We start from the raw sequence: 57671 nt of genomic DNA, 5'->3' as shown, positions 1-57671 counted from the left end.
TATGTACTCGGTCAAAGCCCCAAGGATCTCGGGGCGTCGATGCTGGAAGCGTAGCGTTCGACCATCAGTCTGGCCACCATTTTCCGAGGTCACGGATCGAGCATAGCAAGCATTCAATTCTCGCCCGGCGTTCTGGCGCCACTCCCCTGTGTTCGCTCATCACCTGGTAAGTACTCACTTTTCATTGAATTACTGCTGCACCTGCGATGGCGCAACTGCCCGTCGTTGCGGGTAAATATGGGTTCCAGCCGGTGCTAGTACCAGTTGGAACTGCTAGTATCGCCCCAGAGTTAAACTCACTTCGAACCGACCTGCTTTGACTGGTCGACAAGTCTATGGGAGACGATGATGACTGATTCACCGAATGAGATGCTTGAAATGGGACTTTTCACCGGAGCTCCGCAGCACACCAACTTCTGCCGAATCAAGGAACTCGCCCCGACCGCAACGATGACTCCCTCACCGAAGCCATATACCTGGCCGGAGGCTGAAGCACTCTCTATTCCCGAGACCTACACATTCAACGGAGAAGAACGCTCAAGCGAGAAGCTGCTGGTGGACACCGACACCGCGGCCCTCCTCGTCATTGTCGACGGAGCGATTCGGTACGAACAGTATTGGCTCACCGGCGGCCCGGACGTGAACTGGCTGTCCATGTCGGTAGCCAAGAGCTTCATTTCGGCGCTGGTCGGGATCGCCATCGCTGAAGGCCGAATCGAGAACATCGACGACCCGATCAGCCGATACGTACCGGTCAATCCAGGATCGGCATACGACGGAGTCCCGATCCGGACCGTGTTGCAGATGTCATCCGGTGCCCGATGGAATGAGGACTACTCCGATACGGAGTCCGACATCTTTCAAGTCAGTATGGCAATGTTAGGAGTAGGCGGTGGCCTGGATGACTTCGTCGCGCGGATGGTTCGCGAGCATGAGCCCGAAACTGTATGCCGTTACAATTCGGGCGAGACCCAGATTCTGGGTGCCCTGATCGCCCGGGCAACGGGGCATTCTGTCGCAGACTACATGCAGGAGAAGCTAGTCAACCCTTTGGGATTCGAGTCTCCCGGATACTGGGTCACCGACCTCGCGGGTACGGAGATGTCCTATGCCGGACTCAATCTCACCGCGCGTGATTTCGCCAGGCTGGGAGAGCTGTACCGCAATGAAGGCAGCTGGCAGGGTCGACAGATCGTGGACGAACAGTGGGTGCGGGACTCGACAAGCATCAACTCCGCGATTCGCGAACCTGGGAAGCCACTGGTGGGAGACCACGCAATGTCTCTCGGCTACGGGTACCAATGGTGGATTCCTGCGGGTGATCGCGGCGGCTACAGCGCTATCGGCGTTCTCAACCAGTTTGTCTATGTCGACCCTGAGACCGAATCAGTCATCGTAAAGCTCTCGGCAAACCGGAATTACGGAACGGCCAACACCGAAGAAGTCAATCGCGACGCCGAGAATGTGGAGTTCCTTCGCGCAATAGCCCAGCGTGCACACTGATCCGCGGCCGTCTGCTCAGCAACGCGCGACAGGCAGAGGGCCGACCGGCGTAGGCACTCCCCCACAGTGAACTGCAGGTGCAAACGGCACGGAGCGCCCGCTGATACTAGGATTCCTTAGCTCACAGCGATCCCCGGCAGCGGAAAGGTCAATGCACTGTAGACGAAGCTGCAGGATTTCCCCTTGGGCAAGCATCTGTTCACTCAGGCCGTGTGCTTCAAGGCTCCCTATTTCTGTACCGCCCACCCGCTCATCCATGAGATGGGCCCAATGTTAAGTAAAGATCAGAGGGCCGCTCTCCGCCGCTGCGTCTATGGTGGACACTGACGAAACGGGGCCACCGACACAGATGAACATTCGACGACGAATCAGGAGTTGATATGGCACAGCGGACACCGGCAATGAGGCCGACCGGCGAACCTGTCGTCGATGCTCTCGACCGCGCGCAGGGTCCGCGCCGAGCCGAAGCTGAGGAACTGTGCGCACTTTTCGGTGCGGTCTCCGGCGAACAGCCTGTCGTTTGGGCCTCGCGGATCATCGGCTTCGGCGAAGTCGCGTACACATACGAGTCAGGCCATAGCGGCATCGTGCCGGTCCTAGCCTTCTCCCCCGCCGCACGTCAGCACACGATCTACCTGACAAGCGACTTCGAGGACCACTGGCCGGATCTCATGGCGCGACTGGGCAGCTACCGCAGCAGCACGGCCTGTCTGTATCTCACTCGCCTCAAAAACATTGACCGCGGCGTGCTCCGCGAGCTGCTCGTGCGCACTCGCGACCACACACTGGCCGAATGGTCTGACTGTGATTGAGAGCACGCACCTGCTAGGGTCTACTGCAAAGTAACTTAGCTCACAGCGGCAGCGGACGATCAGCTCGGCTCCTCAGCAGAATCCTCGTATCGCCCGCACGGAAGGACCACACGATGACCGCAGACCCAGCACCGCTCACAGCGATCCCCGGCAGCGGAAAGATCAATACGCTGTGGAAGAAGTTGCAGGACTTCCCCCTGGGCAAGCATCTTTTCACTCAGGCCGTGTGCTTCAAAGCCCCCTATTTCCGCACTGTCCACCCGCTCATCCATGAGATGCGTCCGGGCTATTGCCGAGTCAGCGCGCCGAATCGCCGCGGAGTGCGCAACCATATCGGCACCTACCATGCCATTGCCTCGTGCAATATGGCAGAGATCGCCGGCGGCATGATGACCGAAGCCACGGTCCCCTCCACACATCGCTGGATTCCCGCCGGAATGACCGTCGAATACAAGGCCAAGGCAGACACGAACGTCACCGCGATTGCGCGCCTCGACGAGATCCCGGTCTTCGGCGACGATAAGTTCGACCTTGTCGTGCCTGTCGACGTCATCGATGCCGAAGGCACCGTCTTCGTCACCGCGCACATCACCATGCACATCTCAAAGAAGAAGGCTCAGTAGTTCCGAGCAGTTCCACTCACGACCGTTCAGCGACCGGAGATCCGGAGCACGCGCTCAGCAGGTGATGCCGGCAAACCGTCTTCGGCACGTGGGTGCGCATACCCTCCGGTCGACCCGAGCTGAACGATGAGATCCCCGAGTTCAGCAGCGATGAATACAGCCAATTCGTCATCAATCGGCCACGGCTCTCCGGTCCCCCTGGACAGATCTGCGGCATGGAGCGCGAGCTCGAGGATGCGCATCCGCACCAACTGCTTGCCAGGGATCTTTCCGATGCGATGCGCCACAGTGACCTCGAGGTCGCACTCCCCCGCCAATGACCGGAAGGTCCGCTCCTGGACCCAGAACGCTTCGAGAAGGTCTTCGCCGAGGTGGTCGACTCCCCTGGTCGCCTCCACTTCAGCAGGTTCGGCCTGCCCAAGCAGCTTCGCATAGCGCAGGCCACCACCGACGAGGTGATTGATGAGCTCACGATTAGTCCATTCTGGGCAGCCACTGACGGCGTCGAGGTCACCTGGTCTCACGCGGGCGAGGGCCGTGACCCAACAGGTCTCCGCACGGTCGAGTGCCTCATCGATGACCGGATCCATGTAACGCTCCCACTCCCCTACTCGCGTGCGGACCATCATAGTGTCGTGTCCAGCACCCCGAATCGGCTTCGCCTGCGCTGGCGGCTCATCGATTCCCCTGATGGCTCTCATCGGCAGAACTGTTCCCGGCATCTGAGATACCGACCAGTTGGACTCCAATTCGTCGACCCCGCGGGTTAGATTGCACTCACACGTGATGCGGCACACAGCGAAGTCTGCGCATCAGTGGCCCTCAGTCCAACGAAGAAATGAGAACCAGATGAATCTGGCCACCGAATCGGCCGACTATATCGGCCTCGCAAATGCACCGATTCTCTGGATCCTCGCGATGGCGGTGATGGGCGTCGTCGTCGTGCAGTCGCTCATCTACATGACAGCGGTGAAGAAGAACGCCGAGTCCGCAGGAATGAGCCAGACGGAAGTCCGTTCGGCATTCCGCGCCGGTGGGGTCGCCGCGATCGGACCGTCTCTTTCGGTGGTCCTCGTCGCCATCGCTCTGCTGCCGCTGTTCGGCACTCCCCCGGTCGTCGTCCGCGTCGGGCTCATCGGATCTGCCGCCACCGAGGTGGCCTCCGCCTCTCTGGCAGCAGGAACCATGGGCGCCAATCTCGGTGACGAGACCTTCACCCGCGGAGTCTTCATCGTCGCTCTCATGGCGATGAGCCTGTCGGGAGCAGGCTGGATGATCTCCACCCTCATTCTCACCCCGATCTTCAAACGCAGCTCCCACAAGCTCGAGAAGGTCAACCCGGCACTCATGTCGATTATCCCGGGTGCGGCACTGCTCGCGGCCTTCGCGGCACTGACTTTCCGCGAGCTGCCCAAGTCACCGACCCACGTCATCGCCGTCATCGTCTCGGCCGTGGTGATGAGCATCTGCCTGCTGTTGGCCAAAATGCTCAAACTGAACTGGCTGAAGGAATGGGGACTGGGATTCTCCCTGCTCATCGGCCTCGTCGCCGCCTACTTCGCCCATTATGCCGGTCTCGGACTGCCCGAAGCCTGAGGAGAGAACATGTCATCGATCATCACGTCGCCTTCACACGCGGCATTCGAACGCACCACCAGCCGGTGGGGTTCGATCACCCTGTTCATCGGATTCCTCATCGCCACCTCGGTGCCCTTCTATCTGCTGTTCGTCGCGGATGCGAACATCGACGTCGGGCAGATCCTCAAGGGATTCCTCGCCGTGTTCGCCGTCTACGGAGTCTTCTATATCGTCGAACCTCTCACCTACTTCCCGATCCTCGGACCCGCCGGCATGTACCAGGCATTCATGATCGGCAACGTCGCGAACAAACTGCTGCCCTCGGCGATCGTCGCTCAGGATACGATCGGCGCGAAGCCCGGAACCCGCAAGGGCGAGTATGCGGCAACGATGGCCATCTGCGGGGCCGCGATCATCCACGTCGCCTCTATGGTCATCTTCGTCGGAATCCTCGGCACCTGGCTGGTCGCCCTTATTCCTGAGCCGATCACCCTCGTCGCGAAGCTCTATATCCTCCCGGCCATCCTCGGCGGTGTCACCGTTCAGCTCATCGCCTCGCTCAAGCAGCTCAAATCCACACTCATCGCTCTCGGCATGGCGGCACTGGTCATTCTCGTGCTCGTTCGGCTGCTTCCCGTACTCGCTCCCGGAGACGTCGCCATCGTCGTGTTCCTGACCATCCTCATCACGTGGTTCACCCGCAGCAAGTCGGTCACGGACAAGAAGGCCGGTGGTGACGGCACCGAAACCGTCGGCATCAACTGACGACGGAATGCGCCCGGCGCTCGACCCCCGAGATCGCCGACCGAATTCGAGAATTCCTGCCAAGATGGCACCAGACCACTGCTGAAAGGACGATATGTCTCTCAACCCCGCCCTCCGCGCGTCGATCAGTGCTGATCTCGACCAGACGATCACGGACTACAAGCACTTCCACCAGACACCCGAGCTGTCGATGCAGGAGACGAACACCGCCGCTGACATCGCCTCCCGTCTCCAGTCCCTCGGACTCACCACCCACACCTTCGGCGGCACCGGAGTCGTGACCGTGATCGAAAACGGTGATGGGCCCGTCATCGGATACCGCGCCGATATCGATGGACTGCCGATCACCGAGGACACCGGACTCGACTACGCTTCTACCGCCGACGGCACTCTTCCCGACGGCGGGACGACGAAGGTCATGCACGGCTGCGGCCACGATACGCACATCACGGTCGGGCTCTACCTGGCCAAGCACCTCCTCGCACACACGGACCTGTGGTCGGGAACCGTGGTCATGATCTTCCAGCCCGGTGAGGAGACCGGCCAGGGTGCGCGCGCAATGCTCGACGACGGGCTCTGGGGCCGGATTGTGCGTCCCGAAGTGATCTTCGGTCAGCACGTGTGGCCGATCCCCGCCGGGCACCTCTACGTCAGCAGCGGCACCGCCATGGCGATGTCCGACTGCCTGTGTGTGACCGTCAGAGGCCTGCAGACGCACGGTTCTCAGCCGGAGAATGGCATCGACCCGATCGTGCTCGGCGCATATATGATCACCCGCCTCCAGTCGGTCGTGTCCCGTGAGATCTCGGGCAACGATATGGCCGTCGTCACCGTCGGCACGTTCCACAGCGGGCTCAAAGAGAACATCATCCCCGACTCAGCGGAGTTCACACTCAATATCCGCACCTTCACCGAGGAGGTCCGCGAAGTCGTCCTCGAACGCGTCCGCCGGATCATCCTCGCCGAGGCTCTGGCTTCCGGAGCCCCGGAACCCGAGATCGAGGAGATGTACCGGTTCCCGCGCTGCTTCAATGACCCCGCGGAGACCGAGTCGTTCCTCACCCACGTCGGCGCCGAACTCGGAACCGACCACGTCCACCTCGAACAGCCGTCGACCGGCAGCGAGGATGTGGGAGCATTCGGCGACGATATCGGAGTGCCCTACGTGTACTGGTTCTTCGGCGGCTACTCCCCCGCGAAGTTCGAAGGCGGGCAGACCCCGCCTGGGAACCACTCCCCGTTCTTCGCCCCCGACGATGTCGAGACCACGCTCGAGACCGGCATCAGGGCCGCACTGTCTGCAGTGCTGAACAAGGTCGGAAAGGACCGCGCATGAGTGAGGAGATGCTGTGGTGGTCGACCCGTGAGCTGGCAGCCCAAATCGCTGCCAAAGAAGTCTCGGCCCGTGAGGCGCTGCAGGTCCATCTCGACCGCATCGATGAGGTCAACCCAGCCCTCAATGCCGTCGTCACCCGTGATGACGAGGCCGCCTTCGCTCAGGCTGAAGCCGCCGATGCCGCGGCTGCCCGCGATGAGAGCTTCGGACCGCTGCACGGGGTGCCGATGACTCACAAGGACACTCACGACACAGCGGGAATGCGCACGACCTGGGGATCGCCGCTCATGGCCGACCACATGCCCGAATCCGATGCGCTCATCGTCGCCCGCCTCAGAGCCGCGGGGATCACGACGACAGGCAAGACGAATGTTCCCGAGTTCGCTGCCGGTTCGCACACCTTCAACGAACTGTTCGGCACGACAGTGAATCCCTATGACCGGACCAAATCCGCCTCGGGTTCCTCCGGCGGTGTGGGTGCAGTCCTCGCAGCAGGCATTCAGGCCTCCGGGGACGGGTCGGATATGGGTGGATCGCTGCGCTCTCCTGCATCGTTCAACAATGTTGTGGGCCTGCGACCGAGCAACGGCCGCATCCCGCACGTGCCGCCGGGCAACCCGTATGCGTGGCTGTCGCAGAGCGGATTCATGGCACGCACGGTCTCCGATGTGGCACTGCTGATGTCGGTGGCCGCCGGGCCGCACGCCTCGGCTCCGGGATCGACACCAGACCCGGGTGGTCTCTTCGACCTCCCGGAGTTCGCGCTCGGTGCGGACCGCTCCCCCGACCTCACCGGTCTGCGGGTCGGCTTCAATCCCGATCTGGGAGGACTGCTGCCGATCGAAACCGAGGTTGCCGAGATCGTCGCGTCGACTGCGCCGGTGTTCAGCGACCTCGGTGCCCATGTGGATGCGCAGATTCCGAACCTCACCGACGCCGATGAGGTGTTCAATGTTCGCCGTGCCCTCGACTTCGTCAGCTCCTGGGGAGGACTGTATGAGGCGCATCCGGACATGATCAAGGAATCGGTGAGGTGGAACATCCGCATGGGTCTCGATCTCACCGGCGCCGAGGTGGCCTCGGCCGAATCCGCTCGCTCTCGCCTGCACAGCGAGATCGACCGCTACTTCACCGGTCACGACGTTCTCGTGCTCACCACCTGCCAGGTCCTGCCGTTCGACGCGGGAATCGAGTATCCGACGCAGATAAACGGGGTGCAGCTGAGCAGCTACCTCGACTGGATGCGCGCGCTGTGTCTCATCTCGGCAACCGGGTGCCCCGCGATCTCGGTGCCGGCCGGGTTCTCGGAATCGGGTCTGCCTGTGGGGGTTCAGATCGTGGCGAAACCAGGTGCTGATGTCGAGCTGCTCCGTGTCGCTCATGCCTTCGAAGCCGCGACCGGACACCACTCCCGGCGGCCGGCACTCTGAGCAGGACTCGGCGCTGAGTTCCGAACAGCTGTCGTCCCTCGTTCGAGGCAGGTATGGCATACCTGGGAAGAGTTTGCCGAGCCTTTCCACACTGGAACCGTTCTAGAAAAGGTGTCAGGATATTCTCTAAGCAGGCGGAATGGATCCGCCTCGAACCGCAAAGGAGTAAAAGATGCACCTGAGCCCCGCAATGCAGAAGGTCCTCAACGAGCAGGTCACCCTCGAACTCGAAGCTTCGCTGGTCTACCTGCAGCTCTCCATCCAGATCGACGATCTCGATCTTCCCGGCATGACGCGCTGGATGCGCGCTCAGTCCGAAGAAGAGCAGGTTCACGCCGCAAAGTTCACCCAGCACTGCCTCGACCGCGGATTCGCTCCTCAGATCGGCGATATCGCCGCTCCGAAGGTCTCGGGATCGCAGCCGATCGACTTCTTCAAGGCCGCTTTGGCCCACGAGGAGAAGGTCTCGGAGTCCATCCGCAACCTCTATCGCACCGCCCAGGCAGAAGCCGATCTCGACGTTCTGCCGCTGCTCCACTGGTTCATCGATGAGCAGGTCGAGGAAGAGTCGAGCATCTCCGAGATCATCGGCCGCCTCGAGCGCGTCGGCAACGACGGCGCCGGTGTCCTGCGCATCGATTCCGAACTCGGCTCACGCCACCCCGATATCACCGCAGACAGCGAGTGACATACTCACCTTCAGCGCTCATATCGAACGTCCCGAGTTGAGTGAGCATTCGGAGCGAGTGAATGACGGCCGACCCCAGCCCGGGGTCGGCCGTCATTCTGTTTGACCCCGAGGCATCGGAGAGGAGTTCGTCTTCAGCCGAGCACGAATTGTCCGATGACGAGCACGACCGGCAGCGTCACGAGCATTGCGACGGTCTGGCCGGCGATGAGGGCGGCCATGAGCTTCGCATCTCCCCCGAGCTGCCGGGCCATGACATAGCCGGAACTCGCTGTCGCAATTGACTGGAAGATCAGCCCGACCAGCGCCGGCACCGCTGGGATGTCGAAGGCGGACAGAGCCGCCAGTGACAGCCCAGGCAGCACGACCAGCTTGATGAGGGTCGAGACGACTATGGCTCGGGCATGGTCTCGCCCGGAGAACGTCTGCAGGCCGGCACCGACACACAGCAGACCGATGGGCAGCGAGGCGGCAGCCAACGGGTCGAGGACGGTTGCTGCCACACTCGGCAGACCGAGCCCACTGACGTTCGCCACGACCCCGGCGACACAGCCGAGCACCAGAGGATTCGTCACGATGGCGCGCAGCAGCGCAAGCAGAGAGCTCGGACCCGTGCGCAGGAACTCGAAGCCGAGGCTCGAGATGACATTCACCGTGGGGACGAGGATCGCGGCGACGATAGCAGCAACAGCACTGCCTTCCGAGCCGAACAGGCTTCCCGCCAGGGACAGGCCGATATAGGTGTTGAAGCGGATTCCACCCTGCAGCACGGAGGTGAAGGCGGGCAGATCGTCAGCGACGACTCGGCGGGCAACGACGATGCCGACGGACACGATCACAGTGGGAACCACGAGCGCCGCTGCCAAGCGCGCGAGCGGGACATGGGCCACGTCCACCTCGGCGACGGAGGTGAAGAGGAGAACCGGCAGCAGACAGTAATAGGCGAGCTTCTCCGCGCCCGACCAGAACTCCGGACTCCGAAATCCCGGCAGCCGTCTGAGCCCGAGGCCGACAGCGATGAGCACCGTGACGGGAAGAAGGGCGAGGAGTATGGGAACCAGGCTCACAGGCTGAGAATTTCATGAGTTTGGAATCATTTCAAAGTTGAGTGTGTTTGACTCAATGTAGGACCCGAACGAAAGGAAGCACATGGCTACACGTTTCGACCCCATCCGTGACATCGACCGATTCTTCTCCGAGGTGACCCGCACCCCGAATGCGACCACCTTGCCGATGGACCTCTACCGTGACGGAGAAGTCTTCATCGCCCGCATCGACATGCCCGGAGTCGATCCGAGCAGCATCGATGTCGACGTCGAGGACCGCACGCTCACGGTTCGTGCTCGCCGCGAATCCGAGGTCGCCGACAAAGACGTGAAATGGCTGACGCGGGAACGCACCAACGGCACCTATGCTCGCCAGCTCACGCTGGGCAACCGGGTTGCTTTGGACCGTATCCGCGCCGATTACAGCGATGGCGTGCTCACGCTGACGATCCCTGTCGCCGAGGAAGCTCGCCCACGGAAGATCGCCGTCTCTCACGACTCAGGACAGACCGCCCCCGAGGTGGTCGAATCGTCCTCGTCGGACGAGCCCCGTTCCCCCGGCATCGACGGCTGATTCCAGCTCAGCATTCCGGCGCACAGAAGTGGGTCGCACCTGAACACCAGGGTGTGGCCCACTTCTTTCGTTCAGCGCCGTTCCAGGAGGTAGGCCAGGCAGATATACGGCAGATCCACCGTGTCCGGCACCGGGTGTTCGACACGGAGGTATTCGCGCAGGTTCGATTCGACTCGGGTCCGCGTCTGCTGGCCGGAACGCAGCCAGTAGGAACGCGTGCGAGCCAGATCGACGATTCCATCGACGGACAGCTCAGTGGTGAAGTCGACGAGCAGATGATCTGTGAGAGCCAGTCCCCCGCCGGGGTGAGGTCTGTACTGAGGTCGGTAGACGTCACCGGCGTGCATGATCCGGCTCAGGCGCAGCACCCAGTCGATGCGGACATCGAGCTGGTTGATGAGAATGAGCAGCCGACCTCCGGGTCTGAGGATGCGGGCGACCTCGGCGGCGGCTCTCGCTTCGTCGAACCAATGCCACGCCTGAGCTACAGTGACGAGGTCGAGGCTTTCCGAATCCAGGCCGGTGTCCTCAGCCGTGCCCACACGGGTCGGTGCAGGATTGCGTTCGAGTGCGGCCGTGTCGGGATCGACGGCGATGAGATCCGTACCGTGTGCGAGCAGCCTGCGACTGAGTATCCCGGTGCCCGCACCGAGGTCGCACACCCGCAGTTCGGACCAGCGCCGGTTCCAGCCGGTCAGAGCCAGATCGAGTGCGGCGTCGGGATAATCGGGACGCACCTCGTCGTAGACTCCGGCCTGAGCACCGAAACCGCGCCCGTGGGCGGCCTGTGCGCGTGGTCGCACCATCTGAGTCTGCCTTTCACCGAGTCTCCAACGGTCGTTCGGGCGACCGCTGCAGACCACTCTAGCGTCGGTGGTGTTCAGCGAGTCGATAGGATGGAGACAACGGCCCGTTCCCAGCCCTAAGGAGCCAGCATGTCCGCACCGTCCGACCTCCCATCCAAATTGGATGAGGCCTCCGCCGCCTACGAGGAATTCGCCTCTCGAGGCCTCGCTCTCGACATCACGCGGGGCAAGCCGGCCCCTGAGCAGCTCGACCTCGCCGCCGATCTGCTCACTGCTGTCAGCGGTGACGACGTCTTCACTCCCGGTGGGGTCGACACTCGCAACTACGGCGGTCTCGACGGGCTCGTCGAGCTGCGAGAGATCTTCGCCCCGCTGTTCAAGGTGCCGGCCGCCCAGCTTTTGGCCGGAGGCAATGCCTCTCTGACATTCATGACCCAGGCGCTGACCTTCGCCCTGATGCATGGGACGGCCGTCGATGATCGCCCATGGGGTCACGGGCCGCACAAGCTCCTGTGCCCCGTCCCCGGCTATGACCGCCATTTCACCCTGGCCGAATCCCTCGGTTTCGAACTGCTGACCATTCCCATGGACGAGGAGGGCCCGATCATCGCCGAGGCGCAGCGCCTGGCAGATGATCCGGCGGTCAAGGGCATGTGGCTGGTGCCGATGTATTCCAATCCCACAGGCGTCACCATCACCGAGGCGCGGGCACGCGAACTCGCGGCGATGCCGACCGCTGCGCCCGATTTCGCTCTGCTGTGGGACAACGCCTACGGGGTGCACCACCTGCGTGAGGACCATCCGGTCAATCTCGACATCCTCTCTCTGTGCGCCGAGGCGGGCAATCCCGAACGGGCATGGATCTTCGCCTCGACCTCGAAGATCACTCATGCTGGGGCCGGAGTGTCGTTCTTCGCCGGTGGCCCGGCCACAGTCGACTGGATGCGAGCCAATCTCGGGAAGGTCGCGATCGGCCCCGACAAGATCAATCAGCTGCGCCATGTCCGGTTCTTCTCCGACTCCGCCGGAGTCGAAGCGCATATGCGCAGACATGCCGCGATCATCGCACCGAAATTCGATGCCGTGCTCAAGGCGCTGGAGGACGGACTCGGGGCAGACGATCTGGCACACTGGACCTCCCCGGACGGCGGTTACTTCATCACTCTGACCACGATGGAGGGCATCGCCGATCGGGTCGTCAAACTCGCCGCAGAAGCCGGAGTCAAGCTGACTCCGGCTGGAGCCACTCACCCGTACGGGCTGGACCCGCATAACAACATCATCCGCATCGCCCCGACGATGCCGACTCTCGACGAGGTCGAACTCGCTGCTCAGGGGCTCGTTGCCTGTGTGCGGCTGGCCAGCTATGAAAAGCTTCTGGCCGGCTGAACTCCAAGCCGAGTCTGATTCCCGCGCAGAACCTCAGTGCCAAGCGGAGCCGGACAGTGAGACATACGTCTGACCGCAGGAGCAGACAGGTCCGCCCCGAACCGAATGGTTCGGGGCGGACCTGTCTGCCGCTGGCGTTTCTCGGCTGCGGCTGGGGTTCGGCTCAGTATTCGTAGAAGCCGCGCCCTGACTTCACACCGAGCATTCCGGCATCGACCATACGTGAGAGCAGGATCGGCGGCTTCGCGGCCGAATCGCCGGTCTCCTCATAGATGCTCTGCGCAGCGTAGAGGCAGGTGTCGAGTCCGACGAGGTCGGCGAGCTTGATCGGGCCCATCGGGTGGGCACAGCCGCCGACCATTCCTGCATCGATGTCTTCCTTCGTCGCGAACCCGGACTCGAGCATCCGGATGGCGCCGATCAGGTACGGGATCAGCAGTGCATTGACGATGAAGCCGGGACGGTCTTCTGCCTGGATCGGGTTCTTACCGAGCACTTCCGTCACGAATCCCGTGACAGTGTCACGGACATCCTCGGCGGTGACGACCGAGGAGACGATCTCCACCAGCGGCTGCACGGGTGCCGGATTGAAGAAGTGGACTCCGAGCACGCGTTCGGGACGCGAGGTCGACTGCGCGAAGCGAATGATCGGCATCGACGAGGTGTTCGAGGCGAGGATCGCCTCCGGGTCGGTCACGACCTTGTCGAGTTCAGCGAAGATCGACTTCTTGATATCCTCGTTCTCACTCGCTGCTTCGATGACGAGCTGGCGGTCGGCCAGGTCGTTGATATCAGTGGTGAACCGCAGTCGGCCCAGTGCCTCGTCGCGGGCTGCGGCATCGAGCTTGCCCTTATCCACTGCGCGAGTCAGGGACTTCTCGATGCGGGCACGACCGGCGGCGGACGCCTCCTCGTTGATCTCACGGACGATGACGTCGAGCCCGGACTTCGCCAGCACCTCGGCGATTCCGGCTCCCATGAGTCCGCTGCCGATGACGGCTGTGCGCTGAATGCTCATAAACTTCTCCTTCTCAGTCGGATTGATGGATGGTGCGCGAATCGGTCTGCTCAGGACATCCGAGCGAGGAACCAGTCGGCCGAACGGATCGCCTTCATAGCTTCTCGCCGGCGCTCACCGGGCAGGGTCTGGATGTAGACCTGCCCGTCGAGATGGCCCACCTCGTGTTGGAGCATCTGAGCGAAGACCTCCGTGCCTTCGACCTCGATCGGCTGATTCTTCGCATCCACCCCGCGCACCCGAGCGAACTCGTAGCGCGGAGTGGGAAAGAACAGTCCGGGGACGGAGAGGCAGCCTTCTTCGATATCGCGCAGCTGCCCGCCGAGTTCGACGATCTCCGGGTTGATGACATAGCCGGTGCGACCGTCGAGGTCGTAGCCGAAGGCGCGCAGGCCGACCCCGATCTGTGGGGCGGCAACCGCCGCACGGCCCTCGGGCCGTGCGGTGTCGACGAGGTCGGCGGCCATGGCTTCCACACTGTCGTCGAAGACGGTCACCGGTTCACACTTGCTGCGGAGCACGGGGTCGCCCCACAGGCGGATCTCGCGTTCAGGCATCGATCACCACAACGAGGTCTCCGCCTTCGAGCTGTTGGACATCGGCGATGGCCACACGGGAGATGCTTCCCGCCGTCTGCGTGGTGATCGTCGCTTCCATCTTCATAGCTTCGATCGTGGCGACGGTGTCGCCGACGGCGACCGCGTCTCCCTCGTGGACCTGCATGGTCACCACGCCGGCGAACGGGCTGCCCACATGGCTGCTGTTGTTCGGGTCGGCCTTCTCTGCCGTCTTGACCTCGCTTTCGACGGACCGGTCACGCACCTGCAGCGGACGCAGCTGTCCATTGAGAGTGAACATGACCGAGCGCATCCCGCGTTCGTCGGTTCCGCCGATGGCCTGGACGCCGATGAGCAGGTTCTTGCCCTTCGACAGCTCGACGGCATGCTCTTCGCCGCCGGTCAGACCGTAGAGGTATTCGGAGGTCTCGACGACGGAGAGGTCACCGTAGTTCGAGCGCATCGCCTGGAACTCCTTCGTCGGTCCGGGGAACAGCAGCTCGTTGAGCTTGTCCTTCCGGTCTCGGCCCGGTGTCTCCAAGGCAGTCGCATCCGCAGGTTCGAGATGCTCGACGAGCGGCTTGGCGGTGCGACCGGCCAGGGCCTTCGTGCGGAACGGCTCGGGCCATCCGCCCGGAGGGTCGCCGAGGTCGCCGTTGAGGAATCCGATCACCGAATCCGGGATGTCGAACTTGTCCGGGTTCTCCGCGAAATCCTCAGGTGCGACTCCGGCGCCGACGAGATGGAGCGCCAGATCACCGACGACCTTCGAGGACGGTGTGACCTTGACGAGATGGCCGAGGATCGAATCTGCGGCCGCATACATGTGCTCGATGTCTTCGAACCGCTCCCCCAGGCCGAGTGCCACAGCCTGCTGACGCAGGTTCGACAGCTGTCCGCCGGGGATCTCGTGACGGTAGACGCGACCGGTCGGTCCGGCGAGTCCGGATTCGAAGGGTGCGTAGAGTTTGCGCACCGATTCCCAGTAGGGCTCGAGGTCGCTGACAGCATCGAGACTGATGCCTGTGTCGCGGTCGGTGTTCTCGAATGCGGCGACGAGAGCCGACAGGCTCGGCTGGCTGGTGGTTCCGGCCATGGCCGCCGAAGCGGCATCCACGGCATCGGCACCGGCCGCGGCCGCAGCATAGAGGGTGGCCAGCTGTCCTCCCGCGGTGTCGTGGGTGTGGACGTGGACAGGGAGGTCGAAGTTCTCGCGCAGAGCCGTCACGAGCTTGGCTGTGGCGGCAGGGCGCAGCAGACCGGCCATGTCCTTGATCGCGAGCACATGGGCACCGGCGTCGACGATCTGCTCGGCCAGGCGCAGATAGTAGTCCAGCGTGTAGAGCTCTTCCTTCGGATCGAGGATGTCAGAGGTGTAGCACAGGGCCACCTCGGCCAGCGAGGTGTTCGTTCCACGCACGGCTTCGATCGCCGGGCGCATCTGCTCGACGTCGTTGAGTGCATCGAAGATGCGGAAGATGTCGATGCCTGTGCGAGCCGCCTCGTCGACGAATGCGTCGGTGACCTCGGTCGGGTACGGGGTGTAGCCGACCGTGTTGCGGCCACGCAGGAGCATCTGCAGGTTGATGTTGGGCACCGTGGCGCGCAGAGCCTCGAGACGCTCCCAGGGATCCTCTCCGAGGAAGCGCAGTGCCACATCATAGGTGGCACCGCCCCAGGCTTCGATGCTGAGCAGCTCGGGCGTCATCCGCGACACGTGGCCGGCCACGGCCAGAAGGTCGCGGGTGCGCACGCGGGTGGCCAACAGCGACTGGTGAGCATCACGGAATGTCGTATCGGTGACGGCGAGGGCCGTCTGCTCGCGAAGGGCGCGGGCGAAACCCTCGGGTCCGAGCTCGGCGAGACGGTCGCGGCTGCCCGGGACGGGGCTCTCGGAGAGATCGATGTTCGGCAGCTTGTCGCCGGGGCGGATGCGCAGGCCCGGTTCGCCGTGGGGACGGTTGACCGTGACATCGGCGAGGTAGTCGAGCAGCTTCGAGCCGCGGTCGGCGCTCACGCGGGCGTCGAAGAGCTGCGGACGTTCGTCGATGAAGGAGGTGGACAGGTCGCCGGCGACGAATGCGGGGTCGTCGAGGACGGCCCGCAGGAATCCGATGTTCGAGGACACACCGCGGATGCGGAACTCCGCCAGAGCGCGCTTGGCACGGCCGACGGCCTGCGCGAAGTCGCGGCCACGGCAGGAGAGCTTCACGAGCATCGAGTCGAAGTGGGGGCTGACCGCGGCTCCGGCGTGGACGGTTCCGCCATCGAGGCGCACGCCTGCACCTCCGGCTGAGCGGTAGGCGGTGATGGTGCCGGTATCGGGGCGGAACGAGTTCGCGGGATCCTCAGTGGTGATGCGGCATTGGAGGGCCGCACCCTTGATGCGCATCTCGTCCTGGCGCAGGCCGATCTCGTCGAGGCTCGCGCCGGCGGCGATGCGCATCTGCGAGGCCACGATGTCGACGTCGGTGATCTCCTCGGTCACGGTGTGCTCGACCTGGACTCGGGGGTTCATCTCGATGAACACGTGCTTGCCGGCGCGGGGGCCGTCGGTTTCGAGGAGGAACTCCACGGTACCGGCGTTCTGGTATCCAAGAGCCTTCGCGAATTTCAGAGCGTCTGTGTGCAGTGCGTCTGCGATCTCGGGATCGAGGTTCGGTGCCGGAGCGATCTCGACCACCTTCTGGTGACGGCGCTGAACCGAGCAGTCGCGTTCGAACAGGTGGATCGCGTTCGAGTCATTGTCGGCCAGCACCTGAACTTCGATATGACGGGGACGCTGCACTGCCTGCTCTATGAAGACGGTGGGATCGCCGAAGGCGCCTTCGGCTTCGCGCATGGCGGCTTTGAGGGCGTCTTCGAGGTCGGAGGCCTGAGCCACGCGGCGCATTCCACGTCCTCCGCCGCCGGCTACAGCCTTGACGAAGAGGGGGAACTCCATCGACTCGGCATCGGCGAGCAGCTGAGCGATATCGGCCGATGGGCGGGTGGAGTCGAGCACCGGGATGCCCGCATTGCGTGCGGCCGCCAGTGCTTGGACCTTGTTGCCGGCCAGTTCGAGCACGTCGGCCTCGGGACCGATGAAGGTGATGCCTGCTTCGGCGCAGGCCCGAGCCAGATCGGGGTTCTCTGAGAGGAAGCCGTAGCCGGGGTAGATGGCGTCGGCGCCGCTCTCCTTCGCCACCCGCAGCATCTCTTCGACGCTGAGGTAGGCGCGGACGGGATGGCCCTCCTCACCGATCATATAGGCTTCATCGGCCTTCATACGGTGTTCGGAATTGCGGTCCTCATAAGGGAAGACCGCGACTGTGGAGGCTCCGAGCTCATAGGCGGCACGGAACGCACGAACGGCGATCTCTCCGCGGTTGGCCACGAGAACTTTAGAGAACATAGGTGTCTCTCACTTCTGTAACGGCCGCACTGGGCGACTGATCGACAAGCTGTCGGGAACATACTCTACTCAGTGACCTGGAACACCTCTGCGACCGGGGGGTCGACTTTGGACTGAGACGTGAGTCTCGGCGTGGTCGGCACGGCTCAGCAGCCGCCGATACGTTAACGTAGGAGGGTGCTTGTCCTAAGTATCAGCAGCCTCAAAGGCGGAGTCGGTAAGACCTCCGTGACGCTCGGTCTGGCCTCGGCGGCCTATAACAGAGGGATTCCCACTCTGGTCGTCGATATGGATCCGCAGGCGGACTCGTCGACCGGCCTCGATGTGCCGACCTCGACGCGCGTCGACATCGCCGATGTGCTCGCTGCTCCTAAGTCCCAGAAGATCCTGTCCGAGGCGATCATCCCCTCCGGGTGGGTCGGCGACAGGCTCGGCCATCTCGATGTGATCTCCGGTTCGCCGCGGGCCGCGGAGTTCGATCGGCCTTCGCTGTCCGAACGGTATCTGCGCCGACTCGAAGACGCCCTGACCCGGATCGCCAAAGGCTACCGGCTGGTCCTCATCGACTGCCCTCCCAGCCTCAACGGCCTCACCCGCACGGCGTGGACGGCGAGCAGCCGGGTCGCGGTCGTGACCGAGCCCAGCCTGTTCTCCGTCGCCGCTGCCGATCGTGCCCTGCGTGCGACGGACGAGCTGCGACAGCGTGGTGCGTCCGATCTGCAGCCACTCGGGTTGGTCGTCAACAGGGTGCGTGCCGGTTCGACCGAACATGACTATCGCATCCAAGAGATGCGAGAGATGTTCGGTCCTCTCGTGCTCAACCCGCCTCTGGCCGAACGAGCTGTCATGCAGCAGGCTCAGGGATCCGCGCGCCCCATCCACTCTTGGCCCGGCAAACCCGCCGAGGAGGTCGCCGGTTCGTTCGACGCCCTCCTCGAACGGGCACTGCGCTCGGAGAACATCCGCGGCCGTCGCGGTGCGGATGCGAAGTCCAACCAGGCTGGGTCGGAGAAGAAGTAACCTCTCCCCCGCACAGTGATGCGACTGCCGCCCTGACATCATGTTCGGGCGGCAGCTTCGTATTCAGCGGCCGGGGTTCGAAAGGAATGTACGCGGAAAGTCGGCTCGCCGATTCGGTCATTCGCCGATGAATGGCGAAAGCGGCCCGTCTCGTGGACGGACCGCCTCGGCGCTGGAGAGGTATTGCTGTCGGCTGTCAGCCGGATCTGCGTGCGCGGCGTGCAGCGAGCTCGTCCATGGCTTCGATGGCTGCGTCGTCTTCGGGGATCCGCTCGCTCGGGAACTCGGAGAGCGTGCCTTCGACTTCGTTCCAGACTCGGCCGACCGCGATGCCGAAGACGCCCTGACCGCCCTGGAGCAGGTCGACGACCTCGTCAGGTGAGGTGCATTCGAAGACGCTGGCGCCATCGGACATGAGAGTGATCTGTGAGAGGTCCTCGACGCCGCGGGAACGCAGGTGCTCAACCGCTGTGCGGATCGACTGCAGTCCGACGCCGGTGTCGAGAAGTCGCTTGACGATCTTGAGGACGAGGATGTCACGGAAGCTGTAGAGCCGCTGGCTGCCGGAACCGGTCGCATTGCGGATCGACGGGGTCACCAGATCGGTGCGCGCCCAGTAGTCGAGTCGGCGGTAGCTGATGCCGACGACCTTGCAGACGGTGGGACCGCGGTAGCCGGCCTCTTCATCGAGCACGGGCAGATCATCATCGAACAGCAGCCCTTGGGCTGCTGACGGCATCGGCGTCATGTCGACGCTTTCATGACTTGAGCGGTTCACACCGACTCCTCCTTAAAGTCCCTGGGGGAAGCGAAGGCCGCTTGGAAGGACCGAGAACATAGTCATTCTAGCCCTCTTCCCAGCGAACCTACAGTGGGATTCAACAACTCCAAGTTATTCTGCCGTCCCGGCCAGGACAAACACCTCGAGGTAACAATTTCAGCGTGTCGCCGTTACCGCAGTATTCGAACATGTCACATGGATGTCGTTCAGGCGACTCGGAGCGAAGTGAGTCAGGCTCCTCACGCTGAGGTCGAGGGCCTTTCGCCGCCTGATTCCGGCTCTTCTCGACCTGAGTCCTGCGCTTTCGCAGCATCTCTGCTCTTGGCTGATTCTCTGCCTGTGGAAACGTCCTGATCTGCTTCCGTCTTCTTCGGTTTCGCGCTCGTCAGCAGCTTGGTCTTCACCGTCGACGCATAGGTGTCGACGTATTCCTGACCGGACAGCCGCATGATCTCGTACATGATCTCGTCGGTGACCGAACGCAGCATGAAGCGGTCGACCGGCAGGCCTGAATACTTCGAGAAGTCCATGGGTGCACCGAAGACGACTCCGACACGCCGGAGTTTGGGGACGAGGCGACCGGCAGGCTGGAGCTTGTCCGTGCCGATGATCGCAACGGGAACCACGGGAGCGCCGGACTCGAGGACGAGTCGTGCGATGCCGGTGCGCCCGCGATAGAGCTTTCCGTCGGGCGACCGGGTGCCTTCGGGATAGATGCCCAGAGAATTGCCCTCCCGCAGAACCTTCAGGCCTGATTCGAGCGAAGCCTGCGATCCCGAGCCGCCGCCGCGGTCCATGGGCAGCTGATTGTTGAGCTTGAAGAACCAGCGCGTCACCGCGCCCTTGATCCCGCGGCCGGTGAAATAGTCCTTCTTCGCCAGATAGACGACGGGACGCGGAGCGAGCAGCGGGACGAAGATCGAGTCCATGAAGTGATTGTGGTTTCCCGCGATGATCGCCGGGCCCTCGGTCGGCAGATTGTCCACGCCCCGCACCCAGGGACGGAAGAGGATCCGCAGGATGGGTCCGGCGAGGACTCGCTTGAGAAACCAGTAGAACACGCGCACCCTTCCAACTACGACTCTTTGTCGTCCTCGGCAATCATATATCGACACGAACCGTGAACAGCCAAGTCGGGGACATCACATCCGTGCCATGCTGGAGTCATGGAGATCGATTTCACACTCAGGCCGGACCCGACGGCGGCTTACCGTGACCTCGGTGCCGGCTCATCCGTCGCGATCCTCTTCCTGCACGGACTGACCGGTTCACCTGTCGTGTGGGTGCCGATCGCCAGGGCGCTCGCCTCCGAAGGCATCGACGTCAGCGTCCCTCAGCTGCCCGGACACGGCACTTCGTGGCAGGACATGGACGCCACGGGGTGGTCTGAATGGCTCGGTGCTGCGCGCGCGGAGCTCGGCCGGCTGCAGGTCGACCATGATCGGGTCATCGTCGCCGGTCTGTCGATGGGCGGTTCATTGGCGCTGGCTCTGGCAGCCGCCGAGAGTGCCCCGGACGAGGTCGTCGTCGTCAATCCGGCCCTCTACGTCGACTCGCCCTTCGCGCCCCTGCTGCCGGTGCTCCGGCACGTCGTGCGCACGATTCCGTCCATCGGCGGCGATATCGCGCACCCGGATCGCAGCGAGTACGCCTACGAACGGACGCCGGTGGCTCCGCTGGCCTCGTTCCACAGTGCTCTGAAGATCCTGCGGGAGGATCTGTGGAAGATCGACTGCCCCGTCACCGCCATGATCTCCGGTGAGGACAACATCGTCGGCCCGCGAACGTTGCGTACCCTGCGGTCAGATCTTCCGCGTCCGCCGCATATCGTCGCTCTGCGTCGGTCCCGCCACGTGGCGACCCTCGATTTCGATGCGAAGACCATCGCCGAGGCGGTCCTGACGAGGGCCTGCGCCGAGGCGGTCGGGTCGTCTCCGTCCGAGACCGGGGAATAGCAGCGCCGGTGGAATTGCTGGAACAGGTATGAACGACGACGGCAGCACTTCGACTCCCGACGACGAGGGCCGGGAGGACTGGCGGCGAGACGTTCCCAATCCGGAGAAGATCGGACACGATCGTTCGCGCATCAGCGACGAGGAGTGGGACGACCTCGTCCGGCAGATCGCCGAGCCCTCAGCGACGATGGGCGATATGCCCGTCGAGGATGTTCGCGAAGCTCTGGAGGACACCGAGCACTGGGAACCCGAACCTGCCGAACCGATCGGGTGGCGCACCGCTTCGCCCACATTGGTGTTGTCCTGGGCCGCTGCACTCGGCGCGGTCGTACTCCTCCTCATCGGCGCCATCTTCTTCAGCCCCCTGCCCGGGTGGTATCTGCTCATCGGTCTGGCCGTCGGCCTCGGCGGAGCAGTCGGCCTGTTCTTCCATCTGCCGAGCCACCGGTCCGCCGACGACGGCGACGGCTCCTCGGTGTGAACGATGCCATGTCACCGGCGCCTGAGAGACTGAGCACCATGACCGCCCCGTTCGATCGTGCACCCAGCGCCATGCACAACACCCAGCTGTCATTCGACAGCCTCGGCACTCCCCTGTCAGACGTCACCTTCGTCATCGTCGACCTCGAGACGACCGGCACCCGGGCCGGGCAGTCGGAGATCACCGAGATCGGAGCGGTCAAGACTCGCGGCGGAGAAGTCATCGGCGAATTCCAAACGCTGGTCAAACCCGAACACTCCGTGATCAGCCCATTCGTCTCCCGGCTCACCGGCATCACTCATGCGATGGTCGATGACGCCCCGCCGATCAGCTCTGTGCTGCCGAGCTTCCTCGAATTCTCCATCGGTGCAGTGCTGGTGGCGCACAACGCGCCCTTCGACATCGGCTTCCTCCGCTCGGCCTGTGAACGCCTTGACTACCATTGGCCGACGCCGACGGTCCTCGACACCGTCACCCTGGCCCGCCGTGTCGTCGGTCGCGACGAAGTGCGCAACCACAAGCTTTCGACCCTCGCCGCTCATTTCGGAACCCAGGTCGAACCCGATCACCGCGCGCTCTCAGATGCTCGTGCGACCGGTGAGCTGCTCCACCACCTCTTCGAACGCTTCGGCGGCTACGGTGTGACCACTCTGGAGGAGCTGTCCACCGTCAGACAGTCGGGATGGGCGAAGCGACAGGCGAAATCCCATCTGGCCAAGGGCGTTCCGCCGGAGCCCGGCGTGTATATGTTCCTCGACGGCACCCGCAGAGTCCTCTACATCGGCAAGTCCGGCAATATGGCCCGACGGGTGCGCGGCTACTTCAACGCCTCGGAGAATCGGGGCCGCATAGCCGAGATGATCACCGCGGCTCAGGAGGTCAGCTGTCTGCCCTGCGCTCATGCCCTGGAAGCAGAGGTCCGCGAGATCCGCCTCATCGGTGAGCTGGCACCGCCCTACAACCGACGGTCGAAGAACCCGGAACGCAATTCCTGGATCGTGCTCAGCGATGAGCTCTTCCCCCGACTTTCGGTGGTCCGTTCGAGCTCAGCGCTCGAACGCTCCCCCGCCCCGCCGCTGGGTCCGTTCCGTTCGCGGAAGTCGGCACAGGCAGTCAAGGAACTCCTCGACACGCTCTACCCGGTGAAGAGGTGCACGGCGACCATTACGAAGCGCAGCCTCGGCGAGCATCGTCCCTGTGTGAGTGCCCAGGTCGGTCAGTGCGGGGGTCCGTGCGCGGGCATCACGGATGCCGATGACTACCGGAAGTCCATCGTCGAACTCTCTGCCCTGCTCGGCGGCGACCTGTCCTCTCTGCAGCGCTTGGCCGCAGAGAGGATGCAGCGGCTAGCAGGAGAGGCCCGATATGAGACTGCTGCCGATGTCCGTGACGCGATGCGCTCGGCGGTGTCGATCGCGGCTCGGGCCGAACAGATATCGGCGTTGCGATGCCTCCCTGAACTGGTCGCTGCGGCGCCCGGCTTCGACGCTGGCTGGGATCTGGCCATCATCCGCCACGGGAAGCTCGCCGGCGCCAGCCATGTGTCTGCCCGCCAGGCCATAGGCGAATCGCTGTCAGCACTGCGTTCGACTGCCGAATGGGTTCCCGCACCCGGGCGGTTGCCGCAGGAGACCGATTCGCTTCCGGAGGAGACACGACTGCTGGCCGGCTGGTTGGAGACCGCTGAACTCTTCTCCGCGATCACAGCGGACGGCAGCGGCTGGTCACTTCCCCGGAGGGGAGCGACCAGCCACGCATACGGGTCAGGAACGGTTCGTCTCAGCGACCCGGTGTGAGACCTCGATGAGATGCTGGAGCTTCTCTGCCCCGCCCCCGTTGTCGATGGTCTCCACCGCCGTTTCGATTTTGAGCGCCAATCGCTCGGTGAAGGTGCCCACAGCCGATTCATCGGCGGCCACAAGAGCCGCTGCGGCGTTGATGGCCACGATATCGCGCACGGCCGACCGTTCACCGTCGAGGACTGCACGGGTGATGGCGGCGTTCGCGTCCGGGCCGCCGCCACGCAGGTCGTCCTTCGTCGCCCGATCGATGCCGAGGTCGAGAGCATCGAACGTCGAGTGCTCGATCTCACCGTGACGGACTTCCCACACATCGTTGACAGCGGTGTTGCTCAATTCGTCGAGACCGTCTCTTGATCGGAACACGACGGCCTGATGTCCGCGTTTGGCCAGTGTGCCGACGACGAGAGGTGCCATCTGGGCGTCCGCGACGCCGATCGCCGTGTGCCGGGCTCGTGCCGGGTTCGTCAGGGGGCCGAGGATGTTGAACGCGGTGGGGACGTTGATCTGGCGTCGCACTGCCGCGACGAACTGCATCGACGGGTGGAATACGTTGGCGAAGCAGAAGGCCAGCCCCACCTCTTGGGCGATCTGACCGGTCTGTTCGGGTGTGATGTCGAACCGCACGCCGAGAGCCTCGAGCACATCCGCCGAGCCCGACGCCGACGAAGTCGCGCGGTTGCCGTGTTTGACGACGCGCTGTCCGGCGGCGGAGATGATCATCGCCGCAGTAGAGGAGATGTTCGCCGTCTTCGCGCGGTCGCCTCCGGTGCCGACGATGTCGACGGAGTCTTCGAGACCCGGCAGCGGAACCGCATGCTCCATCATCGCCGCCACGAGGCCGGCGATCTCTTCGACCGTCTCACCCTTCGTATGGTGGGCAGCGAGAAATGCGGCCATTGTCACATCCGGAGTCTTGCCCGACATGATCTGATCCATCGCCCATGCCGCCTGGTCGCCCTCGAGGTCCTGCTGATGCATGAGAGCCATGAGCAGGTCGGGCCAGTTCACATTGGCCGCAGGAACCGTGGTGCGGGCCTGGGAAGCCTGCGCTGCCGAGGTGGTCTTGGGCGTGGAATCGGTCATCCGTTTGAACTCTCACTAGGCGTTGCCGCCGCCCCGATGCTCAGGGCGGACCTTACCTGCGGCATACTATCGCGACTTCGACACGCGGGCGGAAGCTGCTTCCGGAACGAGATTTCGGCACCAGATCGCGGTTTTTGCTACGTCGTGTAGAAATTTCTTTCTCGAAACCTGGGTAAAAGATGAAAACTCACCCCGAGACGGGTAATAATGGGGTTGTGTCAACTGCCACTGCATCTCAAACAGCGCCAGCACATCCGGTTGTCAATCGTCCGAATGTGACCACGGTGGGCTTCATCGTGTTCCTCGCGAGCGACCTGATGTTCTTTGCCGCGCTCTTCGCCATGTACTTCACCGTCCGGTCCGTTGTTCCGGAGCTGTGGGAGGCGAGGACTCAGATCCTCGACATCCCCTACGCTCTCGGCAACACGTTGATCCTGGTGTCGTCTTCGTTCACCTGCCAGATCGGCGTGTTCGCAGCTGAGAGGTTCCGCCCTCGGCGGACCGGCTCGCTGTTCAACATCGCCAAATGGGGAATGGTCGAGTGGTTCTACCTCACCTTCGCCCTGGGCGCGATCTTCGTCTCCGGTCAGGTCATGGAGTACGCGACCCTCGTCAGCGAGGGCATCTCGATCAGCTCCGACGGATACGGCTCAGTCTTCTATCTGACCACGGGCTTCCACGGCATCCACGTGACCATCGGACTGATCTGCTTCCTGCTCGTCATCGGACGCGCCTACGGAGCGAAGAAGTTCGGTCACCACGAAGCCACATTCGCAATCTGCGTGTCCTACTACTGGCACTTCGTCGATGTCGTCTGGATCGGTCTGTTCGGCGTCATCTACCTGCTCCAGTAGCCGGCCTGAGATGCTCGGCCCCCAGGACTCACAACACTTCAAGCAAAGGACGATCAAGTGAAGCTTCTAGCAGATCGCCGCAGACATCCCATGGCGCTGGTCGCGCTTCTGCTCGTGGGACTGCTGCTGACCGGCGGAGCCTATGCACTCTTCACGCAGACTTCGAGCGCCAAGGCGGACACAGCCAGCGCTTCTGACATCGAAGAAGGCAAGAAACTCTTCGCGGCCAACTGCGCCACCTGTCACGGCATGAACGCCGAAGGCTCGAAGGCCGGCCCCGGCCTCATCGGCGTCGGCGCCGCTGCTGTTGACTTTCAGGTCGGCACCGGTCGCATGCCGCTGCAGGCCAACGGCCCGCAGGCTCGTGTCAAGGAACCGCAGTTCGATGAGGAGCAGACTGCTCAACTCGCCGCCTATGTTGCTTCGCTCGGCCCCGGACCGGCAGTTCCCGAAGATGAGTACCTCGATGCTTCCAAGGGTGACCCGGCAGCCGGCGGCGGACTGTTCCGCACCAACTGCGCCATGTGCCACAATGTGGTCGGCTCCGGTGGTGCACTGACCCGTGGCAAGTACGCACCGAACCTTGCCGAGGTCTCAGAGAAGCACCTGTACGAAGCGATGCAGACCGGCCCGCAGAACATGCCGATCTTCAACGACGCGAACCTGACTCCCGACGACAAGCGCGATGTCATCGCCTACGTCAAGGAAGTCTCGGACAACCCCTCCCCCGGCGGATTCAAGCTCGGATCGCTGGGCCCAGTGGCTGAGGGCCTGTTCATCTGGTTCTTCGGACTTGCTGCTGTCATCGGTCTGACAGTGTGGCTGTCATCCAGGTCCAAGTGAGTCTGACAGTGTCGTTCACCATCAATTACGAGAATAGACGGGGAATTCAATGACCTCGAAAGAGCACTCCGGCGGCGGCAGCCAGCTCGAGGAGTTGAACGGGTTCACAAACCCGGGTCTGCCTGAGCATACGCCGCGCCTGGCCGACACGGACCCACGCGCCGAGAAGGTCGCCGAACGGCAGGTAGCCGGCTGGTTCATCCTCTCGATGATCGGAACCATCTGGTTCATCGTCGCCTACTTCCTGTTCACCCCCGGCGAATCGATGCAGAGCATCCGCCTCCACAACATGTTCGTCGGCCTTGGTGCTGCTGTTGCGATGTTCTCCATCGGCTTCGGCGCCGTGCTCTGGGCCAAGAACCTCATGAGCGATCACGAGGGAATTGACGAACGTCATGACATCGGCGGCAGCGAAGAGGATCAGGCGGTTGCGCTCGAGATCCTCCACCAGGCCAAGGAAGAATCGGGCATCGCCCGTCGACCCCTGCTGCGCAACACTCTCATTGCCGCACTCGCGATCGCTCCGCTGCCTGCGGTCCTCGTCTTCCGCGACCTCGGTCCGCTGCCCGGCGACAAGCTGTTCAACACACTGTGGCAGAAGGGCACGCGCCTCATCCGGGATCCGGGTGGGATCCCGTCGATGGATTCCGAACGTCCGATCAAGGCCGACGAGGTCACGATCGGCTCGGCTTACCACGTCCTGCCTTCCGGCATCGGCGATCACGAAGCCAGCGACCACCCGATCAACGAGAAGGCCAAGGCCGCTGTGCTCCTCATGCGCATCGATCCCAAGGAACTCAAAGAGGATCCGGACCGCAAGGACTGGTCACACGACGGAATCGTCGCCTACTCGAAGATCTGCACGCACGTCGGCTGCCCTGTGGCGCTGTACGAGCACCAGACGCATCACCTGCTGTGCCCCTGCCACCAGTCGACCTTCGACGTGACAGAACACTGCAAGGTCATCTTCGGCCCGGCCAAACGACCTCTTCCTCAGCTGCCCATCACCGTGGACAGCGAAGGCTACCTGGTTGCCCAGTCGGACTTCCCTGAGCCTGTCGGACCTACGTTCTGGGAGATCAACCACCCATGAGTACTACACAGCCAACAACCACCATCGGGAAGGCAGCGAACTTCGCTGAGACTCGTGTCGGGGCATCGGTCCTCGTGCGCGAGTTCGGTCGGAAGATCTTCCCGTCCCACTGGTCGTTCATGCTCGGCGAGGTTGCTCTCTACAGCTTCATCATCGTCGTTCTGTCCGGAACGTTCCTCACGTTCTTCTTCCAGCCCGCCATGGGCGAGCTGCACTACGAAGGTCCTTGGCTGCCGTTGCGCGGCGTCGAGATCTCAGAGGCGTACAACTCCACTCTGGCGATCTCCCTCGAGATCCGCGGTGGTCTGTTCATCCGACAGATGCACCACTGGGGTGCCCTGCTGTTCGTCGCAGCACTGAGCGTCCACATGCTCCGTGTCTTCTTCACCGGTGCCTTCCGGCGTCCGCGTGAGCTCAACTGGGTCGTCGGCGTTCTGCTGGTCATCATGGGCATGGCAGCCGGCTTCACCGGCTACTCGCTGCCGGACGACCTGCTCTCCGGCAACGGTCTGCGAATCATCGACGGCATCCTGAAGTCGCTGCCGCTGGTCGGAACCTACATCTCGTTCTTCCTCTTCGGCGGCGAATTCCCAGGCATCGACATCGTTGCGCGTCTGTACACCCTGCACATCATGATCGTGCCGGCCCTGCTCATCGCGCTCATCGGCATCCACCTGATGTTCGTCGTGGTGCACAAGCACACCCAGTACCCGGGTGCCGGAAACACCGAGAAGAACGTCGTCGGAGAGCCGGTCCTGCCGACCTTCGCGGCCAAGGGCGGAGGCTTCTTCTTCCTCATCTTCGGTCTCATCTCGCTCATCTCGGCTCTGTTCACGATCAACCCGATCTGGAACTACGGTCCATATGACCCGTCACCGGTCTCCGCTGGCACCCAGCCTGACTGGTACATCGGCTGGGCCGACGGATTCCTCCGCATCGTTCCGGGCTGGTTCGAGTTCTACATCTTCGGATGGCCGATCTCGTTCAACATCAACAGTGCCGTGGTCGTCATGGGCGGCGTGTTCGCTGTCATGTTCGTCTACCCGTTCTTCGAGGCGTGGCTGCAGAAGGACCGTCGCGAACACCACATCCTCGATCGTCCGCGCAACAACCCGACTCGTACCGCGATCGGGGTTGCAGGAATCATCTTCTACTGCAACATGTGGGCGGCCGCATCGGGTGACATCGTGGCTGTGTTCTTCCAGATGTCGCTCAACGATATGATCTACATCTTCCGGTTCCTGTTCTTCTTCGGACCGATCATCGGTTACATCATCACCAAGCGCATGTGCCTGGCACTGCAGCGCAAGGACCGTGAGATCGCTCTGCACGGACGGGAGACGGCACACATCATCCGTCTGCCCCACGGCGAGTTCCTCGAACGTCACGAGGCTCTCCCTCCGCACAAGCTGTGGAAGATCACCGCGTTCGAGTCGCCTGCGTACATCCCGGCTCAGCCGAACGCTGACGGCAAGATCACAGGCATGGAGAAGCTGCGTGCACGCTTGTCACGCTTCTTCTTCGAAGATCGTGTTGCTCCGGTGTCGAAGCAGGAGCTCGAGGCTTCACATCATGACCACGACGAAGTCGAGGGCTCGAACCACAACGAGCTCGGTCACTGACCGATGTGATCAGCCAAGTTCGAGGGGCTCAGCAGTTCTGCTGCTGGGCCCCTCGCTCTATTCACCCACGCGCCTGAGGGAAGGCCACTCCCCCATGCCCGAGCAGCACCCCGTTCCCCGTCTGTTGGACTCAGGTCGTCGACCAGCAGCAACTCTTCGTGTTCCGACTGTTCTTCCGTCCTCGGAGTCATGCCTCTCGCTTCACAGCACCGCATTCATCGCCATCTGTGATGGGATCCCCGCTGAGTTGAGCCCTGATCCGAGTCTTTCTTATCTAAGAGGATGCGCGGATGGGAGTTATCTCCAGTCATAGCGCTTGACGGGCCTGGTAGCCCACCGATACTGAGTCCATGACATCTGCAGCAGTCGCTTGAGGACAATGACCGCATTCGCCAGACTCGCCCACGCGTGTTGGACGCGATCGACCCGATCCAGCACCACTTGGAGGAGTCTGAACCCGCGAGTGTGCCAAGAATTCGTCCGCTCGATCATCCACCGCCTGGTGTGGTTGATCTCGATATAGGTTCCCTTCGGCGAGATCTTCCGCCCACACCCGAATTCGGACAATAGGTCGCGGGTGACATACGAGTCATATCCGGAATCGAGATCGACTCGAATCGTCTCGGGCAAGAAGAACCCGAACGGGGACACACGCTCCAGTGTGGGCCGCAGCAGTGGGGAATCGTGCCGATTGGCCCCGGCCAGGACAACTCCGATCGGCAGGCCGTGGCCTTCGACGAGCACGGAACGCTTCTGTCCGGAGTTGCCGCGATCGGTCGGGTTCGGTCCGGTGTTGTCACCACCGCAGGGGGCCTTCACACAGCAGCCATCAACACTGAGATGAGTCAGGTCCAGGTCGATGACTTGGTCGAAGGCGTTGAGCGCGATCTGCTCGAGGCGAGCAAACACGTCTTGGGTGATCCATTCATCGCGGCGGGTTCGTAGCGTTGTGGCTGAGACCAGGTCGTCAGCGTGTTTGGTGTAGGCACCGCCGAGGACGAGTCGGGCGACGAGCTTGTCGAAGACGATCCGTTCGGCAACTCGTTGCCGGTGGCATCCGAGGGGGTGGTCGTCGTTGATCGTGGGCAGAAGAGTTTTGAATTGGCTCCAGAGAGGGTCGATGACTGAAGATGGAAGTGCTGGCACGGGGAAGCTGTCCTTATGTCTTCGATTGTGATGTTTGCACTTCCATCGAAGCTGACGCTTCTCCGTGTCAGTCTGTTACGACACGCCGTGTGCAGGATACGCACACTCCCTGCCTATCCGCGCAACCTCTAAGAGTGCCATTTGCCTCTTAGACCGTTAGCCGTCTATCAGAGGGCCCGCGGACCAGTGGAAGCCGCGCAGAGTGCGTGGAAGACCGACGCAGGGAACCCGAGCACCTCCATAGACACGCTGAAGACTCTCTGTGGCTCATCACGACGACCAGCCAGCATTGAGGCGATCGAGACTCGGCATGATTGGTCATCTTGACCGGTTGGTCCTCATGACCGCTGACACATGCCCAGCCGGCGAACTGGAGCGCAGCAGGTGGTTTCCCGATGGCGTCAGAATGTGCGCTAGACCTTTCGGCATCGGAGTGGAGACACCTGGAAGGCACCAATGACGATCAGGGCCGACTTACTTGGAGTTGACTGAGCCATGTCGAAGGGGCACGACCTGACTGAGAGTCCTTCCCCACTCCACACTCGGACCCAGCTTGGCCTCCGTTTCCCGAACTTCGGCATCGATTCCGGCAACGCGCCTGAAGTCATCAACGAACGCGTGTTTGCCAAGTGGAGCATTCACTCGGTCCCATTCCCCCGGCCAAGGGCAGCAAGCAGAATCAATGGCGCCCACGTGGAGCAGAAGAAGGGGACCCACGTCCGCGAGCCCGTCGGCTGCCTCCACTGCGACTGTCCACCGATTCTGGGGCAGAGGCAATTCCACGGAGGTTCACATCTGAGGCAAGGATCCTGCCGTGCCGGACACCTTCCGATGAAACGTCGATGATGGGGTGTTGGAATGCAGCTCTCAATGAATGAGCGCGCGTGGACATCGGCGAAGGCCCATCGTGGTGCAGCTGAGACAGCACTGTGGCCCGGACTCATTTCGAGTCCGGGCCACAGTGGCTACCACACCGTCGGCGATCAGTGAGCGAAGTCGCCGCGATCGTGTTCGTAGGTGAGACCGATGAGCGCGATGATTCCGAGCACTACACCGAATGGGAAGATCCACCAACCCATCGCGATTCCGTAGAAGGCGACAGCGGCGGCACCGGCAGACGTGATGGGCCACCAACTCCACGGGCTGAACATGCCGTAGTCGGCATCAGCATCGGAAATCTCAGCATCATCGTTGTCCTGCGGCTGACGGCCGACACGTCGGTCCGTCATCCACAGGTAGATGCCGATCATTCCGGACATACCGCCCAGCAGCAGCAGCGCAGGGAATCCGGCCATCTCCGTGAAATCTGTGTACAAGCCGTAGACGATGCCGACGATCACGAAGAACACGGCCGAGAAGATGAAGACGAAGATCGAAGCTCTCATTTGACGGCTCCTCCTGTCAGCTGTTCTTCATTGGAATGACCTGCGTATTCGAGCAGCTCAGGATGGTTGAGGTCGAAGGCAGGACGCTCGGAACGGATCCGCGGCAGCGAGGTGAAGTTGTGACGCGGGGGCGGGCATGAAGTGGCCCATTCGAGCGACCCTCCGTAGCCCCACGGATCGTCGACCGTGACCTTGGGTGCGTTGCGGTGTGTGATCCACACGTTCCAGAAGAACGGAACCATGGACAGACCCAGCAGCAGCGAACCGACCGTCGAGACCTGGTTCATCCAGGTGAAGCCGTCCTGAGGCAGGTAGTCGGCGTAACGACGCGGCATTCCGTCGACTCCCAGCCAGTGCTGGACGAGGAAGGTTCCGTGGAAGCCGATGAACAGCATCCAGAAGTGGATGTGTCCGAGCTTCTCGTTGAGCATCTTGCCCGTCCACTTCGGCCACCAGAAGTAGAATCCGGCGAACATTGCGAAGACGACTGTGCCGAAGACCACGTAGTGGAAGTGGGCGACGACGAAGTAGGTGTCGGACACCTGCTGGTCGAGTGCGGGGCTGGCCAGGATGACACCGGTGAGACCACCGAAGAGGAACGTTGCGAGGAAGCCGATCGACCACACGATGGGCGTCTCGAACGTAATCGAGCCTCTCCACATCGTGCCGATCCAGTTGAAGAACTTCACACCTGTCGGAATCGCGATGAGCATCGTCATGAACGCGAAGAACGGCAGGGCGACAACGCCCGTGACGTACATGTGGTGTGCCCACACGGTCACCGACAGAGCAGCAATCGCGACTGTTGCGAAGACGAGTTCCTTGTAGCCGAAGACGGGCTTGCGGCTGAATACCGGGAAGATCTCTGTGACGATTCCGAAGAACGGCAATGCGATGACATAGACCTCCGGATGTCCGAAGAACCAGAATAAGTGCTGCCAGAGTATCGGTCCGCCGTTGCCCGGACTGAATACATGGGAACCGAGGATGCGGTCGGAACCGAGGACCAGCAGCGAGGCGGCCAGCGGCTGGAAGGCCATGAGCACGAGGATGCCGGTGACGAGGACGTTCCACGTGAAGATCGGCATACGGAACATGGTCATGCCCGGCGCACGCATCGTGATCACTGTGGTGATGAAGTTGACGGAACCGAGGATGGTGCCGAAGCCCTGCAGACCGAGTCCGAGGACCCACAAGTTACCACCGGCACCCGGTGTGAACGTCGTATTGCTCAACGGTGCATAGGCCGTCCAACCGAATGATGCCGCACCCTGTGGAGTGAGGAATCCGGAGATGGCCACAAGGCTGCCGAAGAGATACATCCAGAAGGCGAAGGCATTCAGTCGTGGGAACGCGACATCCGGAGCACCGATCTGCAAGGGCATGATGACGTTGGCGAAGCCGGCGAACAGCGGAGTGGCGAACATCAGCAGCATCAATGTGCCGTGCATGGTGAACAGCTGGTTGTACTGTTCCTTGGTCTCTACGATCTGCATTCCGGGCTCGAAGAGCTCGAGGCGGATGATGAGCGCCATCACACCGCCGACGCAGAAGAAGAAGAACGAACCGATGAGGTACATGTACCCGATCGTCTTGTGATCCGTCGACGTGATCCAGTCGACGATGATCTTGCCCTTGCTCCGTGGAACTACCGGAGCATCAAGAGCCGCCTGATCCATCGTGGCGGTCATTTCTCAGCACCTTCTTTCGGGTACCAGTTGCGATCGTACTCCGGTCCCAGCTGGCCTGTGTTGCCCTGATCGGCAAGCGACTGCGTGTATTCGGCGAATTCTTCCTTGGACACGACCTTGACGTTGAAAAGCATCTCCGAGTGGTACTCGCCGCACAGCTCGGCACACTTGCCGACGTACTCGCCTTCCTTCTCAGCACGCAGATGCAGGCTCTGATCGTGACCGGGGATCATATCGCGCTTCTCGAGGAAGGCGGGGACCCAGAAGGAGTGGAGGACATCGCGGGCGTGCAGCCGGATCTCCAGATCGGTGTCGACGGGGAGATAGAGCACGGGAGCGGACTCCTCCGGAGCCTCGGTGCCGTCGAGCTCGACCTGAGTGCCGGCGTAGTAGACGTTCTCGGTCTCGTAGTTGAAGTCCCAGGCCCACTGCTTGGCAGCGACCTCGATGACCTGCTCGCCGGGGGTCGTGTCATCCGTCGTCTGCTCCATGACCTGGACGTTCTGGAAGAAGAATCCGAGGACGAGGACGACCGGAGTCACGGTGAAGAGGATTTCGATCGGCATGCTGTAGCGCATCTGCACCGGCAGTCCGCGATCGTTCTTGCGGCGTCGGTAGGCGACCATGGCCCACAGGATGAGACCCCACACGATGAGGCCCACGATGAGGAGTGCGATCCACCCGCCGTTCCACAGCGCTGTATAGGCATCAGTGTGGCTCGTCGCGCCTTGAGATTCGACGGGAAAAAATCCTGTGGCGATCTGCTCTTTAGTGCAACCCGATAGCAGCGCCGGTATCAACACGGCGCTCAGAATGCCGAGCCGCTTCGCCCAGGACCGCTGCGGTCCTGACTGATTCGGAGAATCCACGTGCAGCCTTTCACAACGTTCTGCGTCTCCAGGTCAGGCCGAGAGACGTGTACTTACTCTGTCACCCACAAGACTACCGCTACAAGCGGTAGAAATTCACCTGCAGATGTTCATTTGTTGAGAATATCCTGACAGACGTGGCCCCTGAGCGCGGAATCTAGGTGCGCGGAGTACTCCAGTCCGCTGATCTCCGACACGCCGAGGGTCGCGAGATGTGATGTCTGCCACTGCGTGTCGATGAGCCAGTCCCCCGGCTCCGCGTCCTCATCTCCCGAGGCGGCAGGGCCTGTTCCGCTGCCGACGTCGACGGCGTCGAAGAGTCCGACGAGGTGGGCCAGCGCCGCTTTCGATGCGTCCCGCTGAGTGTGGAACATCGATTCGCCGGCGAAGAATGAGCCGATCGCCACCCCATAGAGTCCGCCGACGAGCTCATCGTCGCTCCAGACCTCCACCGAATGAGCCCACCCGTCTTCGTGGAGGCCGAGGTAGAGCTCGATCATCTCTTCGGTGATCCAGCTGCCTGTCCTGCGCGGGTCGGCACAGGAGCGCATGACATGCATGAAGGCACGGTCAGTGGTGAAGGTGAAGTGCTTCATCGACTTGCGCAGGCTCTTCGTCACGCGCAGGTCGCCTGGAAACAGGACTCCGCGGCGCCGTGGCGCCCACCACCCCATTCGGCCGGAGCCGCCGTGCCCGACTCCCATCGGAAAGAGTCCGGCCCGATACGACAAAAGGACCTGGGCCTGCGTGGCCGAGTACGACACGGCACGCAGATCTTCCAGGTCCATGAGAAGGGTTCCTCCTCAGCCGCAGCTGATCAGTGGAACGAGTCTCCGCAGGCGCAGGATCCGCCGGCGTTGGGGTTGTCGATGGTGAAGCCCTGCTTCTCGATGGTGTCGGAGAAGTCGATGGTCGAACCGCTGAGGTAGGGAACGCTCATTCGGTCGACGATGACCTCGACGCCGTCGAAGTCACGCACAGCGTCTCCGTCGAGGAAGCGCTCATCAAAGTAGAGCTGATAGATCAGTCCGGAGCATCCGCCGGGCTGGACAGCCACGCGCAGGCGCAGGTCGTCACGACCTTCCTGTTCCAGCAGGCTGCGGACCTTGTCGGCAGCGGTCGACGACAGCTCCACCTCGTGGGTGGCTTCGGCTTTTTCGGTCACAGTCATGGTTACTCCTTTTCGCGTTCCTGTCCCCAGGCTACACCGGGCACAACGCCGATGCCCTGAAAGCTATTCCCTGGTCGTGTCATCCATTGTCGGCGAGACGCTGCAGAAGCAGAGCCTCGGCGACGATCGCGGCCCTGAAATCGGGCAGGTAGAGAGATTCGTTGGGGCTGTGGGCTCTGGCGTCCGGGTCTTCGACACCCGTGACGAGGATCGACGCGCCGGGGAAGATCTCGAGCAGATCGGCGATGAAGGGGATCGACCCGCCGATGCCCATCGTCACCGACTCCGTGCCCCAGGCATCGGTGAGTGCCTGGCGGGCGGCGCGGACCACGGGATCGGCCTCTTCGGCCTGCCAGGGACTGCCGCCCTCGGTCTCACCGATGCTCAGCTGCGCGCCGAAGGGCAGATGTGCCCGCAGATGCTCTTCGACGGCCGCGATCGCAGAGGCGGGTGTGTCCCCTGGCGCGAGGCGGATCGAGAGTTTGGCCCTCAGGGAGGACTGGAGAGTGTTCGACGACACCGCCACATCGGGGATGTCGAGGCCGATGACGGTGATCGACGGCTGCGTCCACAGCCGGGAGGCCAGGGTCCCGGTGCCGATGAGCTCGGTGTCCGGGAGTACGCCGGAGTCAGTTCGCAGAGTCTCTTCGTCGTAGTCGATATCCGACTCGGTGTCCGCGTGCAGTCCCGTGACGGCGACTGAGCCCGTCTCGTCATGGAGAGTGGCCAGCAGCTTCGTCATCGCGAGCATCGCATCCGGTGCCACTCCCCCGTACATTCCCGAATGCACGGCATGGTCGAGTGTGGAGACTTCGAATTCGACAGCGCACATTCCGCGCAGGCTCGTCGTCAGCGCGGGGGTCCCAGCGGCCCAGTTGCCGGAGTCAGCGACGACGATGACGTCTGCGCGCAGACGGTCCCGGTACGTTTCGAGGAAGTTGCGGAAACTCGGGCTGCCGGCTTCTTCCTCACCTTCGAAGAAGAGAGTCACACCCACACCGAGGCGGTCGGCCAGCAGCCGCAGAGCCGTGAGGTGGACCATGATGCCCGCCTTGTCATCGGCGGCCCCGCGGCCGAACAGGCGATCGCCCTTACGGGTGGCGACAAAGGGTTCGGTGTCCCAATCCTCTTCGCGTCCGGGCGGCTGGACATCGTGATGGGCATAGAGAAGCACGGTCGGCGCATCTGCAGGGGCCGGGACGGACGCGACGACGGCCGGGTAGCCCGGGGTTCCGTCGGTCTGGTCGGCGCTGAGGATGTCGACGTCGAGGCCGAGGTCGCGTGCCAAGCCTGCGACCGCCTCGGCGCTGGCCGTGACATTCGCGGCGTCGAAGCTGGGCCATGCGACGGATGGGATGGCTACGAGGTCGCTGAGGTCGCGCAGCACCTCGTCGAAGATGGTGTCAAGTTCGGCATGCAATTGTGCACTGTCAAGTGCTGAAGTCGATTCGCTCATTCTCCAAAGGTAGTATTCATCTCGTGTTCGGAAGCAAAAAATCTCGCGGGGAAGACGAAACCTCCGCCTCTCAGCCAGTCCATGATGACCTCTCCGCAGAAGCCGACGCCCGTCGAGACGCGGAGGCGAAGAAGGGACGGCCCACGCCCAGGCGCAGTCAACAGGAGTCTGCGCGCCGTCAGCCTTTGGTGAACAAGGATCGCAGAGTTGCGAATAAGAAGGCCAAGGAACAGCAGCGGCAGGAGCGTGATCGTGCGCGCATCGGCATGATGAACGGCGAGGAGAGGTACCTGACTCGTCGTGACAAGGGACCGCAGCGCCGGTATATCCGCGATTACATCGATGCCCGCTTCTCGATCGGCGAGATCTTCATTCCCGCCGCGATCCTCATCCTCGTCATCGCGTTCACGCAGCCGGTCCAGATCCAGCAGTACTTCACCTACGCGGTCTGGGGCCTCATCGCACTGATCATCCTCGATGGCTTCGTGCTCAGCTACATCCTGAAGAACCGGCTGCGGGCCAAGTTCGGCGAGGTCGAACGGGGAATCACCTTCTATGCGGTGATGCGCAGCATCCAGCTGCGTCCGCTGCGCATGCCCAAACCTCAGGTCAAGCGTCGCCAGTACCCCGAGTGAGCAGACGGCTGGACTCGAGGCCGCGGACGATGCGGCCGGGGAAGAACGGTCCGGAGTAGATCATCTCCGAGTAGACCTGAACCAGATCGGCGCCCGCGGCCACTCGTGCCCGGGCGTCGTTCGCGTCGGCGACTCCCCCGACGGAGATGACCGTCAGACGGTCGCCCACTTCAGCCTTGACCAAACGGAGCACATCCAAGGAGCGCGCGGCCAAGGGACGACCCGAGATCCCGCCGGCTTGGCCCTCTGCGAATTCTGCGTCGGTGCCGGACAGTACGCCGCGGTCGATCGTCGTATTCGTCGTGATGAGCCCGTCGACTCCGGTGCGCAGTGCGAGGTCGCAGATCTCGGCGACATCCTCGTCGGCCAGGTCCGGGGCGATCTTGACCAGCAGAGGCACGTGCCCCAACGTCGACCGCGGAACCTCCACCACCTCGGCGGCGGTGTCACGGACTGCGGTGATGATCGGCTCCAGGCTGCCCACGGACTGAAGATCCCGCAGACCAGGTGTGTTCGGTGAGCTGACATTGATGACGAGGTAATCGGCCAGCGGAGCCAGCGCCCGGGTCGAGGCTGCATAGTCGGCCACCGCATCGGTCGCCTCGACGATCTTCGTCTTGCCGATGTTGATGCCCACGATGGGGCGCAGACTCTGCGGGAGGGCATCGATCTTCCTGCGTTCGGCGGTGATGTTGAACGACGCCTGTCGCGCTCCGTCGTTGTTGAACCCCATGCGATTGAGCAGGGCGAGACTCTCTCGCAGACGGAACAGCCGCGGGCGGTCATTGCCTGGCTGAGCATGAGCCGTGATCGTTCCGACCTCGATATGACCGAAGCCCAGCGAAGACAGGGCACGGACTCCGACGCCGTTCTTGTCGAACCCTGCGGCCAGCCCGACGCGATTGGCGAAGGGCAGACCCATCACTTCAGCGGGGCGGACGGTGCCGCGGGCGCAGACGGAGCGGAGCAGACGCCCGAGCAGAGGCACGGAGTCGAGGAGACGCAGGGCGGAGAAGGAGAGGTGATGGGCCCGTTCGGCATCCATCGGAACGAAGAGGAGTCTGAAGATCAATGAGTACACGCACCCAGAATATGTCAGAGTTCCTCAGCGCTTGAGCAGGCGCCTCCGTCACCGCTTCAGCAACTGCGCGGATTAGGCATTAGGATCGAATCAACGTTCAAAGACGACTGAAAGGGAACTCATGGCTGGTGCATCCACCCTCAGCAGCTACTCCACGACCTCACCGGTGAAGGCCACCGCCTCCGTGCTGGTACTGGCGGCAGCGGACTCGAAGGTCCTCGGGCTCGCAGGCGCGAAGGCGGCACGGACCGCCCTCGACGAGGCGGCCGCGGCCATCGGGTTCAGCGGCAAGGCCGGATCCACCGCTCGAGTTCCCGCTCCGAAGGGCCTCACCGCCGACTCCGTTCTGCTGGTGGGCCTCGGCGACTTCGACCCCGACGACTCCGATGTCGCCGCGACGGCCGAAGCGCTGCGTCGAGGCGCAGGTTCGGCTCTGCGGGCCCTGGACGGCGCCGACTCGATCGCTCTGGCACTGCCGGCTGCGACGCCGGCCGAGGTCGAAGCCGTCACCGTCGGCGCCGGACTCGGAACCTACCGGTTCCTCGACTACCGCAGCGAAGGCAAGACCCCGGGTGAGATCACGGTCATCGGTCCCAAGGGCAAAACCTTCGCCACCGCCCATGACGCGGGTGAGGTCATCGCCGCCGCGACGAACCGAGCGCGCGACCTCGTCAACACACCCCCGCTGGATCTCTACCCGGAGTCCTATGCGGAGATCGTCAAGGATCAGGCCAAGGACCGCAAGCTCAAGGTCACCGTCCTCGGTGAGAAGGAGCTCAAGGCCGGCGGCTACGGCGGAATCATCGGCGTCGGGCAGGGTTCGACTCGCGGGCCGCGTCTGGTCAAGGTCGAATACGCACCACGCGGTGCCGACCGCCATCTCAGTTTCGTCGGCAAGGGCATCACCTTCGACTCAGGCGGGATCTCGCTCAAGCCGGCGAAGAGCATGGAGGACATGAAGTCCGATATGGCCGGGTCCGCAGCGGTCGTACAGGCGCTCTTCGGCATCGCCGACCTCAAGCTGCCGGTCCGCGTCACCGCGTGGCTGCCGATGGCTGAGAACATGCCCGGATCTTCCGCGCAGCGTCCCAGCGATGTGTTGAAGATGCGCAGCGGCAAGACCGTCGAAGTCACGAACACCGATGCCGAAGGACGACTGGTCCTCGCCGATGCCCTCACCGACGCCGGTGCGGAGAACCCGGATCTGATCATCGATGTGGCCACTCTCACCGGTGCACAGGTCGTCGCACTCGGTGAACGCACCTCCGGTGTCATGGGCTCCGAGGCAGCACGGGCTGAGGTCATCGCGTCGGCGTCCGTGGCCGGTGAGGAGATGTGGGCGATGCCGATTCCCGAAGAGATGCTCTCCGGGTTCGACTCCACTGCCGCCGATCTGACGAACTCCGGACCGCGCCCCGGCGGCATGCTCGCCGCAGCCGCGTTCCTGCGTGAGTTCGTCGACGAGGATGCGAACTGGGCGCATATCGATATCGCCGGGCCCAGTTTCAACGGGTCCGCACCGTTCGGCTACACACCGAAGGCCGCGACCGGAGCAGCGGTGCGCACCCTCATCGAAATCGCGAAGGCGAAGGCCTGAGCACAGTGGTTCTACACGCTGTCGAGGTGAACGTGATGATGCCCACCTGTGTCCAATCAGACAGCGTTTTTCTTCGCCCCGCGCAAGAAAAGTGGAAAGATAAGACTGAAAGCTGCGTACCGCAGGCTTATTCACAGCTACGAGGAGAAATCCGTGAGTGACGAATTGACCTACGACCTTGTCGTTCTGGGAGGCGGAACCGGTGGCTATGCCGCTGCTCTGCGAGCCGCAGAGCTCGACCTGAAGGTCGCTTTGATCGAACGCGACAAGGTAGGAGGCACCTGCCTGCACCGCGGCTGCGTGCCGACAAAGGCTCTTCTGCACGCTGCAGAGGTCGCCGACTCCGCTAAGAACTCCGAGACCTTCGGCATCGAAGCCGAGTTCAAGGGGATCGACATCGCCAAGGTGCTCGAGTACAAGGACGGGGTCATCACCCGGAACTACAAGGGTCTGCAGGGACTGGTCAAGGCTCGCGGAATCGACACCTACTTCGGCACCGGCAAGCTGACCGGCAAAGACACCGTCGAAGTCACCGGCGAGGACGGAGACCACACCGTCAAGGGAACGAACGTTCTGCTCTCGACCGGTTCGACGTCCAAGACCATCGGGCTCGAGGTCACCGACCGCGTGATCACCAGCACCGAAGCTCTGGAGCTCGACAAGGTCCCGAGTTCGGCCATCGTGCTCGGCGGCGGCGTCATCGGCGTCGAGTTCGCCAGCGTCTGGAACTCCTTCGGAGCCGACGTCACGATCGTCGAAGGTCTCAAGCACCTCGTGGCCAACGAGGACGAGACCATTTCCAAGAACCTCGAGCGTGCCTTCAAGAAGCGCAAGATCAAGTTCAAGCTCGGGACCATGTTCAAGGGTGTCGAAGAGACCGCGGACGGTGTCAAGGTCACCCTCGAAGACGGTTCGACGCTCGAAGCGGAGTACCTGCTCGTGGCAGTCGGACGCGGCCCGGTCACCGAGGGCTTCGGATTCGAGGAGCAGGGCATCCCGATGGATCGCGGATTCGTTCTGGCCAATGAACGTCTCCACACCGGCGTCGGCAACATCTACGCGTGCGGCGATATCGTCCCCGGCCTCCAGCTGGCTCACAGGGCCTTCGGTCAGGGTATCTTCATCGCCGAGGAGATCGCCGGCCTGAACCCCGTGCCGGTCGTCGAATCGGGCATCCCGCGCGTGACCTACTGCGAGCCGGAGATCTTCTCCGTCGGGCTCTCGTCTGCTCAGGCCGAGGAGAAGTACGGCAAGGATCAGGTCGAATCGCTCGAGTACAACCTCGGCGGCAACGGCAAGTCGGTGATTCTCAACACGAGCGGGCTGATCAAAGTCATCCGCGAGAAGGACGGACCGGTCGTCGGTGTTCACGGCATCGGTGCTCGACTGTCCGAGCAGGCCGGTGAGGCGCAGCTCATCGTCAATTGGGAAGCCTTCCCCGAGGAAGTCGCACAGCTCATCCACGCTCACCCCACGCAGAACGAAGCGATGGGCGAGGCTCACCTCGCCCTGGCCGGCAAACCCCTGCACTTCCACTCATAAGATCCGAGGAGACGAATACTCATGTCGAATTCCGTTCAGATGCCGGCTCTCGGAGAGTCGGTCACCGAGGGCACTGTCACTCGCTGGCTCAAGGAAGTGGGCGAAGAAGTCGAGGTAGACGAGCCGTTGCTCGAAGTGTCGACCGACAAGGTCGACACTGAGATCCCCAGCCCCTACGCGGGAACCCTGGAGAAGGTCCTGGCCGAGGAAGATGACGTGGTCGAGGTCGGCGGCGACCTCGCCTACATCGGCGACGGCAGCGGCGCTTCCTCCGACGACGAAGCTCCGGCGTCCGAAGAAGCCGCCGAGGAGCCTGCAGAGGCCCCGACCGAAGAGGCACCCGCTGAAGAGGCTGCACCCGCAGCAGAGGAGGCACCGGCGGAGGAATCCGCTCCGGCCGCTGCCGACTCCGGCTCGTCCGAGGGCACCGAGATCACGATGCCCGCACTCGGCGAATCCGTCACCGAAGGCACCGTGACCCGGTGGCTCAAGGAAGTCGGTGAAGAGGTCGAGGTCGACGAACCGCTGCTCGAAGTCTCGACCGACAAAGTCGACACCGAAGTTCCCTCCCCCGTCGCCGGAGTCGTTCAGGCTCACCTGGCGGAAGAGGACGACACCGTCGAGGTCGGCGCACCTCTGGCCCGCATCGGTTCCGGTGCTCCGGCCGAGTCCGCTCCCGCCGAGTCCGCATCGGCAGAGGAAGCTCCTCAGGAAGAAGCACCTGCCGAGGAGGCTCCTCAGGAAGAAGCGCCTGCCGAGGAGGCTCCTCAGGAAGAAGCGCCTGCCGAGGAGGCTCCGAAACAGGAGGCACCGAAGCAGGAGGCCCCCGCTCAGGAGGCACCGAAGCAGGAGTCGGCTCCCCAGCCGGCATCGGCTCAGGCCGCCGCATCGGCTCAGGCCGAAGAGCCTGTGGAGGCCGCTTCACAGGCGCCTGCTGCCGCCGACACCGTTGGCGAGAACGCCGCCTATGTCACTCCACTCGTGCGTCGCCTGGCCCGCGAGAAGGGCGTCGACCTCTCGAAGGTATCCGGCACCGGAGTGGGCGGTCGCATCCGCAAACAGGATGTCGAGACGGCTGCGAAGAACGGCCCGGCAGCCGCACCGGCTGCTCAGTCGGCCGCGCCTGCCGGAGCGCCCAAGGCTCCGTTCAAGGTCGAGATCCCCGAGGAGGTCGCGAAGCTGCGCGGCACCACGGAGAAGGCTTCGCGGATCCGTCAGACCATCGCCAAGCGCATGAGCGAGTCCCTCGAGGTCTCCGCTCAGCTCACGCAGGTCGTCGAAGTCGACATGTCCCGGATCGTCAAACTGCGCAAGGCCAATAAGGAGGCATTCCAGGCCAAGCACGGTTCGAAGCTGACCTACCTGCCGTTCTTTGCGAAGTCCATCGTCGAAGCGCTTCAGGTGCATCCGAAGGTCAACGCTCAGTACGATCTCGAGTCGCAGCAGATCACCTACTTCGATCACGAACACCTGGCCGTCGCGGTGGACACCCCGCGCGGACTGCTCGTGCCCGTGATCAAGGATGCCGGTGGCCTCAGCGTCGCGGGTCTGTCCAAGGCCATCGATGATGTCGCTGACCGGACACGCAACAACAAGATCATGCCTGATGAGCTCGCGGGCGGAACCTTCACGGTGACCAACATCGGTTCTGTCGGGGCGCTGTTCGATACGCCGATCATCAACCAGCCGCAGATGGGCATCCTCGGCACGGGTGCCATCGTCCGTCGTCCGATCGCAGTGAAGACGGCTGACGGTGAAGAGGCGATCGCCATCCGTGACATGGTGTACCTGCCGTTGACCTACAATCACCAGCTGGTCGACGGTGCGGATGCGGGGCGTTTCCTGCAGACCATCAAGGCGCGTCTGGAAGAGGGCAACTTCGAGGCAGATCTCGACCTCTGAGCCGCCACAACTATCGAGGGGCCGACCATTCGTGGTCGGCCCCTCGGGTCATTCACGGACCGTCGATCTCGCGGACCTCTGCGACCAGCCATGCACCCTCGACTCTCTCGAGTTCGAACTCGACCGTCTGCGCGGCGAATTCCTGCAGCGCGTCACCGCTGCCCGCACTCGAACGCATGAGTGCCGAGGCGACGACACGGTCCTCCTCGGCTGTGACGATCTCGACATCCTCGACGTCGATCGAATAGTCGGAGCCGGTGAAGGCAGAAGGATCGATGAGCTCGTCCGCAGCCGCGGCAGATGACTCGGGAACCGACAAGGCCTGCAGAGCCGCCGCATCGCCGTCGCTCAGCGCCCGGGCCCGAGACTCACACAGATCCTCCAAGACACCGGTGACCTCGGGGACACCGAGGGACGACGTCTGTTCGTCCGAGGAGTGCGCTTCCCCGCCGGATGGGATTTCTTCGCCGCTCACGGCCGTGGTGTTCGCCCACGAGGACCAGACGGCCACACCGCCGAGAAGCGTCAGGCATACGGCGGCACCGATCAGCAGGGTGCGGCGACCGACGACGCGCGATGCTTCGGCTGCGCGCAGCCGGGATGACAGAGCATCCACGGCACGCAGCGCAGTCCTCAGCAGACTGCTTCGAGCAGCGGGTTCTCGTCTCGACCGACGCGAACTCTTCGCCCCTGCACGCAGCGGAGACACTCGTCCCGCACGCAATGGCGGAGCGGGGGCACCCGTGCTTCGACCGGTATCCTGACCGGAGTTGCGGTCCGGGGAATGTCCGGACGCCGCGCGCAGACGCGCAGTGAGTGCTGATTCGGGTGCTGTTTGACTCTCGGCAGGCACAAGCGGCAGCGCAGCAGGACGGTCGAGGGTGCGCAGCGATTCGGCCGCCTCGGCGAGGGCGGAATCCAATCCGATATCGGAAGACGCGTCGTCCAGGAGGTCGGCGACGAGCGACCGCAGGGACGACGATGATTCGGCCAGCGCGAGATTGATCGGAAGCAGCACCTCGGCCCACGGCCGACCGTAGACGGCGTGGTAGATCATCTCCCCCACGGCGCGGCGGGGCGTCATCGCAATGGGTGCCGAGACACCGGGGATGATCACCGGTCGACCGTCGGCATCGAGTGCGAACGCGGACAGAGTGAGCCTCTTGTCGGGGTCAGCGCACGTCCGGAGTTCCTCGATGATGCCGAGAAACAGAGTGCACAGTTCGGCCTCGTTCACTCCCTGATAGGCACGGACGACATCGAGGACGAGTCCGCCGGGCGAAGCGGGGACGATGAGCACGGTACGTGCGCCATTCGGCAGAGCCACCTCGGTGATGGCGAGGACGCGGGGATCATCGGCGTCGAAGCCGCGGTGCACCACACCCCACGCACTGCGGCCACCGGAATCGAGTAAACGGTGAATATCATCCGCGATCGTTGCCTGGAACTCCCATGTCATCATTCGTCATCTCCGTTGATGATGTTATCTGCAGTTTGATGACATTTAATCATGATCGCTGTCGTAGTTATGTGTCAAGGGCCACAGCCTCTGTGGAGGCCGTCAGATGTGATTGAGAACAAATTGAACACTGGGGACAAGAGTCATAGTGTGGAGCTATGCCCCTGGCCACAGAAACGCTCGGGTTCGCCCCGGTCCTCTCGGACTATCGGCAGACTTGGGAATTGCAGAAGAGATACTACGACGAAGTGCTCGCAGGTCACCGTGACTCGACCATCCTGCTCCTCGAGCATTCCCCGGTCTATACGGCCGGCAAGCGCACCGAGGATCATGAGCGGCCGACCGACGGCACCGAAGTCATCGATGTCGACCGCGGCGGAAAGATCACCTGGCACGGTCCCGGACAGCTGGTCGCGTACTGCATCTACAAGCTCAATGAACCCAAAGAGGTTCGGCTCTTCGTGTCTCAGCTCGAAGACGCAATGATCAGGCTGCTCGCCGAATACGACATCACCGCCGTCACGATCGAGGGCCGAGCCGGTGTCTGGCTGCGAGGTGACGGCATCCGTCGTGACCGCAAGATCGGAGCGATCGGCATCCGCATCCACGAAGGCGTGACGATGCACGGCCTGGCGCTGAACTGCAGCAACGAACTCGGGGCGTACGAGTCGATCATCCCCTGCGGGATCACCGACGCCGACACCACGTCCATCAGTGCCGAACTCGGTCGCACGGTCACTCCCGTGGATGTGGCGCCGCGACTCGACGAAATCCTGCACGAGACCATCACCGCCTAGGAGAACTCAGATGACGATCGCACCAGAAGGCCGCCGCATGCTCCGCGTCGAGGCCCGCAACTCCGAGACTCCCATCGAGGACAAGCCAGCCTGGATCAAAGCGAAGGCGCATATCGGTCCCGAATACACCGCGTTGAAGTCGCTCGTGCGCAAACAGGAGCTGCACACGGTGTGCGAAGAAGCCGGCTGCCCGAACATCTTCGAATGCTGGGAAGATCGCGAAGCGACCTTCCTCATCGGCGGCGAACAGTGCACCCGACGCTGTGACTTCTGCCAGATCGATACCGGCCGACCGGCCGAATTCGACGCCGACGAACCGCGCCGAGTGGCCGCCTCGGTGGCGGAGATGGGTCTGCGCTACTCGACGATCACCGGTGTGGCCCGTGACGATCTCGAAGACGGCGGCGCTTGGCTCTACGCCGAGACCGTCCGCCAGATCCACGAGCTGTCCTATGTCGATGGACGAGGCACCGGAGTCGAGCTGCTCATCCCGGATTTCAATGCCAAGCCGGATCAGCTCGCCGAGGTGTTCTCCTCCCGTCCCGAGGTGCTCGCACACAATGTCGAAACGGTTCCGCGCATCTTCAAACGGATCCGTCCCGCATTCCGCTACGAACGCTCGCTGTCGGTGATCACGCAGGCCCGTGAAGCCGGTCTGGTGACGAAATCCAACCTCATCCTCGGCATGGGTGAGACGAATGACGAGATCATCTCCGCCCTGCAGGACCTGCACGAAGCCGGATGCGACCTCATCACGATCACGCAGTATCTGCGTCCATCGCCCAGGCACCATCCCGTCACTCGCTGGGTGAAGCCCGCTGACTTCGTGATGCTGCGTGATGCGGCTGAGGAGATCGGCTTCCTCGGTGTCATGTCGGGCCCGCTCGTGCGCTCGTCGTACCGGGCCGGCCGGCTGTGGGCGACCGCAATGCGCCGCCGCGGTGAGGAGATCCCTTCGCATCTGGCGCACCTGGACAAGCACACACCTGCCAAACAGGAAGCACAGGCCGTTGTGGATACCTTCGGACCCGGCGAAGAGGTAGACTTGACTGCTGAGCAATGAGCGTCGGTCTTCCCTGACTTCCGGAGGCGACGCCGCACCGCCCTTCAAGAGCAAGTGAGAGAATGAACGAAGAACCGCGCAAGGGACTCTTCCGGCGCAAGCCCAAGGATCCGAACAAGAAGCCCGGCCGTCTGGCGCAGATGCGCCAGGTCTATGAGCTGTCAGCCAAACACAATAAGGCGACCCCCTGGCTGTTGGCCGCAGCCGTGCTGGGTTGCACGATCATCGGCCTCGGCGCCGGATACGTGTTCGGCGGGATGATCTTCACGACCATCCTCGGTTTCATGGTCGGTCTTCTGCTGGGCATGTTCATGCTCGGTCGTTTCGCCGAGACCGCGGCATTCGCTCAGATGGACGGACAGCCCGGAGCCTTCGGCGCCGTCCTCAACACCGCTCGTCGCGGTTACCTCATGGATGAGAAGCCGATCGCAGTCGACCCGAAGAGTCGCGACCTCGTGTTCCGCTCGACCGGTCGTGCCGGAGTCGTCCTCCTCAGCGAAGGCCCGAAGGCACGCAGTGCGAAGCTGCTGGCCAAGGAGAAGAAGCGTCACGAACGCATCCTCCCCAACGTCCCGGTCCACACCTTCCAGGGCGGTAAGGAAGAGGGCCAGCTGGCAATGAAGCGGGTCGTTCCTGCCGTGCAGAAACTGCCTCGCAAACTCAACCGCGCCGAGGTCCTGGCTGTGCGCAATCGTCTGGCCGCCCTGGGAACGCAGGGCTCGCGCCCGCCGATCCCGAAGGGCATCGACCCGAACAAGGCCCGCCCGAACCACAAGGCGATGCGCGGACGCTGATCCGCCGACGCCCAGCGTCGCCCCTCAATTTGCTACCTGACGGCGGCTCAGCAACCTCGCGCGAGGTTGCTGAGCCGCCGTCAGGTAGCAAATTGAGGATTCAGCGGCGGAGGATGACCGTGCCCGCCGCCAAGTCGTGGACTCCGCGGTTGTCCCGGTTGAAGATGAGAGCGGGAATGACGAGCACGACGAGCACCGCGCGGATGAGGGACTTGAGCAGTCCCGGCACATGACCGTCGAGGCGACGGACTTCGATGCCGAAGAGGCGATGCCCCACCGAATAGCCGAGAGTGCCGACGAGCACGAAGTTCTCGACAGCGAAGATGGCAGGGGCGAGGATCGGATTCGCCGGATCGATGAGATTGGCGATCGCCAGACACATCAGCCAGTCGACGATAAGGGCGAGGATGCGCTTCCACGCCGGGGCCAGAGAATGCGAGCCGTTGACAGGCAGACCCAGCCGCTTTCCGGGCCAGTCGTCTTCTTCCCTGTCGAACCGGGGTCCTTCGAGCCAGGAACCAAGGTCGTCACGATTGATCACTCCCCCAGCCTACGAAATCCGGCCTGAGTGGATCCTCAGGAAACATGCCCGAAACATGGGCGACATCACTACTTCATTCTTCGGCGACTAGGATTGACCGTGGTCAGGACAAACGGCCACCGTACACGAACTAGGAGACCTAAGTGTTCTCGTCTGCTGAAGAACTCGTCAACTACATATCGGACAATGACGTCAAATTCGTCGATGTCCGGTTCTGCGACCTGCCCGGTGTGGTCCAGCACTTCAACCTCCCCGCCGCCTCCTACGGCACTGAGGAGATCACCGAAGGTCTGCTCTTCGACGGGTCCTCCATCACAGGCTTTCAAGGCATCCATGAATCGGATATGAAGCTGCTCGCCGATGTCAGCTCCGCCTACATCGATCCGTTCCGTGAGGCCAAGACGCTGGTCGTCACGCACTCCATCGTCGACCCTTTCACCGACGAGCCCTACTCACGTGATCCCCGTCAGGTGGCCGCGAAGGCCGAGGCCTACCTCGAGTCGACCGGAATCGCCGACACCGTCTTCTTCGGTGCCGAAGCCGAGTTCTACCTCTTTGACTCCATCCGCTACGAGAACACCCCCGGCAGCAGCTTTTACCAGATCGGGTCCAAGGAAGCCGCGTGGGACACCGGACGCGACGAAGAGGGTGGAAACCAGGGTTACAAGACCCCGTTCAAGGGCGGCTACTTCCCGGTCTCGCCTCAGGACCAGTACGCGGATATCCGCGATGACATGTCGCTCATGCTCGAACAGATAGGTTTCGAGATGGAGCGTGCGCACCATGAGGTGGGCACCGCCGGCCAGCAGGAGATCAACTACAAGTTCAAGACTCTGCAGCACGCCGGTGATCAGTTGCTGGACTTCAAGTATGTGATCAAGAACCGCGCCTACGAACTCGGCAAGTCCGCAACCTTCATGCCCAAGCCGCTCTTCGACGACAACGGTTCGGGTATGCATTGCCACCAGTCGCTGTGGAAGAACGGCGAGCCTCTCTTCTATGATGAGAACGGCTATGGAGGACTCTCCGATCTTGCGCGCTGGTACATCGGCGGGCTGATCGAACACGCCGGAGCGGTGCTGGCGTTCACGAACCCGACGATCAACTCCTACCGCCGCCTCGTGCCCGGCTATGAGGCTCCGGTCAACCTCGTCTACTCCGCTCGCAACCGTTCGGCTGCGATCCGCATTCCTGTGACCGGAACCTCGCCGAAGGCCAAGCGTCTCGAATTCCGCGTTCCGGACCCATCGTCGAACCCCTACCTCGCTTTCTCGGCCCAGCTCATGGCCGGGCTCGACGGAATCCGCAACCGCATCGAACCGCCGGAGCCCATCGACAAGGACCTCTACGAGCTCCCGCCGGAGGAGGCCAAGGACATCAAACTCGTTCCCGGCACGCTCGACGAGGCGCTCAACGAGCTGGAGAAGGACCACGACTTCCTGACCGCCGGCGATGTGTTCACTCCCGACCTCATCGAGACGTGGATCCGCATCAAACGTGAGAACGAACTCGATGTCGCACGCCTGCGTCCGACCCCGACGGAGTTCGAGCTCTACTACGCACTCTGACCTTCACCGACGGCCGATCCCCCGTCGAGCTGAGACTCGGCGACCGAGTGGAATAGAGTGAGGGCGTCACGGGTTCATACCCGTGACGCCCTCACGGCTCTGCGGCCGCAGACACGGCCCGCCGGATCGCGCATCATCGAAGGGATTGACTTTGACGCACTATGACCTGCTGCTCATCGGCACCGGTTCGGGAAATATGTTCCTCGACAAGCGATTCGCGGGACTGAAGACCGCCATCGCTGAGGAATGGCACTTCGGCGGCACCTGCCTCAACGTCGGCTGCATTCCGACGAAGATGTTCGTCTACCCCGCAACCCTTGCCGAGCAGGCCACCCAGGCTGACCGTTACAATCTGACTCCGACCCACCCCGAAGTCGATTGGGCAGGACTCCAGGAGCGCATCTTCTCTCGCGTCGACGCGATCGAGTCCGGAGGACGCGAATACCGCAGCAGCGATCGCCAACCCAATATCACCGTCGTCCCCGAACATGTTCACTTCACCGGAGAGAAGACCGTACACACCGCCTCCGGGGAGGAGATCACCGCCGATCGCATCGTCATCGCCGCCGGCGCGCATCCGAGAATCCCCGACATCGCCGGGCTCGACACGGCCCGCATCGATACCGACGACTACCCGGTGTTCACTTCGAACACGGTGATGCGCCGTTCCGAGCAGCCGGGGCGCCTGATCATCATCGGCTCTGGGATCGTCGCCATGGAATTCGCCCATGTCTTCGCCTCTCTCGGCACCGAGGTGACCGTCCTGGCCCGTGGGCCCCGCCTCCTGGGCAATATCGATGAGGAGGCCGCCGAGGAATTCACCCGGGTCTTCGGAGCCTCGCATACGGTTCTTCACGGGGCTCAGTCGAAGCAGATCGACATCGCCGATGGTGAGGTCACGCTGACCCTCGAACCCAGCGGGCGCCTCGCCGAGGTGGACCTGCCGGAGACGATCACCGCTGACGGCGTGCTCGTGGCCACGGGACGGGTCCCCAACACCGGCGAGCTCGACGTCGGGGCCGCCGGCTTCGACATCACCGACGGCAGGCGTCTGTCCGTCGACGAGCACCAACGAGTCCTCTCCGCCGGTCAACCCGTTCCGGGAGTGTTCGCACTCGGCGACATCTCCTCACCTCACCAGCTCAAACATGTCGCCAACCACGAAGCGAAGATCGTCGGGCGCAATCTGGCCGCAGACGTCGCGGCGGGGGCGCCGGGAAGTGCTCGAGTCCGCGACCTCGCTGTCGTCAATCACCATGCCGTTCCCGGTGCCGTGTTCTCCTCCCCTCAGGTCTCCTATGTGGGAATGACAGAGGCGCAGGCCACGGAGGCCGGCCACCACGTCACGGTGAAGGTGCAGAAGTTCTCCGATGTCGCCTATGGCTGGGCGATGGCCGATGATCCGGGAATCGTGAAGATCATCGCCGACCGCGGCACCCGCCACATCCTGGGTGCGCATATCGTCGGGCATGAAGCATCGATGCTCATCCAACCGCTCATCCAGGCGATGGCCTTCGGTCAGAAAGCCGATGAGGTGGCCACCGGACAGTATTGGATCCATCCGGCCCTGCCCGAGGTCGTCGAGAACGCCCTGCTCGGGCTCGAATTCGAGGACTGAGCGTTCGACGGTCGGCAGATTCGGTTCCGCTCGAGGACATACTGCCGGGGTGATGCGTCAGAAGTCGTAGAAGCGGTGTTCCATCACAGATCGAGCGTGCCTGGTGGTGCGCAGATAGTCGTCTTCGAGGTCATGGCCCGCTCCGGCCGGATAGCCGAGCAGTCGGGCCGCAGCTTCGAGTTCCGTGTGGTCGACAGGCAGCGATTCGGCAGTGCGACCGCGGAAGAGCATCACGGCTGAACGCACATCTGTCGCGAGCTGCCACGCAGCGGCCAGCTGTTCGGCACCTTCGGGCGGCAGCAGGTCGGCGTCCATGGCCGCATCGAGAGCCGGCAGCGTCGAGGTCGTGTGCAGCCCTTCCACTCGATGCCCGTGTTGGAGCTGCAGCAGCTGCACGGTCCATTCGACATCGGAGAGGCCGCCTCGGCCGAGCTTGAGATGACGGCGTTTGTCCGCATTGCGCGGCAGACGTTCGTCCTCCATTCGCGCCTTGAGCGTGCGCACCTGAGTCAATGCCTTCTGCGGCATCTCCACCGGATACCGCAGCGGATCGATCAGCGAAAGGAAATCGGCGATGAGTCCGTCGTCGCCGGCGACCGGACGTGCACGCAGCAGTGCCTGAGCCTCCCACGGCTGCGACCACTTCGCATAGTAGGCCTGGTAGGACGAGAAGCTGCGCACCAACGGACCGTTCTTGCCTTCGGGGCGCAGATCCGCGTCGAGGTCCACTCCCTGAGCCCCTTCGCTGGCCTTGAGACGGGAGGACAGCTGGAGGGCCACCTTCGTCACGTGCTTGCTCAGCTTCCCGCGGCTCTCCGCATCAAGATCGTCGTCTGAGGGGCGGTACACGAACATCGCATCGGCGTCGGAGAAGTAGCCGATCTCACGGCCGCCCCAACGGCCCATGGCGATGATCCCGAATTCGTAGTCCGGGGTCTCGGGGCCGTCGAGATCTGTTCGGATGGCCTGCAGAGCACCGCGCACGGCCAGGTCCATGAGGTCGGAGAGATCGCCGGGTATCTCGGCCCGATCTCCGACTCCCAGGACGTCGCGCAGAGCGATGCGCAGCAGTTCCCGACTGTAGGTCTCACGGATGGGTGTCACCGCTTCGGCACCATGGCGTCGGAGCAGTCCGTCGACCTCGGCGTTGAGGATCTTCAGATCACGAGCCTCGAGGTTCGCATGACGATCCAGCCAGGCCACGGCAGCCGGCTGGCGCAGCAGCAGTTCGGTCGCATAGCCGGACAGTGAGAGCACTTCGGCCACCGACTTGGATGCCAGCCCGGAATCACGGAGCATCTTGAGGAACCATCCCGACGATGACAGCGATTCGCTCAGGCGGCGGAAGGCCAGCAGCGCCCGGTCGGGTTCGACCCCATCGGAGAACCAGTCGAGCAGTGCCGGAAGCACCTGCTTGATGACCATTGCGGTGCGCGACATTCCTGTGGTCAGCGCCTTGATATGACCCAATGCCCCCTGCGGGTCGACGTAGCCGAACGCTTGGAGACGATCGGCTGCCGCCTGCAGGCTCGATCCCCGCTTCTGAGCATCCACAACGGCTCCGTGGATGCCGACAGCCGCCTCGAGGATGGGTCGATAGAAGATCTGTTCGTGGAGGCGTGTGACCTGTTTCGCATAGTCCCGGCGGGTCTCTTCGAGACGGTCTCCGGTTCGAGAACCGGAACGGAAGACGGAACGGGCCAGCACCCGCAGCTTGGCTTCGTCGTCGGGGATGAGCGCATTGCGCATCATCCGCGGGATCTGCACTCGGTGTTCGACGACGCGCATGAACCGGTAGGCGGTGGAGAACACGGAGGCGTCCTGCTGGCCGATATACCCGTGTTCTCCCAGTTCGCCGAGTGCGACGAGAGTGTTCGGAGTGCGGATGTCCTCATCATTGCGTCCGTGGACGAGCTGGAGCATCTGTGCGGAGAACTCGACGTCACGCAGTCCGCCGCGACCCAGTTTGATCTGACGAGGAGCTTCGACGGCTGGGATCAGGTCGACGACACGTCGGCGCATTGCCCGGATCCCATCGATGAAGCCCGAACGGCTGGCAGCCTGCCAGACCATCGGGAGCAGCGATTCGGAGAATGCCTCGCCCACCTCGACGTCACCGGCGACGGGTCGGGCCTTGAGCAGGGCTTGGAATTCCCAGTTCTCGGCGATTTCGTCGTAATAGTGTTCGAACTCAGACAGCGTTCGCACGAGTGCTCCGGCTTTGCCTTCGGGGCGCAGCGCCGTATCGACTTCCCACAGTGCGGGTTCGCCTCCGGCGTCGGAGAGGATGCTGCGCATGCGTTGGGCGAGGTCGGTGGCTGAGGTCCTGGCTCCCTCGGTCTCTACGGAGTCGAGGACGAAGACGACGTCGACGTCGGAGACGTAGTTGAGCTCTCGTGCTCCGGTCTTGCCCAGGGCGATGACTGCCAGACGGATGTCGGCCGCCTCGTCGAGTTCGGCACGCGCGATGGCCAGGGCTGTGTCCAGCGCGGCAGCGGCCAGGTCGGACAGGACGGCCATGACATGGTCGACGATCTCTTCCGGGGATTCTGCGGACAGGTCATCGGCGACGAGGCGGAGGACTGCGTCACGGTAGTTGCGGCGCAGAGCTTTGACACCTTCATCACCAGTCATTGTGGAGCGCGGGGCCGGATCGTCCGGATCCGCGCCGACCGCCGTGAGCATCTCGGCACGCAGGGAGACCGCTGACGCGGCCGGGGTGGAGATCAACAGGAACGGGTCTGGGGCGAGCAGCAGGGGCAATGAGTCGGGATGTCGGACGAGGTGGTCGACCATCGCCTCCGAAGTTCCGAGGACTGCGAGCAAGCGGGCCAGGAGCGGACGGTTGAGTTCGTCCTCGGCCAGATCGCTCTGCGATTCCGACCTCACAGCGTCCAGCAGCGCCGCGGAGTCCTCCCCTGCCGCTTCGACCACTCGCAGCAGGCCCAGCGCCGCCCCATGCGGGTCGGGTGTGGCCATGAGCAGGTCGATGAATCGCGAGTCCGTGGCCAAAGGCTGGCCGAGGAACTCGTCGAGCTCATGGAGGAAGCGGGCGGTCGCGTCCGGGATGCTGGTGGTGCGTGAGGTGATTCCGGCCATCACATCGAGGTGAAGTGCTTGGCGAGTTCGTACGGAGTCACCTGCGCACGGTAGTCGGTCCATTCCTGGCGTTTGTTGCGCAGGAAGAAGTCGAACACTTCCTCGCCCAGGGTCTCGGCGGCGAGGTCTGAGCCTTCCATCAGCTCCAGAGCATGGGACAGGCTGCGCGGCAGCGCCTCGATGCCCATTGCTCGGCGTTCGGTGTCGGAGAGCTGCCAGACATTGTCCTCGGCCTCTTCGGGCAGTTCATAGCCCTCTTCGACCCCTTTGAGCCCTGCCGCGAGCATAAGGGCATATGACAGGTACGGGTTCGCTGCGGAGTCCAGTGCACGGTATTCGACTCGTGCGGATGAGGACTTTCCGGAGTTGTACTGCGGCACTCTCACGAGGGCGGAGCGGTTGCGGTGGCCCCAGGAGATATAGGACGGGGCCTCATGACCGGTCCACAACCGCTTATAGGAGTTCACGTGCTGGTTGGTCACCGCTGAGATCTCAGCGGCGTGGGTGAGAAGTCCGGCGATGAACTGGCGGCCTGTCTTCGACAGCTGATATTCAGCTCCCGGCTCGAAGAAGGCGTTGTTCTCACCCTCGAACAGCGAAACATGAGTGTGCATCCCGTTGCCCGGGTGTGCGGCCATCGGTTTGGGCATGAACGAGGCGTAGACACCTTGAGAGATCGCCACCTCTTTGATGACCGATCGGAACGTCATGACGTTGTCGGCCATCGTCAGTGCATCGGCGTAGCGCAGGTCGATCTCGTTCTGACCGGGTCCGGCCTCATGGTGGGAGAACTCCACGGACAGTCCCATGGCTTCGAGCATGGTGACTGCTTCCCGACGGAAGTCATTGGCCGTGCCGCCGTTGACATGATCGAAATAGCCGGCCGTGTCGACGGGCATCGGCGCGGTACCGTCACTGATCCCGGAGACGGGGTCGAGGTTGTCGGTTTTGAACAGGTAGAACTCGATCTCAGGATGCACATAGAAGGTGAAACCGCGTTCAGCGGCCTTCGCCAGAGTGCGTTTGAGGACGTTGCGCGGATCCGCCGGCGCCGGCTCGCCGCCGGGCACATGGATGTCACAGAACATCCGCCCGGTCGGTTCGGTCTCCCCGCGCCAGGGCAGCAAGGAGAACGTCGAGGGGTCGGGCTTGAGCACCATATCGGCCTCGAACACCCGCGACAGTCCCTCGACTGCCGAGCCGTCGAACCCGATGCCTTCGGAGAAGGCACCTTCGAGTTCGGCGGGGACGATGGCCACGGACTTCAGCTGTCCGAGGACATCGGTGAACCAGAGTCGGATGAATCGGACTTCACGATCCTCGACCGTCCTGAGAACGAATTCCTCCTGACGCGACATTCAGCCGTTCCACTTCTCGTCGTCATCGTCCCACTTCTGACTGCGCTCCCGTGCCTTCTCCAGTGCGGCGCGGGCAACTTCCTCGGTCTCGTATGGACCCATGCGGTGGGTCCAATCGCTGACCAGCCCCTTTTCGACGGTGTTCGTCTCGAGGTTGAAGTAATACTTCGAGTTCGGGTCGTCGATATCTTCGTAGAGTCCCATGGCTAGCCTTCCCTCCTCGGCAGGGTTCTGCATTGACACTTTCAGCTTACCGTTTCAGGAGCCGAACTGACGGCACGTGCTGCTGACTCTCCATCCATCCTCTTATCTGCACCTATAGTGCTGTCTCTCCCCGACTGGAATCATGTATTCCGCGTTATCTGGTACTCAGACACACTGATTCCGTATTTGAGATGACGAAAACAGATCTAAAGGTTTGCTCTCCAAACCTTCAAAGGAATAGAGTTGTCACCATCGACGGCCGACGGAGAAGTCGGTCGCCTCCGCCCCTGCGGCACATCATCAGGAGAGAAGGACAGCAATGCGCATTTCAGTGCCCACCGAGGTCAAGAACAACGAGTTCCGAGTCGCTATCACCGCTGCCGGCGTCCACGAACTCGTCGCCCACGGACACGAGGTCACCGTCCAGGCCGGAGCCGGCGAAGGCTCCTTCATCACCGATGCGGAATACGAAACGGCAGGTGCAAAGGTCGCCCCCGATGCCGCCGCGACCTGGGCCGCCGGCGACCTCGTGCTCAAGGTCAAGGAGCCCATCGCCTCAGAGTACGGTTTCCTGCGCAAGGACCTCGTCCTGTTCACCTACCTCCATCTCGCCGCCGATGAGGCGCTGACCAAGGCCCTGATGAACGCCGGGACCACGGCGATTGCCTATGAGACCGTCGCTCCCGACGGCGGCGGCCTGCCGCTGCTGGCCCCGATGAGTGAGATCGCCGGCCGACTGTCGACTCAGGTCGGTGCCCACAGCCTGCTAAAGGCCGAAGGCGGCCGTGGAATCCTGCTCTCCGGAGTGCCCGGAGTCGAACGCGCCAACGTCGTCGTCATCGGCGCCGGTGTGGCCGGGACGAATGCGGCACGCATGGCGCTGGGCCTCGGGGCGAACGTCGAGGTCATCGACATCAACATCCCCCGCCTGCGCCAGATCGACGAGACCTTCGCCGGGGCGATCGCCACGAAGGTGTCGAACAAGTACGAGATCACGAAGTCTCTGGCCGCAGCCGACCTCGTCATCGGTTCGGTGCTCATCCCGGGAAAGAAGGCGCCGAAGCTCGTCACCGATGAGATGGTCGCCAGGATGAAACCGGGTTCGGTTCTCGTCGACATCGCCATCGACCAGGGCGGCTGCTTCGAGAACTCCCGTCCGACCACTCATGATGATCCGACGTTCACCGTGCACAACTCGGTGTACTACTGCGTGGCGAACATGCCCGGAGCCGTGCCGAACACGGCCACGGCTGCGCTGACGAATGCGACCCTGCCTTTTGCCGTCAAGATCGCCGATCAGGGATGGCACCAGGCGTTGTTGAACGATTCGGCACTGGCGCGCGGACTCAATGTCCACAACGGCCACGTCACCAATGACAACGTCGCCGAGGCGTTCGGCTTCGAAGCCGTATCCGTGGCACACGCACTGGCGAACTGAGGATTCGCACCCAGGCGAGAGAGTGACCGGCCCTCTCCCCTCCCCGAACTACCTGACGGCGGCTTAACAACCCAGCGTGGAGTGGTCCCCGAAAGTTGGACTGTGATTAACACAGGACAACTTGAAGGGACCACTCCATGCGTCACAACTGTCTGATCACCGACGAGCAAGCCCAAGCCGCGGTCGAACTCTTCGATCACGGGT

The 57671-nt window shown here is 63.0% G+C and carries 51 protein-coding genes (1 of these 51 running past the window's edge); 28 read left to right on the top strand and 23 right to left on the bottom strand.

Translation table 11 applies throughout. The annotated features are described in order from the left end of the window. A protein-coding gene (locus tag EB835_RS04320) for a TetR/AcrR family transcriptional regulator (RefSeq protein WP_135808259.1) crosses the window boundary here: on the bottom strand, positions 1-93 show its 5' portion. 540 nt of this gene lie to the left of the window's left edge; only the first 93 of its 633 coding nucleotides appear in the window; it begins with the start codon at positions 91-93; the stop codon falls past the left edge of the window. 255 nt (positions 94-348) lie between these two features. Between EB835_RS04320 and EB835_RS04315 the strand changes: the two genes are divergently transcribed. From EB835_RS04315 to EB835_RS04300, 3 genes are all read left to right on the top strand, one after another. Further along, positions 349-1503, top strand: coding sequence for a serine hydrolase domain-containing protein (locus tag EB835_RS04315; RefSeq protein ID WP_135808258.1), 1155 nt, complete (start codon positions 349-351; stop codon positions 1501-1503). A gap of 380 nt (positions 1504-1883) precedes the next feature. Then, positions 1884-2315: a DUF1801 domain-containing protein gene (locus EB835_RS04305; RefSeq protein WP_135808257.1), complete on the top strand. Its 432-nt coding sequence runs from the start codon at positions 1884-1886 to the stop codon at positions 2313-2315. A gap of 113 nt (positions 2316-2428) precedes the next feature. After that, positions 2429-2938 carry a hotdog fold domain-containing protein gene (locus tag EB835_RS04300; protein WP_135808256.1) on the top strand — a complete coding sequence of 170 codons (510 nt, stop codon included), beginning with the start codon at positions 2429-2431 and terminating at the stop codon, positions 2936-2938. A 26-nt stretch (positions 2939-2964) separates the two neighbouring features. Here the strand turns inward: EB835_RS04300 and EB835_RS04295 are convergent, their stop codons facing one another. Continuing rightward, positions 2965-3528 (bottom strand): maleylpyruvate isomerase N-terminal domain-containing protein, encoded by a 564-nt coding sequence (locus EB835_RS04295; protein WP_135808255.1) that lies wholly within the window; start codon positions 3526-3528, stop codon positions 2965-2967. A gap of 259 nt (positions 3529-3787) precedes the next feature. On the opposite strand from EB835_RS04295, the gene EB835_RS04290 reads away from it, so the two are divergent. From EB835_RS04290 to EB835_RS04270, 5 genes are all read left to right on the top strand, one after another. Beyond that, the gene (locus tag EB835_RS04290) at positions 3788-4534 is read left to right on the top strand and encodes a DUF5058 family protein (protein ID WP_135808254.1); all 747 of its coding nucleotides are present in this window, start codon (positions 3788-3790) and stop codon (positions 4532-4534) included. A gap of 9 nt (positions 4535-4543) precedes the next feature. Next, positions 4544-5281 (top strand): hypothetical protein, encoded by a 738-nt coding sequence (locus tag EB835_RS04285; RefSeq protein WP_135808253.1) that lies wholly within the window; start codon positions 4544-4546, stop codon positions 5279-5281. Between the two features lie 94 nt (positions 5282-5375). Next, complete coding sequence (locus EB835_RS04280) at positions 5376-6617, top strand: amidohydrolase (protein ID WP_135808252.1); 1242 nt, start codon at positions 5376-5378, stop codon at positions 6615-6617. Next, positions 6614-8047: an amidase family protein gene (locus tag EB835_RS04275; protein WP_135808251.1), complete on the top strand. Its 1434-nt coding sequence runs from the start codon at positions 6614-6616 to the stop codon at positions 8045-8047. Before EB835_RS04280 ends, EB835_RS04275 begins: the two co-directional genes overlap by 4 nt. A 172-nt stretch (positions 8048-8219) precedes the next feature. Beyond that, complete coding sequence (locus tag EB835_RS04270) at positions 8220-8735, top strand: ferritin (protein WP_135808250.1); 516 nt, start codon at positions 8220-8222, stop codon at positions 8733-8735. Between the two features lie 134 nt (positions 8736-8869). On the opposite strand, the gene EB835_RS04265 is transcribed toward EB835_RS04270, so the two are convergent. Further along, a complete protein-coding gene (locus tag EB835_RS04265; protein WP_135808249.1) occupies positions 8870-9802 on the bottom strand; it encodes an AEC family transporter in 933 nt (310 codons plus the stop codon). 82 nt (positions 9803-9884) lie between these two features. Here EB835_RS04265 and EB835_RS04260 point away from each other — a divergent pair, with 82 nt between their 5' ends. Further along, complete coding sequence (locus EB835_RS04260; RefSeq protein WP_135808248.1) at positions 9885-10355, top strand: Hsp20/alpha crystallin family protein; 471 nt, start codon at positions 9885-9887, stop codon at positions 10353-10355. A 71-nt stretch (positions 10356-10426) separates the two neighbouring features. Here EB835_RS04260 and EB835_RS04255 read toward each other — a convergent pair whose 3' ends face one another. Beyond that, complete coding sequence (locus tag EB835_RS04255; RefSeq protein ID WP_135808247.1) at positions 10427-11161, bottom strand: class I SAM-dependent methyltransferase; 735 nt, start codon at positions 11159-11161, stop codon at positions 10427-10429. A 129-nt stretch (positions 11162-11290) separates the two neighbouring features. On the opposite strand from EB835_RS04255, the gene EB835_RS04250 reads away from it, so the two are divergent. Then, positions 11291-12550 (top strand): aspartate aminotransferase type Ic, encoded by a 1260-nt coding sequence (locus EB835_RS04250; protein ID WP_135808246.1) that lies wholly within the window; start codon positions 11291-11293, stop codon positions 12548-12550. A 163-nt stretch (positions 12551-12713) separates the two neighbouring features. Here the strand turns inward: EB835_RS04250 and EB835_RS04245 are convergent, their stop codons facing one another. The 3 genes from EB835_RS04245 to EB835_RS04235 are packed head-to-tail and all read right to left on the bottom strand — an operon-like array spanning position 12714 to position 17519. Beyond that, the gene (locus tag EB835_RS04245; protein ID WP_135808245.1) at positions 12714-13568 is read right to left on the bottom strand and encodes a 3-hydroxybutyryl-CoA dehydrogenase; all 855 of its coding nucleotides are present in this window, start codon (positions 13566-13568) and stop codon (positions 12714-12716) included. 50 nt (positions 13569-13618) lie between these two features. Continuing rightward, a complete protein-coding gene (locus EB835_RS04240) occupies positions 13619-14125 on the bottom strand; it encodes a peptide deformylase (RefSeq protein ID WP_135808244.1) in 507 nt (168 codons plus the stop codon). After that, positions 14118-17519, bottom strand: a complete 3402-nt coding sequence (locus EB835_RS04235) for a pyruvate carboxylase (protein WP_135808243.1) — start codon at positions 17517-17519, stop codon at positions 14118-14120. Before EB835_RS04235 ends, EB835_RS04240 begins: the two co-directional genes overlap by 8 nt. 177 nt (positions 17520-17696) lie before the next feature. On the opposite strand from EB835_RS04235, the gene EB835_RS04230 reads away from it, so the two are divergent. Continuing rightward, the gene (locus tag EB835_RS04230; RefSeq protein ID WP_135808242.1) at positions 17697-18539 is read left to right on the top strand and encodes a ParA family protein; all 843 of its coding nucleotides are present in this window, start codon (positions 17697-17699) and stop codon (positions 18537-18539) included. Between the two features lie 196 nt (positions 18540-18735). Here the strand turns inward: EB835_RS04230 and EB835_RS04225 are convergent, their stop codons facing one another. Together EB835_RS04225 and EB835_RS04220 are read right to left on the bottom strand one after the other, a co-directional pair. Next, on the bottom strand, positions 18736-19317 hold the full coding sequence (locus EB835_RS04225) for a MerR family transcriptional regulator (protein ID WP_135808241.1): 582 nt from the start codon (positions 19315-19317) through the stop codon (positions 18736-18738). Between the two features lie 242 nt (positions 19318-19559). Then, complete coding sequence (locus EB835_RS04220) at positions 19560-20381, bottom strand: lysophospholipid acyltransferase family protein (protein ID WP_240688537.1); 822 nt, start codon at positions 20379-20381, stop codon at positions 19560-19562. Positions 20382-20486: 105 nt separating this feature from the next. Here EB835_RS04220 and EB835_RS04215 point away from each other — a divergent pair, with 105 nt between their 5' ends. The 3 genes from EB835_RS04215 to EB835_RS04205 are packed head-to-tail and all read left to right on the top strand — an operon-like array spanning position 20487 to position 23552. Then, complete coding sequence (locus EB835_RS04215) at positions 20487-21275, top strand: alpha/beta hydrolase (RefSeq protein ID WP_135808240.1); 789 nt, start codon at positions 20487-20489, stop codon at positions 21273-21275. Between the two features lie 28 nt (positions 21276-21303). After that, positions 21304-21756: a YiaA/YiaB family inner membrane protein gene (locus EB835_RS04210; protein WP_135808239.1), complete on the top strand. Its 453-nt coding sequence runs from the start codon at positions 21304-21306 to the stop codon at positions 21754-21756. A 38-nt stretch (positions 21757-21794) separates the two neighbouring features. Continuing rightward, entirely contained in the window at positions 21795-23552 is a 1758-nt protein-coding gene (locus EB835_RS04205) for a DEDD exonuclease domain-containing protein (RefSeq protein ID WP_135808238.1), read from the top strand. Here EB835_RS04205 and trpD read toward each other — a convergent pair. After that, entirely contained in the window at positions 23520-24641 is a 1122-nt protein-coding gene (trpD, locus tag EB835_RS04200; protein ID WP_135808237.1) for an anthranilate phosphoribosyltransferase, read from the bottom strand. The two genes, EB835_RS04205 and trpD, sit on opposite strands and share 33 nt — an antisense overlap. Before the next feature lie 284 nt (positions 24642-24925). On the opposite strand from trpD, the gene EB835_RS04195 reads away from it, so the two are divergent. The 4 genes from EB835_RS04195 to EB835_RS04180 are packed head-to-tail and all read left to right on the top strand — an operon-like array spanning position 24926 to position 29053. After that, complete coding sequence (locus EB835_RS04195) at positions 24926-25495, top strand: aa3-type cytochrome oxidase subunit III (RefSeq protein ID WP_039207694.1); 570 nt, start codon at positions 24926-24928, stop codon at positions 25493-25495. Positions 25496-25552: 57 nt separating this feature from the next. Next, on the top strand, positions 25553-26338 hold the full coding sequence (locus tag EB835_RS04190) for a cytochrome bc1 complex diheme cytochrome c subunit (RefSeq protein WP_135808236.1): 786 nt from the start codon (positions 25553-25555) through the stop codon (positions 26336-26338). A 49-nt stretch (positions 26339-26387) separates the two neighbouring features. Continuing rightward, entirely contained in the window at positions 26388-27431 is a 1044-nt protein-coding gene (locus tag EB835_RS04185; protein WP_135808235.1) for a cytochrome bc1 complex Rieske iron-sulfur subunit, read from the top strand. Further along, positions 27428-29053: a cytochrome bc1 complex cytochrome b subunit gene (locus EB835_RS04180; protein WP_135808234.1), complete on the top strand. Its 1626-nt coding sequence runs from the start codon at positions 27428-27430 to the stop codon at positions 29051-29053. Before EB835_RS04185 ends, EB835_RS04180 begins: the two co-directional genes overlap by 4 nt. Positions 29054-29350: 297 nt before the next feature. On the opposite strand, the gene EB835_RS04175 is transcribed toward EB835_RS04180, so the two are convergent. From EB835_RS04175 to EB835_RS04145, 7 genes are all read right to left on the bottom strand, one after another. Further along, positions 29351-30199 carry an IS5 family transposase gene (locus tag EB835_RS04175; protein WP_135808233.1) on the bottom strand — a complete coding sequence of 283 codons (849 nt, stop codon included), beginning with the start codon at positions 30197-30199 and terminating at the stop codon, positions 29351-29353. Between the two features lie 983 nt (positions 30200-31182). After that, positions 31183-31584 (bottom strand): cytochrome c oxidase subunit 4, encoded by a 402-nt coding sequence (locus EB835_RS04170; protein WP_135808232.1) that lies wholly within the window; start codon positions 31582-31584, stop codon positions 31183-31185. Next, positions 31581-33275, bottom strand: coding sequence for an aa3-type cytochrome oxidase subunit I (ctaD, locus tag EB835_RS04165; RefSeq protein ID WP_135808231.1), 1695 nt, complete (start codon positions 33273-33275; stop codon positions 31581-31583). Before ctaD ends, EB835_RS04170 begins: the two co-directional genes overlap by 4 nt. Beyond that, positions 33272-34144 carry an aa3-type cytochrome oxidase subunit II gene (gene coxB, locus EB835_RS04160; RefSeq protein WP_135808230.1) on the bottom strand — a complete coding sequence of 291 codons (873 nt, stop codon included), beginning with the start codon at positions 34142-34144 and terminating at the stop codon, positions 33272-33274. The genes ctaD and coxB overlap by 4 nt, the downstream gene beginning before the upstream one ends. Positions 34145-34254: 110 nt before the next feature. Beyond that, the gene (gene aat, locus EB835_RS04155) at positions 34255-34932 is read right to left on the bottom strand and encodes a leucyl/phenylalanyl-tRNA--protein transferase (protein WP_135808229.1); all 678 of its coding nucleotides are present in this window, start codon (positions 34930-34932) and stop codon (positions 34255-34257) included. Positions 34933-34961: 29 nt separating this feature from the next. After that, on the bottom strand, positions 34962-35315 hold the full coding sequence (locus EB835_RS04150) for a HesB/IscA family protein (protein ID WP_025778316.1): 354 nt from the start codon (positions 35313-35315) through the stop codon (positions 34962-34964). Between the two features lie 79 nt (positions 35316-35394). After that, positions 35395-36771: a dipeptidase gene (locus tag EB835_RS04145; RefSeq protein WP_135808228.1), complete on the bottom strand. Its 1377-nt coding sequence runs from the start codon at positions 36769-36771 to the stop codon at positions 35395-35397. A 23-nt stretch (positions 36772-36794) separates the two neighbouring features. Between EB835_RS04145 and EB835_RS04140 the strand changes: the two genes are divergently transcribed. Then, positions 36795-37406, top strand: coding sequence for a DUF3043 domain-containing protein (locus EB835_RS04140; RefSeq protein ID WP_135808227.1), 612 nt, complete (start codon positions 36795-36797; stop codon positions 37404-37406). Here EB835_RS04140 and EB835_RS04135 read toward each other — a convergent pair. Then, positions 37381-38487, bottom strand: a complete 1107-nt coding sequence (locus EB835_RS04135; RefSeq protein ID WP_135808226.1) for a quinone-dependent dihydroorotate dehydrogenase — start codon at positions 38485-38487, stop codon at positions 37381-37383. The genes EB835_RS04140 and EB835_RS04135 overlap by 26 nt on opposite strands. Positions 38488-38608: 121 nt before the next feature. Between EB835_RS04135 and EB835_RS04130 the strand changes: the two genes are divergently transcribed. From EB835_RS04130 to sucB, 3 genes are all read left to right on the top strand, one after another. Continuing rightward, positions 38609-40084 carry a leucyl aminopeptidase gene (locus tag EB835_RS04130; RefSeq protein ID WP_135808225.1) on the top strand — a complete coding sequence of 492 codons (1476 nt, stop codon included), beginning with the start codon at positions 38609-38611 and terminating at the stop codon, positions 40082-40084. 153 nt (positions 40085-40237) lie between these two features. Then, the gene (lpdA, locus tag EB835_RS04125) at positions 40238-41626 is read left to right on the top strand and encodes a dihydrolipoyl dehydrogenase (RefSeq protein WP_135808224.1); all 1389 of its coding nucleotides are present in this window, start codon (positions 40238-40240) and stop codon (positions 41624-41626) included. Positions 41627-41647: 21 nt separating this feature from the next. Then, positions 41648-43528, top strand: coding sequence for a 2-oxoglutarate dehydrogenase, E2 component, dihydrolipoamide succinyltransferase (sucB, locus tag EB835_RS04120; RefSeq protein WP_135808223.1), 1881 nt, complete (start codon positions 41648-41650; stop codon positions 43526-43528). 52 nt (positions 43529-43580) lie between these two features. On the opposite strand, the gene EB835_RS04115 is transcribed toward sucB, so the two are convergent. Next, positions 43581-44990: a hypothetical protein gene (locus EB835_RS04115; protein ID WP_135808222.1), complete on the bottom strand. Its 1410-nt coding sequence runs from the start codon at positions 44988-44990 to the stop codon at positions 43581-43583. A 155-nt stretch (positions 44991-45145) separates the two neighbouring features. On the opposite strand from EB835_RS04115, the gene lipB reads away from it, so the two are divergent. The 3 genes from lipB to EB835_RS04100 all read left to right on the top strand — a co-directional run bounded on the left by lipB (position 45146) and on the right by EB835_RS04100 (position 47641). Beyond that, positions 45146-45784, top strand: a complete 639-nt coding sequence (lipB, locus tag EB835_RS04110; RefSeq protein WP_135808221.1) for a lipoyl(octanoyl) transferase LipB — start codon at positions 45146-45148, stop codon at positions 45782-45784. 10 nt (positions 45785-45794) lie between these two features. Beyond that, on the top strand, positions 45795-46847 hold the full coding sequence (gene lipA, locus EB835_RS04105; RefSeq protein ID WP_135808220.1) for a lipoyl synthase: 1053 nt from the start codon (positions 45795-45797) through the stop codon (positions 46845-46847). A gap of 62 nt (positions 46848-46909) precedes the next feature. Further along, on the top strand, positions 46910-47641 hold the full coding sequence (locus EB835_RS04100; RefSeq protein WP_135808219.1) for a DUF4191 domain-containing protein: 732 nt from the start codon (positions 46910-46912) through the stop codon (positions 47639-47641). A gap of 100 nt (positions 47642-47741) precedes the next feature. Here the strand turns inward: EB835_RS04100 and EB835_RS04095 are convergent, their stop codons facing one another. Next, a complete protein-coding gene (locus EB835_RS04095) occupies positions 47742-48182 on the bottom strand; it encodes an RDD family protein (protein WP_135808218.1) in 441 nt (146 codons plus the stop codon). Between the two features lie 143 nt (positions 48183-48325). On the opposite strand from EB835_RS04095, the gene glnA (EB835_RS04090) reads away from it, so the two are divergent. Further along, complete coding sequence (glnA, locus tag EB835_RS04090; protein ID WP_135808217.1) at positions 48326-49750, top strand: type I glutamate--ammonia ligase; 1425 nt, start codon at positions 48326-48328, stop codon at positions 49748-49750. A gap of 151 nt (positions 49751-49901) precedes the next feature. Further along, the gene (locus EB835_RS04085; protein ID WP_135808216.1) at positions 49902-51368 is read left to right on the top strand and encodes a mycothione reductase; all 1467 of its coding nucleotides are present in this window, start codon (positions 49902-49904) and stop codon (positions 51366-51368) included. Between the two features lie 57 nt (positions 51369-51425). On the opposite strand, the gene EB835_RS04080 is transcribed toward EB835_RS04085, so the two are convergent. The 3 genes from EB835_RS04080 to EB835_RS04070 are packed head-to-tail and all read right to left on the bottom strand — an operon-like array spanning position 51426 to position 56029. Further along, the gene (locus EB835_RS04080) at positions 51426-54467 is read right to left on the bottom strand and encodes a bifunctional [glutamine synthetase] adenylyltransferase/[glutamine synthetase]-adenylyl-L-tyrosine phosphorylase (RefSeq protein ID WP_135808215.1); all 3042 of its coding nucleotides are present in this window, start codon (positions 54465-54467) and stop codon (positions 51426-51428) included. Next, positions 54467-55825 carry a type I glutamate--ammonia ligase gene (gene glnA, locus EB835_RS04075; RefSeq protein ID WP_135808214.1) on the bottom strand — a complete coding sequence of 453 codons (1359 nt, stop codon included), beginning with the start codon at positions 55823-55825 and terminating at the stop codon, positions 54467-54469. The genes EB835_RS04080 and glnA (EB835_RS04075) overlap by 1 nt, the downstream gene beginning before the upstream one ends. Continuing rightward, positions 55826-56029 carry a hypothetical protein gene (locus EB835_RS04070; RefSeq protein ID WP_135808213.1) on the bottom strand — a complete coding sequence of 68 codons (204 nt, stop codon included), beginning with the start codon at positions 56027-56029 and terminating at the stop codon, positions 55826-55828. It abuts the gene before it with no gap. Between the two features lie 319 nt (positions 56030-56348). Here EB835_RS04070 and ald point away from each other — a divergent pair, with 319 nt between their 5' ends. After that, positions 56349-57467 carry an alanine dehydrogenase gene (ald, locus tag EB835_RS04065; RefSeq protein WP_135808212.1) on the top strand — a complete coding sequence of 373 codons (1119 nt, stop codon included), beginning with the start codon at positions 56349-56351 and terminating at the stop codon, positions 57465-57467. The last annotated feature ends 204 nt before the right edge of the window (positions 57468-57671 follow it).

The sequence above is a fragment of the Brevibacterium sp. S22 genome (assembly GCF_004745485.1).
Taxonomy (GTDB): domain Bacteria; phylum Actinomycetota; class Actinomycetes; order Actinomycetales; family Brevibacteriaceae; genus Brevibacterium.
This window is presented reverse-complemented; position numbering and strand designations above follow the sequence as displayed.

Coding starts and splice junctions, on each gene's coding strand:
- EB835_RS04305 (WP_135808257.1), top strand. CDS start 1,884: ATGGCACAGCGGACACCGGCAATGAGGCCGACCGGCGAACCTGTCGTC.
- EB835_RS04235 (WP_135808243.1), bottom strand. CDS start 17,519: ATGTTCTCTAAAGTTCTCGTGGCCAACCGCGGAGAGATCGCCGTTCGT.
- lipA (WP_135808220.1), top strand. CDS start 45,795: ATGACGATCGCACCAGAAGGCCGCCGCATGCTCCGCGTCGAGGCCCGC.
- EB835_RS04280 (WP_135808252.1), top strand. CDS start 5,376: ATGTCTCTCAACCCCGCCCTCCGCGCGTCGATCAGTGCTGATCTCGAC.
- EB835_RS04145 (WP_135808228.1), bottom strand. CDS start 36,771: ATGAGCGAATCGACTTCAGCACTTGACAGTGCACAATTGCATGCCGAA.
- EB835_RS04275 (WP_135808251.1), top strand. CDS start 6,614: ATGAGTGAGGAGATGCTGTGGTGGTCGACCCGTGAGCTGGCAGCCCAA.
- EB835_RS04130 (WP_135808225.1), top strand. CDS start 38,609: ATGGCTGGTGCATCCACCCTCAGCAGCTACTCCACGACCTCACCGGTG.
- EB835_RS04240 (WP_135808244.1), bottom strand. CDS start 14,125: ATGCCTGAACGCGAGATCCGCCTGTGGGGCGACCCCGTGCTCCGCAGC.
- EB835_RS04260 (WP_135808248.1), top strand. CDS start 9,885: ATGGCTACACGTTTCGACCCCATCCGTGACATCGACCGATTCTTCTCC.
- EB835_RS04290 (WP_135808254.1), top strand. CDS start 3,788: ATGAATCTGGCCACCGAATCGGCCGACTATATCGGCCTCGCAAATGCA.
- EB835_RS04115 (WP_135808222.1), bottom strand. CDS start 44,990: ATGATGACATGGGAGTTCCAGGCAACGATCGCGGATGATATTCACCGT.
- aat (WP_135808229.1), bottom strand. CDS start 34,932: ATGGACCTGGAAGATCTGCGTGCCGTGTCGTACTCGGCCACGCAGGCC.
- EB835_RS04250 (WP_135808246.1), top strand. CDS start 11,291: ATGTCCGCACCGTCCGACCTCCCATCCAAATTGGATGAGGCCTCCGCC.
- EB835_RS04170 (WP_135808232.1), bottom strand. CDS start 31,584: ATGAGAGCTTCGATCTTCGTCTTCATCTTCTCGGCCGTGTTCTTCGTG.
- EB835_RS04070 (WP_135808213.1), bottom strand. CDS start 56,029: ATGGGACTCTACGAAGATATCGACGACCCGAACTCGAAGTATTACTTC.
- EB835_RS04300 (WP_135808256.1), top strand. CDS start 2,429: ATGACCGCAGACCCAGCACCGCTCACAGCGATCCCCGGCAGCGGAAAG.
- sucB (WP_135808223.1), top strand. CDS start 41,648: ATGTCGAATTCCGTTCAGATGCCGGCTCTCGGAGAGTCGGTCACCGAG.
- EB835_RS04295 (WP_135808255.1), bottom strand. CDS start 3,528: ATGGATCCGGTCATCGATGAGGCACTCGACCGTGCGGAGACCTGTTGG.
- EB835_RS04205 (WP_135808238.1), top strand. CDS start 21,795: ATGACCGCCCCGTTCGATCGTGCACCCAGCGCCATGCACAACACCCAG.
- lipB (WP_135808221.1), top strand. CDS start 45,146: ATGCCCCTGGCCACAGAAACGCTCGGGTTCGCCCCGGTCCTCTCGGAC.
- trpD (WP_135808237.1), bottom strand. CDS start 24,641: ATGACCGATTCCACGCCCAAGACCACCTCGGCAGCGCAGGCTTCCCAG.
- EB835_RS04150 (WP_025778316.1), bottom strand. CDS start 35,315: ATGACTGTGACCGAAAAAGCCGAAGCCACCCACGAGGTGGAGCTGTCG.
- EB835_RS04180 (WP_135808234.1), top strand. CDS start 27,428: ATGAGTACTACACAGCCAACAACCACCATCGGGAAGGCAGCGAACTTC.
- glnA (WP_135808214.1), bottom strand. CDS start 55,825: ATGTCGCGTCAGGAGGAATTCGTTCTCAGGACGGTCGAGGATCGTGAA.
- EB835_RS04270 (WP_135808250.1), top strand. CDS start 8,220: ATGCACCTGAGCCCCGCAATGCAGAAGGTCCTCAACGAGCAGGTCACC.
- EB835_RS04245 (WP_135808245.1), bottom strand. CDS start 13,568: ATGAGCATTCAGCGCACAGCCGTCATCGGCAGCGGACTCATGGGAGCC.
- EB835_RS04285 (WP_135808253.1), top strand. CDS start 4,544: ATGTCATCGATCATCACGTCGCCTTCACACGCGGCATTCGAACGCACC.
- ctaD (WP_135808231.1), bottom strand. CDS start 33,275: ATGACCGCCACGATGGATCAGGCGGCTCTTGATGCTCCGGTAGTTCCA.
- EB835_RS04185 (WP_135808235.1), top strand. CDS start 26,388: ATGACCTCGAAAGAGCACTCCGGCGGCGGCAGCCAGCTCGAGGAGTTG.
- EB835_RS04100 (WP_135808219.1), top strand. CDS start 46,910: ATGAACGAAGAACCGCGCAAGGGACTCTTCCGGCGCAAGCCCAAGGAT.
- EB835_RS04315 (WP_135808258.1), top strand. CDS start 349: ATGACTGATTCACCGAATGAGATGCTTGAAATGGGACTTTTCACCGGA.
- EB835_RS04215 (WP_135808240.1), top strand. CDS start 20,487: ATGGAGATCGATTTCACACTCAGGCCGGACCCGACGGCGGCTTACCGT.
- EB835_RS04080 (WP_135808215.1), bottom strand. CDS start 54,467: ATGGCCGGAATCACCTCACGCACCACCAGCATCCCGGACGCGACCGCC.
- EB835_RS04255 (WP_135808247.1), bottom strand. CDS start 11,161: ATGGTGCGACCACGCGCACAGGCCGCCCACGGGCGCGGTTTCGGTGCT.
- ald (WP_135808212.1), top strand. CDS start 56,349: ATGCGCATTTCAGTGCCCACCGAGGTCAAGAACAACGAGTTCCGAGTC.
- EB835_RS04210 (WP_135808239.1), top strand. CDS start 21,304: ATGAACGACGACGGCAGCACTTCGACTCCCGACGACGAGGGCCGGGAG.